Origin of the sequence: Bacillus sp. AFS040349, assembly GCF_002577655.1 — a bacterium.
Classification (GTDB): Bacteria; Bacillota; Bacilli; order Bacillales; family Bacillaceae; genus Metabacillus.
Genome location: NZ_NUMC01000047.1, coordinates 1 through 41,138, shown reverse-complemented (window position 1 = coordinate 41,138; position 41,138 = coordinate 1). Strand labels below are relative to the sequence as shown.

Annotated in this window: 39 protein-coding genes and 6 pseudogenes; 11 read left to right on the top strand and 34 right to left on the bottom strand. The window is 33.0% G+C overall.

The window, feature by feature from the left end; translation table 11 throughout:
* Window positions 1-227 precede the first annotated feature (227 nt).
* The 3 genes from COD11_RS11470 to COD11_RS11460 form a co-directional block, all read right to left on the bottom strand.
* Entirely contained in the window at window positions 228-1,034 is an 807-nt protein-coding gene (locus tag COD11_RS11470; RefSeq protein ID WP_255301605.1) for an ATP-dependent DNA ligase, read from the bottom strand.
* Window positions 1,035-1,128: 94 nt separating this feature from the next.
* The gene (locus COD11_RS11465) at window positions 1,129-1,377 is read right to left on the bottom strand and encodes a hypothetical protein (RefSeq protein ID WP_098797055.1); all 249 of its coding nucleotides are present in this window, start codon (window positions 1,375-1,377) and stop codon (window positions 1,129-1,131) included.
* Between the two features lie 234 nt (window positions 1,378-1,611).
* Window positions 1,612-2,097 carry a hypothetical protein gene (locus tag COD11_RS11460; RefSeq protein WP_098797054.1) on the bottom strand — a complete coding sequence of 162 codons (486 nt, stop codon included), beginning with the start codon at window positions 2,095-2,097 and terminating at the stop codon, window positions 1,612-1,614.
* 386 nt (window positions 2,098-2,483) lie between these two features.
* On the opposite strand from COD11_RS11460, the gene COD11_RS11455 reads away from it, so the two are divergent.
* Window positions 2,484-2,675, top strand: a complete 192-nt coding sequence (locus tag COD11_RS11455) for a hypothetical protein (RefSeq protein WP_098797053.1) — start codon at window positions 2,484-2,486, stop codon at window positions 2,673-2,675.
* Window positions 2,676-2,895: 220 nt separating this feature from the next.
* Here the strand turns inward: COD11_RS11455 and COD11_RS11450 are convergent, their stop codons facing one another.
* Both COD11_RS11450 and COD11_RS11445 read right to left on the bottom strand, forming a co-directional pair.
* Window positions 2,896-3,423 carry a hypothetical protein gene (locus tag COD11_RS11450; RefSeq protein WP_098797052.1) on the bottom strand — a complete coding sequence of 176 codons (528 nt, stop codon included), beginning with the start codon at window positions 3,421-3,423 and terminating at the stop codon, window positions 2,896-2,898.
* 430 nt (window positions 3,424-3,853) lie between these two features.
* Window positions 3,854-4,207 (bottom strand): hypothetical protein, encoded by a 354-nt coding sequence (locus COD11_RS11445; RefSeq protein ID WP_098797051.1) that lies wholly within the window; start codon window positions 4,205-4,207, stop codon window positions 3,854-3,856.
* A 410-nt stretch (window positions 4,208-4,617) separates the two neighbouring features.
* Between COD11_RS11445 and COD11_RS11440 the strand changes: the two genes are divergently transcribed.
* Window positions 4,618-5,112 carry a hypothetical protein gene (locus COD11_RS11440; RefSeq protein ID WP_231309825.1) on the top strand — a complete coding sequence of 165 codons (495 nt, stop codon included), beginning with the start codon at window positions 4,618-4,620 and terminating at the stop codon, window positions 5,110-5,112.
* 260 nt (window positions 5,113-5,372) lie between these two features.
* Here COD11_RS11440 and COD11_RS11435 read toward each other — a convergent pair whose 3' ends face one another.
* The 8 genes from COD11_RS11435 to COD11_RS11395 form a co-directional block, all read right to left on the bottom strand.
* Window positions 5,373-6,170, bottom strand: coding sequence for a hypothetical protein (locus COD11_RS11435; protein ID WP_098797050.1), 798 nt, complete (start codon window positions 6,168-6,170; stop codon window positions 5,373-5,375).
* A gap of 856 nt (window positions 6,171-7,026) precedes the next feature.
* A complete protein-coding gene (locus COD11_RS11425) occupies window positions 7,027-7,887 on the bottom strand; it encodes a DUF421 domain-containing protein (protein ID WP_098797048.1) in 861 nt (286 codons plus the stop codon).
* Between the two features lie 18 nt (window positions 7,888-7,905).
* On the bottom strand, window positions 7,906-8,112 hold the full coding sequence (locus COD11_RS11420; protein ID WP_098797047.1) for a DUF1657 domain-containing protein: 207 nt from the start codon (window positions 8,110-8,112) through the stop codon (window positions 7,906-7,908).
* Window positions 8,113-8,124: 12 nt separating this feature from the next.
* Window positions 8,125-8,475 (bottom strand): stage V sporulation protein AE, encoded by a 351-nt coding sequence (gene spoVAE, locus COD11_RS11415; RefSeq protein WP_098797046.1) that lies wholly within the window; start codon window positions 8,473-8,475, stop codon window positions 8,125-8,127.
* Entirely contained in the window at window positions 8,472-9,488 is a 1,017-nt protein-coding gene (gene spoVAD / locus COD11_RS11410; RefSeq protein ID WP_098797045.1) for a stage V sporulation protein AD, read from the bottom strand. The genes spoVAE and spoVAD overlap by 4 nt, the downstream gene beginning before the upstream one ends.
* Complete coding sequence (gene spoVAC / locus COD11_RS11405; protein ID WP_098797044.1) at window positions 9,488-9,967, bottom strand: stage V sporulation protein AC; 480 nt, start codon at window positions 9,965-9,967, stop codon at window positions 9,488-9,490. Before spoVAC ends, spoVAD begins: the two co-directional genes overlap by 1 nt.
* 13 nt (window positions 9,968-9,980) lie before the next feature.
* Window positions 9,981-10,436, bottom strand: coding sequence for a YhcN/YlaJ family sporulation lipoprotein (locus COD11_RS11400; RefSeq protein ID WP_098797043.1), 456 nt, complete (start codon window positions 10,434-10,436; stop codon window positions 9,981-9,983).
* 68 nt (window positions 10,437-10,504) lie between these two features.
* Window positions 10,505-10,711: a DUF1657 domain-containing protein gene (locus COD11_RS11395; RefSeq protein WP_098797042.1), complete on the bottom strand. Its 207-nt coding sequence runs from the start codon at window positions 10,709-10,711 to the stop codon at window positions 10,505-10,507.
* 554 nt (window positions 10,712-11,265) lie between these two features.
* Between COD11_RS11395 and COD11_RS11390 the strand changes: the two genes are divergently transcribed.
* Window positions 11,266-11,487 (top strand): hypothetical protein, encoded by a 222-nt coding sequence (locus COD11_RS11390; protein ID WP_098797041.1) that lies wholly within the window; start codon window positions 11,266-11,268, stop codon window positions 11,485-11,487.
* A 269-nt stretch (window positions 11,488-11,756) separates the two neighbouring features.
* On the opposite strand, the pseudogene COD11_RS11385 reads toward COD11_RS11390, so the two are convergent.
* The 3 genes and pseudogenes from COD11_RS11385 to COD11_RS11375 form a co-directional block, all read right to left on the bottom strand.
* A pseudogene (locus COD11_RS11385) lies at window positions 11,757-12,077 on the bottom strand (IS110 family transposase); the annotation flags it as partial.
* A 321-nt stretch (window positions 12,078-12,398) separates the two neighbouring features.
* Window positions 12,399-12,812, bottom strand: a complete 414-nt coding sequence (locus COD11_RS11380; protein ID WP_141549680.1) for a hypothetical protein — start codon at window positions 12,810-12,812, stop codon at window positions 12,399-12,401.
* 44 nt (window positions 12,813-12,856) lie between these two features.
* Window positions 12,857-13,243, bottom strand: a pseudogene (locus tag COD11_RS11375) (IS1595 family transposase); the annotation flags it as partial.
* 213 nt (window positions 13,244-13,456) lie between these two features.
* Between COD11_RS11375 and COD11_RS11370 the strand changes: the two are divergent.
* On the top strand, window positions 13,457-13,897 hold the full coding sequence (locus tag COD11_RS11370; RefSeq protein ID WP_098797039.1) for a cell wall hydrolase: 441 nt from the start codon (window positions 13,457-13,459) through the stop codon (window positions 13,895-13,897).
* 702 nt (window positions 13,898-14,599) lie between these two features.
* On the opposite strand, the pseudogene COD11_RS11365 reads toward COD11_RS11370, so the two are convergent.
* From COD11_RS11365 to COD11_RS11350, 5 genes and pseudogenes are all read right to left on the bottom strand, one after another.
* Window positions 14,600-14,767: pseudogene (locus COD11_RS11365) on the bottom strand (peptidoglycan-binding domain-containing protein); the annotation flags it as partial.
* Between the two features lie 151 nt (window positions 14,768-14,918).
* A complete protein-coding gene (locus tag COD11_RS28000) occupies window positions 14,919-14,990 on the bottom strand; it encodes a peptidoglycan-binding domain-containing protein (RefSeq protein ID WP_141549681.1) in 72 nt (23 codons plus the stop codon).
* A 70-nt stretch (window positions 14,991-15,060) separates the two neighbouring features.
* Window positions 15,061-15,643, bottom strand: a pseudogene (locus COD11_RS11360) (peptidoglycan recognition protein family protein).
* A gap of 815 nt (window positions 15,644-16,458) precedes the next feature.
* Complete coding sequence (locus COD11_RS11355) at window positions 16,459-17,142, bottom strand: DUF421 domain-containing protein (RefSeq protein WP_098797037.1); 684 nt, start codon at window positions 17,140-17,142, stop codon at window positions 16,459-16,461.
* Between the two features lie 24 nt (window positions 17,143-17,166).
* Window positions 17,167-17,736, bottom strand: coding sequence for a CBO0543 family protein (locus COD11_RS11350; protein ID WP_098797036.1), 570 nt, complete (start codon window positions 17,734-17,736; stop codon window positions 17,167-17,169).
* 619 nt (window positions 17,737-18,355) lie between these two features.
* Here COD11_RS11350 and COD11_RS11345 point away from each other — a divergent pair.
* Window positions 18,356-18,838, top strand: a pseudogene (locus COD11_RS11345) (DUF2975 domain-containing protein).
* Window positions 18,839-19,238: 400 nt separating this feature from the next.
* Here COD11_RS11345 and COD11_RS11340 read toward each other — a convergent pair.
* The 4 genes from COD11_RS11340 to COD11_RS11330 all read right to left on the bottom strand — a co-directional run bounded on the left by COD11_RS11340 (window position 19,239) and on the right by COD11_RS11330 (window position 24,058).
* The gene (locus COD11_RS11340) at window positions 19,239-20,732 is read right to left on the bottom strand and encodes a phospholipase D-like domain-containing protein (RefSeq protein WP_098797035.1); all 1,494 of its coding nucleotides are present in this window, start codon (window positions 20,730-20,732) and stop codon (window positions 19,239-19,241) included.
* A gap of 985 nt (window positions 20,733-21,717) precedes the next feature.
* Complete coding sequence (locus COD11_RS11335; protein ID WP_141549679.1) at window positions 21,718-21,924, bottom strand: aspartyl-phosphate phosphatase Spo0E family protein; 207 nt, start codon at window positions 21,922-21,924, stop codon at window positions 21,718-21,720.
* A gap of 13 nt (window positions 21,925-21,937) precedes the next feature.
* Window positions 21,938-22,114, bottom strand: coding sequence for a Myb-like DNA-binding domain-containing protein (locus COD11_RS26500; RefSeq protein WP_141549678.1), 177 nt, complete (start codon window positions 22,112-22,114; stop codon window positions 21,938-21,940).
* A 243-nt stretch (window positions 22,115-22,357) separates the two neighbouring features.
* Window positions 22,358-24,058, bottom strand: coding sequence for a methyl-accepting chemotaxis protein (locus COD11_RS11330; RefSeq protein WP_098797059.1), 1,701 nt, complete (start codon window positions 24,056-24,058; stop codon window positions 22,358-22,360).
* Between the two features lie 483 nt (window positions 24,059-24,541).
* Between COD11_RS11330 and COD11_RS11325 the strand changes: the two genes are divergently transcribed.
* The 3 genes and pseudogenes from COD11_RS11325 to COD11_RS11315 form a co-directional block, all read left to right on the top strand.
* Window positions 24,542-25,897 (top strand): helix-turn-helix transcriptional regulator, encoded by a 1,356-nt coding sequence (locus tag COD11_RS11325; RefSeq protein ID WP_098797033.1) that lies wholly within the window; start codon window positions 24,542-24,544, stop codon window positions 25,895-25,897.
* Window positions 25,898-25,997: 100 nt separating this feature from the next.
* Window positions 25,998-26,237, top strand: coding sequence for a nuclear transport factor 2 family protein (locus COD11_RS11320; protein ID WP_098797032.1), 240 nt, complete (start codon window positions 25,998-26,000; stop codon window positions 26,235-26,237).
* 79 nt (window positions 26,238-26,316) lie between these two features.
* A pseudogene (locus COD11_RS11315) lies at window positions 26,317-26,723 on the top strand (IS3 family transposase); the annotation flags it as partial.
* Between the two features lie 118 nt (window positions 26,724-26,841).
* On the opposite strand, the gene COD11_RS11310 reads toward COD11_RS11315, so the two are convergent.
* From COD11_RS11310 to COD11_RS11275, 9 genes are all read right to left on the bottom strand, one after another.
* A complete protein-coding gene (locus tag COD11_RS11310; protein ID WP_098797030.1) occupies window positions 26,842-27,288 on the bottom strand; it encodes a GNAT family N-acetyltransferase in 447 nt (148 codons plus the stop codon).
* Between the two features lie 291 nt (window positions 27,289-27,579).
* Window positions 27,580-27,705 carry a hypothetical protein gene (locus tag COD11_RS27485; RefSeq protein ID WP_255301604.1) on the bottom strand — a complete coding sequence of 42 codons (126 nt, stop codon included), beginning with the start codon at window positions 27,703-27,705 and terminating at the stop codon, window positions 27,580-27,582.
* Between the two features lie 809 nt (window positions 27,706-28,514).
* Entirely contained in the window at window positions 28,515-29,255 is a 741-nt protein-coding gene (locus tag COD11_RS11305) for an ABC transporter ATP-binding protein (protein WP_098797029.1), read from the bottom strand.
* Complete coding sequence (locus COD11_RS11300) at window positions 29,255-30,898, bottom strand: ABC transporter permease (protein ID WP_098797028.1); 1,644 nt, start codon at window positions 30,896-30,898, stop codon at window positions 29,255-29,257. Before COD11_RS11300 ends, COD11_RS11305 begins: the two co-directional genes overlap by 1 nt.
* A gap of 304 nt (window positions 30,899-31,202) precedes the next feature.
* A complete protein-coding gene (locus tag COD11_RS11295) occupies window positions 31,203-32,267 on the bottom strand; it encodes a Fe(3+) ABC transporter substrate-binding protein (RefSeq protein ID WP_098797027.1) in 1,065 nt (354 codons plus the stop codon).
* 182 nt (window positions 32,268-32,449) lie between these two features.
* On the bottom strand, window positions 32,450-33,364 hold the full coding sequence (locus COD11_RS11290; RefSeq protein WP_098797058.1) for a hypothetical protein: 915 nt from the start codon (window positions 33,362-33,364) through the stop codon (window positions 32,450-32,452).
* Window positions 33,365-33,451: 87 nt separating this feature from the next.
* Entirely contained in the window at window positions 33,452-34,963 is a 1,512-nt protein-coding gene (locus COD11_RS11285) for an MBOAT family O-acyltransferase (protein ID WP_231309822.1), read from the bottom strand.
* A gap of 179 nt (window positions 34,964-35,142) precedes the next feature.
* Window positions 35,143-36,537, bottom strand: a complete 1,395-nt coding sequence (locus COD11_RS11280) for an AMP-binding protein (RefSeq protein ID WP_098797026.1) — start codon at window positions 36,535-36,537, stop codon at window positions 35,143-35,145.
* Entirely contained in the window at window positions 36,530-36,778 is a 249-nt protein-coding gene (locus COD11_RS11275) for an acyl carrier protein (RefSeq protein WP_098797025.1), read from the bottom strand. The genes COD11_RS11280 and COD11_RS11275 overlap by 8 nt, the downstream gene beginning before the upstream one ends.
* Before the next feature lie 1,426 nt (window positions 36,779-38,204).
* Between COD11_RS11275 and COD11_RS11270 the strand changes: the two genes are divergently transcribed.
* The 3 genes from COD11_RS11270 to COD11_RS28180 all read left to right on the top strand — a co-directional run bounded on the left by COD11_RS11270 (window position 38,205) and on the right by COD11_RS28180 (window position 40,916).
* Window positions 38,205-39,593: an alkaline phosphatase gene (locus tag COD11_RS11270; protein WP_141549677.1), complete on the top strand. Its 1,389-nt coding sequence runs from the start codon at window positions 38,205-38,207 to the stop codon at window positions 39,591-39,593.
* 73 nt (window positions 39,594-39,666) lie between these two features.
* Window positions 39,667-40,296, top strand: a complete 630-nt coding sequence (locus COD11_RS11265) for a hypothetical protein (RefSeq protein WP_098797024.1) — start codon at window positions 39,667-39,669, stop codon at window positions 40,294-40,296.
* A gap of 434 nt (window positions 40,297-40,730) precedes the next feature.
* Window positions 40,731-40,916, top strand: a complete 186-nt coding sequence (locus COD11_RS28180; RefSeq protein WP_442920053.1) for a YkvA family protein — start codon at window positions 40,731-40,733, stop codon at window positions 40,914-40,916.
* Window positions 40,917-41,138: the final 222 nt, after the last annotated feature.

Genomic DNA, 41,138 nt, shown 5'->3' with positions numbered 1-41,138 from the left:
TAACAGGAATGCTCCTTTTAACTGTTTTTTGCATACAAAAAGCCCTATAGGCAGACTTTTCCTTCAAAAAGAAAAAATACCACCCATAGGGCTTGAATGCTTCAAAAATTAAGGCTCATAAGAGCAAGAAAAAATAACTATATATTAAATTTATCAAGAATCTGTCTTAAAAGCAATTAGTTCAGAGAGATTAAGGGAGATTAGTAAAATAATAGGTCTGACTTTTTTTATAACCATTGATGAAAAGATGGAATTCGCAATAATCCTGAACGTGTTAAATTTCGATATTTCACCTGGCATTTAATTGGCTCTATCCTAATGTATTTTTCAGTTTCAGATACTTTTCTCATTGTTTGATAGAGTTTCTTTCTTTCGTCAGTTGGCATGAATTCCATTAGCCCAGCATAAGATCCATCCTCAAATGCCAAGTTAACTCCAAACTCACCCTTTTTTAAAGCTGTGAGATAGATATTTTCATATTGATAATTAATCACCTTTATCCATGATTTACTGCGCTTATTCAGTTCATATGGGCTATCCGCCTTCTTAATAACTATTCCTTCTAAATCTCTTTCTTTTACTAAATCAAAATACTCTACTGCATGCCCTTGAATAAATTGCCCCAACACTACATGTTCTATAGGTGTAACAACTTTTGAAAGTAATTCTTTTCTTTCTAAAAGAGGAAGGGACGTTACATTCTGGTCATTGTACTGAATGATATCGAACACACAATACTGAATAAAATGATTACTTTTAGAGGATTGGAACCTCTCCATCATTAACTCAAATTCTGGTTTACCGTCATCACCGGGGACGATAAGCTCACCATCGAGTATAGTACCGTTTGGCATATCTAGATCATGCAGCTCTTTAAATCTAAATGTAACTTCTGTATTGTGACGTGTATATAAACGAACCTTATCATTAAATTTAGTCCAAATGAGCCTTATCCCATCAAGTTTCAATTCTGTCAAATAAGTATTATCGTTAATCGGCTCAATTGCCTTTTCTAGTAACATCGGGCTTATCATATAAACCACCTCTTATTACATGTTATTAGAAACTTAAAATGATGTAACTAGTAGTTTCGAGGCAGAAAAGGAAATATCCACCGATGTTAAACCTCTAGAGTTTTTTAATTGCTTTTTTCATTTCATTAATTAATTTCTCTTTTATTTCCACGCTATTTAGAATTCTGTAAGACTTCAATGATTCTAAATCATCTTCACTCTTAACAACCCATGAAAATGAATACTCCGGTATAGTGAATATAAATACATCCCCATGTTTATTCACATCTTTTATCACATACAAACTTGCTTCATCTTTGCTTTCAAATACACTATCTTTTATATCAATTAATATATTATCCATTAATATCTACCTACTTTTTCTCAATTAATATAGTTATATATTACTACAAAGCGACAGACGTATGAAAAAGTACCTAATACTTCCACAAAGAATAATTTACTTTTAAATAAGGTTTGATAGAATCGAGTCTATAATCTTGATATAAAAGTTAATAAAGAGCATGTTTTGAACAAAGATTGATCAAAGCATGCTCTTTATTAGTTTTAATGTAGGCTGTTTTAGTATTACTGCATTCTACTTTTGTTTTATAGAATTCTTAACATAAACAGCAGTTCTAGATATAAATTTCAAATCTCCATTATCATTTCTAGCCCTTTCAACACCTGGAAGAACTTTATCCTTATTAGCTTTATTCTTATCTTTTTCGACAACTGAATTATAAAGTTTACCAAGTTTCGCTCTTAAAGTGGACGGTTGTAAGTAGCCCTTTTCAACTGTAGAGATACATTGTTTGGAGAATGAATCTAACATCACAAGTGTAAATTCTCCGTCATCTCTTTCATTTGTTTCTTTAATAAGTTCATTTAGTGCAGCAGTATAATCGAATCCTACTGTATCTGACCCTATCTTTTCAACAATATCACTGTAATTTAAACCACCCAAATAAACTCTTTCGAATATATTTTGCATGAGCAAATTCATAGTAATATTATTTTTATTTGCATCTTCTTCGATGCGTCTAAACAATTCCTGTTCTAATGTCAAATAAACTCTTGGCATTATAATACCTCCTTAATATTGTGGGTTTTGGCTATCATGAATATAAATTTTAATGGGTTTTGGCTACTATGTAAAGTGTATCGTTGTAAACAATCTATTTTCCTAGCGTAACAAGAGTAGCATAGCTTGTATCTGTACATTACTTATATTTGTAAATCCGCATTTTCCTGAAGCTACACCATAAGGACGAACTTTTTAAAACCACAATAAACGTGTTATTTCTCGCCATTTTTTTGCTTGTACTTTTAGAAATATGTAGGTATAATCAATCTATAAAACTAAAAAACACACAATAATCCACGGAAGCACCGTTGGGAAAGAGGCTATAGGTATGCCCTTTTTCAACGGTGCTTTTTTGTGTTAATTATTGTAATGGAGGAATCAATATGGATGTTTTAGTATTTGAAGAAGAAATTAGTATGGAAAATTTATATGTAATTATTTATAACACGGAACTACTAGAAGATGCTGTCGTTTTCTTTACGGAGGCAGATGATTTTGCTGAAGGTGAAAGCGAAATTTGTGAATTTAATAAAAAGTATTACTTTGTAGGAAAAGATGATGTAGCTTTAAAATAAAATTTGATCATTAACACCCTGAAAATCCACATTTTACGTCAAATTAAATGAACCTGTTTTGAAAAAAAGATTGATCAAAACGGGTCCATTCACTATGAAGCACTATACAATTTTCATAAAAATATTTGATCATTTTCTGTCTGCAATCCTCAACAATCGCGCTTCTATTGTTGAATAGTAATAAATGAAAAAGAAGCTTGGTCATTTAATTGTTTTCCATTCAATTATCAACATTTTCAATAGTATTAAAAATTCTTGAATAAACATCCAAAATGTTTATATCATTAACTGTATTATTGTAAAGTCCGTAACCCCAATATGTTCCATTATCATCACCTTGGTAAAATCCAGCCGCATAATCTCCTGATTTTGAATCAGGGAAGTCTTCATAGTCCATGTCCTCATTTACAAAAGGTAGATAAGATTTTTTCGTTTCAATAAAGAAAAATGGTATACCAGAATTTTTGTATATTTTAGCATAAGGAGCTTTAGCTGCTTTAGATAAATGTTCCTTCATAATAAAGATTGCATTATATTCTGGAGATAGATTTCCTGAACTTAAATCCTTTAATTCAATATTTTTAAAAATGATGTTTTTTTCACGTACTATCGGTGTTTTACCAATGACACCGATAGTCAATCTCTTGCCCTCATATATTTGGCTATCCTTAACTTCATCTTTATCATTATTACAGGCCGATAAAATAGACAAAGCGAGAAATAAGAAAAGTATGAATTTCGTATTCATCTAATCCTCTCCAATCTATTTCTCTTGCTTTAGAAATGTGCCCTTTGATTTAACAATCCTTATTTAAGAAGGGTACTTTATATTATTGAATATTTCTATTAATAAAACTACAAAATTATTAAATCATATGACCTCTTACATAACTGTTCATTCTCTTTAATTGTTGATCGTAGTTACAATATTTGTTAACCTTCATTAACAATAGAAAGGTGTGGTAATGTGGATTTCGTTGTTCAAGTTTTAACTTGGGTAGGAATAATTATTTTAATTGTTATTGTCGCGGCAATTAAAACAAATAAAAATAATAAAAAGTAGCTTATATGGTGTAGTTTCTCCCTCAGTTTCCAACATATATTATGCAAAGGGTTCTATTCACTAATGCGTCCTTTATTGTTTAATAAAAGGAGTCATAGGCATAGTAACATCCTGGTCAATTATTTTGGAGAAATTCAATTAATTCTTTTTCACTGTATGTTTTAAATACTATATCTTTTGTGTCAAAAACTACGAAAGCTGGAGATCTTTCTAATTCAATGAATTTGTATTGATTATTAATCTCTTCTACGGAATTTCTTCCATGAACAGTTTGAACATTATAGATTTTATTTTCATCCAACCATTCGTTCCCTATTTCATATTCTCCAGCCTCATCAACAACTAATAAAGAATATTTAGTTTTATTATTTGAAAACAACGGATGTAAAGGCTCTGGGTCAGCATTTGAAAAATATGCACAACCAACCATTAGTGTAGAAACAAAGAATAACAACAATGCTTTTTTCATATAAACCCTCATCTTAAAATTGTTATTACAAATTTACCATTAACTGTAATTTAAATAAATGTAAATTTTTTATAAATTTAAAAGTACGAGCTATTTAATTTAGTCGTTCCGATACTGCTGAGAAAATCCAAAAAACAGATTGTACATAAACAAATTAGTTCAACACCATAAATAAAATTATTAATAGCATACAAAATAGCTTGAATAATGAAATTCAAGCTTTCGGTTTATTGTTTTGTTCAACTAAAGCGCTTTTATTGCTGAAGATCAATGTCAATAATCATTAACATCTCAAAAGATTAAGATTCTACATATAATTATCAAACTTACATTATTTTACAGGATGTTCTTTCGTTAATATATTCAATTTTGGAGAAATTAAGGCTATATCTGATAGAAGGAGGGAAATAATGATTAGAAAATTTTCAATTTCAATATGTACCTTTTTACTTTTATTGGTTGCGGCAACATCCTTGGAGGCAAAAGCCCTAACCTTTGATGAATTACCAGTTAAACAATCTTCTAAACAGTGGTCAGTACAGATAGGTGAAGCTGAAAAAGGAAAAAATCTAGCAAAACCTGTAAAAGGGAAATTTCATACTTACTCTATAGATGTTAATAACATAGGTAAAGATGTATATTCTGTTGAGGTTAATATGTTTAGAAATGAACCTAATACTAAAACAAAGTACTCGCTTTTTGGTTGTCCTGATGGACAAGAGTGTAATGAAAACCACTATGAAATGGCCAAATCTTTAGCAAAACAAATGAACAACGGAGACTCTTATCATGGTGCTAATTTCCTTATGGCTGAAATAGCAACTGAATTAGAAGTGGAGATAGTCTGGACTCAAGATAAACATGGAAGACCTTTAAAAGAAACTTTTACTTTTACTGCTGAATAGCTAGTATAGTTTCCCTTTCACTTCGTGCCAAAACACGATATTTTTTTAACCTATATTGAAAATATATAATCTTCAACTGATATAAGCGCCTATCTTTATATTCAAGATAAGCGCTTTGATCGTTGTATTGTTGTAGATCATAACCATGGACTATGAAACTAACATCCCGTTAGTACAAAAAGAACAAGCGAACCTCTTTAAGAGACGTACTCGTAGATTAAGTAATGCCTTCACAAAGTTTACCTTTAACCACAATAACTTCATTTAATGTTCCAATTTTTATCATAAGGTATCGATGTGATCAGTCCAACTGAGGTATCCGTTTTCCCAACAAGCAAATAATAATGACCATCTCTGATGACTAATGAACCAGGTGGTTGTTGCTTCTCTTCTTCCGTTAATTGTAATTCGGGTGCATACTCGATACGAATATCTTTGAACCTATAAATTTCTTTCCATCTTTCAAAGTTGATATTTTCTCTATTGGATATAGTTTCAATTATTTGTTCAGCATCCTGTAGTACAATTTCATAATTATAAGGGTAGAGCAATCGAATTTTTTCAAGTGACTTTCCGATGTGATCATTATGGTATAACTCATTGAATGCAATAGTTATTTGGAATGTCTTGTTTTCTATAACATGATAAATCGTCATTGCTGCAATATGTTTGCTACTGTCTACTACTTTGTCAAAATTCCAGCCTTTATAAGTATTTTTAATTTTCTTCAATAAAAAAAGGTTTGATATTGAGCAATTAAACCCATTATTATCAAGGTGCTCAATTATAAAATCCTTACTATAGGCCTCTTTCCGCATTTCTTCTCCGAAATAATAATCAAATGAAATCTGATGTAGTGATTTCTTATATTCGTTTGAATACGGATATTTATAAGCTTCTTTAGTTTCCTCAAATTCAGGGATTCTAAATCTTGCATCTCTAATTAGTTCATACATCTCAGGAGTGTAATCTACAAATGCTAATTTCTTCATTCCAATAAAGTTTATAGATATTTTATCATTCCATACATCTAATGTTACTTGTTCCTTTTTATCCATAAATTTCACCTTTAAGTATAATTTTAGTAATCCCTTCCTAATTTTAGCATATTCCGTGCACAATTTTATTCAACATTACGCCCTTAACAGAAATAAGCACCATTCCTTGTTCCAGAAATGCGCTTCTATTGTTGAAGATCATTAATTCAAAATATCGTTGTACTGCGTAGCAAAGACGCGGTTATAAGGACAGATTTAATCCACAGAAGGTGTTATCACATAAAAGCCTACTTTGAAATATCCACCAATCTTTTAATCAAATTTAGATTTAGAACCAGTAATGGAAATAAAAAGAAATCGAATAACGTTGAATTCCATAAATTTTACTTGATGTAATGCAACATAGTTAATTGAAAAATAATTCAAATATGATTGAAATTATTACATAAAATGTAATATATAGTGCTTGTTTTTTTACGGGTTGAACTAAAAGGGAAATAATATATTAATTTCAATGTATATAGGGATGACTAACATTGTTGACCACTCTATACCATCTTCCATGAGATAATAATACCATCTTAATTTAATGTGGAGATATTCATCTACGACTATATGTAATATTAAATGTGCAAAGGAATTTGTTATTCATATAATTTATTTTTAAATAATAGTACGACACTACGCTTAAAATTAATAATCTTTTATTCAATCTTACCCCAAACTTTATTTAAGTTTAAAGGTATAAACACTTTGTCTCCATGAATTTCTCTATAAATTATTGGATTGTTAAAATACTTTTCTAAACTTTCTGCCTCTTTTTTAATCTCTCTCTGTCTTTCCCGAGAACCCATCATAATCCTTTCCTTTTTCATTAATCTTATTTTATATTGTATATAGTTGTAGAAATTAATAATCAATCCGTTAATATAGATGTAATTTTATCAATAGCCTTTTGCAGCTTTTGACTATTACTAGCATACATTTGCTTTGCTTCGTCTGATTCGGTACCAAGAGCAAACAGCTCTAGATCCGCCTGACATTTTTTCAACGTTGCTAAAATTAACGGTCTTTGTTGAGGTGATGGAATTTTTAATTTATCGTCAAATAGATCTACTGTTAACTCTCCGTATGAATTTATTTGGCCAAGAAATACATTTTCAACCGTAACCCCTAGCTTTTCTAATTCTGTATGTAACCAGGATCGATTTCTTCCGATAGTGGATAAGGCCTCATCAAATATTGCCCCATCCATAACTACTGTTTGAGGCTCTTTTATAGAAGCAACCTTCATGTTTAGATCTTTTGCCGTTAAAGGCAAATTCTCTTTTTTTAACATGACAGATAAATCTCCTGTTGGTTCAAGCACCGCAAATTCAACATCTGAAACCTGAAAAACCTCCTTTTTTCGAAGTAACTCCAATAAATCATCTGCCGAGTATCTTTCCTTTTTAAGGTTATCCTCCATGATTTTGCCATCCTTAATAAATAAAGAACCTTTTCCTTCTACAAAATCACGAAACTTTTTACTTTTTAAAGAAATCAGGCCAGCAACATAAGGGATGGCTGCCGTAACTACAATTGCTAAGCCTGCAATAAATATATTATGTTTGACCTCAATAATAACGATCGCTGCTATACCGCCTATTGTAATACCTGTTACATATTCAAAAAAAGATAGCTGTGATATTTGTTTTTTGCCTAGAATTTTTGTGATAAAAAACAAAACGATCATAAATAGAAATACTCTAGTAACAACTTCGAGCCATATAGGCATTATTACACTCCCCTTACCTTAAAATCCTTTATATTGGAATTCTTCTTGTTCTAATTCTCCAACTCGTTTTTTTAAGTCTGTTACGACTTCATGCACGACCATCATTGTTTCATGTAATATACGCTTAGATTCATGATCACGAGTACGGAGAGCTACATCTGATAAATCAGCTTCTACACCTTTAAGGCTGGCAAAACTCTGTTTTACATTTGATGCAATCGTCATCCCATATTCTCCTTATCCTTTTGGTTTAAAAATCAAGGCACCTAATACCCCAAAAATAATGGCTGCAGAAATACCAGAACTTGTTACTTCAAACATACCTGTGATGACACCAACAAGCCCATGTTGCTCTCCTTCCTGCATAGCACCATGGACAAGAGCATTGCCAAAGCTTGTAATAGGAATTGTTGCACCTGCTCCTGCAAAATCAATCAAAGGCTCATATAAATTAAAACCATCTAAAAGTGCTCCGACTACAACTAATGTACTTAATGTGTGCCCAGGAGTAAGTTTAAACACATCGAACATAATTTGACCAATCACACAAATGAGCCCACCAATCACAAATGCCCAAAAAAAGATCATGTATCAGAACCCCCTACCTCAATTGAAACAGCATGTGCAATACAAGGAATTGTTTCATTTTGTTGAAACGTTAGAGGTGATAGTAAGGCTCCAGTTGCAACAACTAACACTTTACGAAATTCTCCTTTTTTCATTCTGTTAAGAAGATGTCCATAAACAACTGATGCCGAACATCCAGCACCACTTCCCCCAGATAAAACTGGTTGTCCCTCACGATAAATCATCAACCCACAATCCTGAAATCTTTCCTCTTCGATTGAAATATTATGTTTTTTTAGTAGGTCAAGAGAAACTTCTCGACCAATATGCCCGAGATCACCCGTCACAATTAAATCATAATAAGAAGGATCAACCCCTCGCTCCTTTAAATGCACCTCAATGGTATCAACAGCTGCAGGAGCCATAGCCCCTCCCATATTAAAAGGATCTGTTAATCCCATATCAATGACTCTTCCAATTGTAGATGAAGTAACGCGTGGTCCGTCCCCTTTATTTTTTAATAATGCTACACCTGCACCTGTAACTGTCCATTGAGATGTTGGTGGTTTTTGACCACCATATTCTGTTGGGTATCTGAACTGCTTCTCTGTTGCAGCATTATGACTTGAGGCTCCTGTCATTAGACAAGTTGATCCACCATAATTGACTAGAAAAGCACCCAGCGCTAAACCTTCCATAGATGTAGAACAAGCACCAAACAAGCCTAAGTATGGGATGCCAAACGTTTTCATTGCAAAGCTTGTTGGAGTAATCTGGTTGATTAAGTCTCCCCCTAAGAAAAATTGGACTTCTTCCTGTTGAACTTCCGCTTTTTCCATTGCTCTCTGACAGGCCTCTTCTAGCATGACTTTTTGTGCCTTTTCAAAAGAGTCCTCCCTCAACCAAATATCTTCATGTAATACGTCAAAATCTTCTGGGATCTTTCCGTTTGCCTCAAATGGACCTCCTACTGTTCCTGTTGATATAATCACAGGTTCATTTTGAAACAACCACGTTCGATATCCAGATAACATTACAAGCCACCCCATTGAATCAGGATCGTTTTAATCGTGGCTATAATAAATGCTGAAAAAACTCCAAACATAATAACCGAACCTGCTAATTTAAACATATTTCCTCCCACACCTAATACGAGCCCTTCTGTTCTATGTTCAATTGCTGCAGAAATAACCGCATTTCCAAATCCAGTAACTGGAACAGCTGAACCAGCACCTCCAAATTGTGCTAATCGATCATATACTCCGAAGCCCGTTAAAAGCATTGAAATGAAGATCATGACCGCAACAGTTGGGTTACCTGCAGTTTGTTCGGTAAAATTAAAGTTATAGATAAAAAAAGTTTGGATTGCTTGTCCAATTAAACAAATCACTCCACCAACAAAAAATGCCTTAATACAATTACTGACAACAGGTCGTTTTACTTCACGTTGATCTTGAAAGGTTTGATATTCCTGCTGAACCGGTGTTAAATTTTTCTTTTTGTTATTTGACATTCCTTCACCTTCTTCATGTTTGCTCGTTTGAAAGACTCTTAATTTTCTTCAACTCATCTTCTAACTTCTTTTTACTCAATTTAGAACTCGATATTCTTTTTTCTAACTTTTCAAGCTCAAGAAAAATTTTTTTATCCGTTGATAACGTGACCTTATGATTTGGATTTTCCTTTTCAACCATTTTTGTTAATCTTTTTTCAATATCTTTTAATTGAAATCGATCCATGTGGTTTATTGCTGCATCAACGATAATTTCTTTATCTGTGTTTACTGCTTTTACATCACGAACTTCCTTTTCTTTAACAAGCAATTCCTTAACGTGATTGGATATACTCTGATCGTTTAATGTTTCTTTACTTGTTACCTTTGTTACATTTATCTTTTTTTCATTATTTAAATTGTTCGTACATCCAGTGAGTATGATGGAGATAATACCGATTGATAGAATGATTATATTTATATGTTTCAAATTGGAAACACCTCATTTTTTCTGTTCGAAAAAGGTTGGTTCATAAAAACCAACCTCTTTGAAAAGCTTTATTGCTGTTTGTATTGTGGTTCTTCCTGTTCAATCTCTTGAAGACGTGGTTCTATACTATCAATGATTGATTGTGTTTGTTGTGCTGCAGATTGATAAAGTGATTTTGCATTTTCGTTTTCAGTACCTAAAGCAAATGTTTCAAAGCTTGCTTGTGCACTTTTTAATCCAGCTAACGTCGTTTTCACTTGTTTTACAACTGTCATTTTCGATCCTCCTTTGTTAAAAACTATTACAAGAAATAGCTTGCTTAAAAAGAACACAAAACATTCATTTAATTTATGTCTTTTTTAATCACTAGATAAGCAACAAAAAAGACACGCTACCTTTGTCAGTATACGTGTCGAAAATAAATTCACATCAATTTTTTCTTAAAATGCAATCAGGGAAAATTATTGTTATGGAGCCTACCCTTAAGGATCATAAATCAATTTGTAATTGATCTATGAAAAAACTTGATAAAGGAAAGTTTATAAGAAATAATAAAAATTATATAAATTATATAAATTTTTTCCATGAACATGGATTCCATACAATGGTATTAAAAAAGTATAGAAATTGTTCTATAACGAAATATCATCACAAAATAAGGTTCAAATATAAACTTGAAAAATTGAAGTAAAGACAAATTTATAAATTTCTGTTGTCAAATAACACTGTTGGAAAAAATACAAAAAATGTAAATTAATATTTTTTATATATTAAGAATCCCTGGACATTATATTAAAGTATTTCATAATTGCTTAAAGGAGAGATTCACATGCCACAACAACAAATTGATATTAACCAGTTAAACCAAGCAAAAGCAAACGTGACTTTAACAAAAGAATTGTTAACTCAAGCCATTGAAAAGTCCTCATCTGACCAAGTTATGGCTCAAGAAGCTATAAAACAAGCAGCAAATGAAATTGCACAAGCTCAAACTGCAGTTAGCCAAGTACAAAGTGCAATCATGACTCAGCAGCAGTCACAATCTGAATAAAATATTTTCAATCCTGTAACTTGTGTTGCAGGATTTCTTATTATGTACTTGGATAGTAAAAAAGGAAAAAAGAACCCCAAATAAATAGGAGTTCTATAAAGAAATTGTCAGTTGCAATGCTTATCTTATCTATTATTCATTTTGTGCTTCTTCAGAAGGTTCTTCATCTAAATCTGGTACTTCTTCATCCATGCCAGACTTTTCATTCCCTTCTTCAGAAGGCTCTTCATCCATTCTTGGAGCCCCCATTCCATGCATGTAGCATAAAAGAGCATTCTAGCGATCCATTCTTCATCTTTTACATCCGTTTTTCGTCCAGGGACCGACTTAATATGTTGAGCATTCACTACAAGAAATTCAATATCCTCCGATTCAAGTAAGTTGACAATAGGTTTCCAGTAAACACCAGTACTTTCCATTCAACATGAGTGCACTTATGTTTCTTAATCCAGTCAATCAACTGAATTAGAGATGAAGTCTTTGTGGAGAAGAAGGTCTCAATCTCCTTCCCTTTTGGTCTTATAACGCATGCAGTAATGTTGTCTTTATGGACCATCCATCCCACAGGCTCTCTCGATGATTATATCCATTGAAAACATCCTTACACGGCAAATAATATTAGAGGCTGGTGCAACAACCAGAATAGGATTAATCTACCATGAGTGCTTCCCTGAAGGGAGCAACAATAAGTGGTGCACCTTGGTCGAAGGAGTCAGACTGCGCAAAGGGCTCAATCGCCCACAGTACATCGACCTTCCTCAGCCAGCCGTAGAATCAGTATGGACTATGTATACTTATTTTCATTCTCTGTGGTGTATCTCGGGTTTTAAAATACATGGTTGACTGCGCAGCAAATGACTTTATATTATTTCTTCTTGTTCAATATAGGAACCTTTTTATCCTTAATAAATTTAATGTGCCATGGAAGAAAAAGAAAAAACATTATTACATAAAAAGGCGTTGAATACCAAATTTCCCAACCCTTTTGTTTTAGGAAACCAACGTTTGACTAAAAGATACTCGGTAATCAAAGAACCGACAGTGAATATGGTTGCAACAACCCATTTTGAATTAGAAGAAGTATAATAATTACAATAAATTACACTAATACATGCAGGCGCAATGGCAAACATTATTGTATCTGGAATACTACCTATTGAGGGTTTTCCTGAATCAAGTACGTCCAGTTGAATAAAAGAGACAATGTTTCCTAACCAAGCAAGGAATCCTACTACACCAAAAGTTGTATACCATTCTTTCCAAGAAAGGTGTTTCTTTAACAAAAGGGAAAGAGGTATTAAAATTACACCAGCAAGATACACCATCCATGCACCTTCAGGTGTCAAGTCTAAAACGTTCTATATTTAATCAAATAATGGTCAAGGAATTTTGTTGCCACACCATTAAAACATTGCTGCCAACTTTTAAACCGCTGTGATAGTTATTGACGGTTTGGATATGATACAATCCTTTTACACGTTCTGTACCATCTACTGACTTAAAGCGTTAATGCTCTTTGCTGTTTCATAGTAGAAAAAGCTCTCCAAGCATCGGTACAATGAGTGTTGTCCTATGATAGTTTAGAACCAACAGCCTTATCTAATTGAGTTTTAACAATTCTGCCTCTACCAAGTACACATAGAAAATATGTTGCCTTTTGACGGTCTATTGCGATTAAAACGAAAACCTATTTGAGACTAATGCCACAAAATTTTGACGAGCCATCACGTTTGCGAGGTTTACGCCCTTCAATATTTAAATCAAGCTCAGGCATACTACCACATCCATTCCGTCTGTAGAAATATTTTATGTACTAATATATTTTTTATTCAAAAGGAAAGCAGTCATTAATAGTGTCATAACTTACAATAACGCATGAGGATCCTAATACTGATAGACTCCCCTAATGTAATCACTTGACATTTTTGCAGACTGTTTTTAATACAATTATTGGTAGAGGTGATTATAAGTGACAAGAGTAAAACATACCAACAATGACGTTGATTTAATAGCTAGGATGATACATGCAGAGGCCGTCGGTGAAGGGCGACTAGGAATGCTCATGGTTGGGAATGTCATTGTGAATCGAGCAGTAGCTGATTGTTTAGATTTTAAGGATGTAAGAACCATACGAGATGTGATTTTTCAGGTTCAAGGTGGAAATTACTCTTTTGAAGCAGTACAAAAAGGTAGTTTATTTTACAGACCAGCAAGAAATGTAGAAAGAAAATTGGCTCGAGAAGTAATAAAGTATTGGAGACAACATCCTTCTAAGTATGCTCTTTGGTATTTTAATCCGTATGGTTCGTGTCCACCTACATGGTATAATCAACCATTTGCGGGACAATATAAACAACATTGTTATTATGAGCCACAGGCTAATACATGCTATAGTGTTTATAGGTATTAAAAAAGAAAGCTTGCTGACAGGTTATTACCTGATATTCAATAACGTGGCATTTAATAAAAGCTATACAATTCAAATCAAATAACTTGAGTTTTTTATTGGGTTAAATCTTTTTCTACTGAGATTACATTGTAATTTATATCGATAATTTGTTATCGTCCTTTTAGCTTACTCTAGCTAAGAGGACGATATAAAACTTAGTTCACCTTAATTGATGATTGATCAGAAAACCTTTATTGTGTCGTCTCGGTTCCTCTAAGTATTCAAGGACCCATCATTAAAAAATTAGTAATAATAAATTTAAGATTTAAATATATAGCCCTACCAAATTTATAATTAATCATAAGTCTTTAATGGCTAACTTTAAAACTTTGAGTTAAAATAGACCAATGATCTACTATTTTGAGACTGTAAATAACAGTTTAATTGCACATATTATAAAGAATAACATAGCAGATAACACAGTTCCCATTTTTCCGAAAACCTCTAAAGAGGGAATCTGACTATGAATTTGGTCTGATGGAATAAACCATGCACAGTCTGAACAAATAAAAATTAAGGTTATAGGTATCAAGTTTTTAATTATCCCCACCTCCTAAAAAAGTTTTCATTATACAATATGGTTTATCCTCACACTCGTTACGGTAAAAATGCCAACAAGAGAATCCTCTTCTTGGCATTTTTAGATATTAGATTAGATATTATTTAACCATTTCCCTCCAGTTCCATTTCTATATACTGTCGCGTATTTGAACCATAAATACCGTCGTTTGCTAAAGCAGCATACATTGATTGAAATCTTCTTACGGAATCTTCAGTTAAAGGTCTGTAAATTCCATCAATGTATTTTGGATCAAAATTTATTTCTTTTAAAGCTCTTTGTAATTACTCCACCTTAGGCCCTTCATCTCCCCTTGATAAAATACCATTTGGTAAAGGAAAGTCATTTATACTTCGACTTGATGAAGTTACCTCTTTTAACTTATTTAATGTATTTGGTCCAACAAGTCCATCGAGAAGCAAATCATATTTTTTTCTGAAACCTCATTACTGCTCGTTTAGTTTCTGATCCATATATGCCATCTGCGCCGTACATTAGAAACCAATTCTAGCTTTAATTAGATCCTTTTGTATGTCTCTAACAAAAGGACCCTCATCACCTATATTTAATGGTAATTCGACAGATTCCCCCTTAACAACACGTTCAGGAATATCTTTACTTTAAAATACTTCTCAGTCGCCTGTACCACATCATCAATAAATTGATCCCATGAGATTCCGTACCTATTAAGAGCATTTTGCGAATCTGTTCTTCTTGAGGGGTCTAATGAACTGTGAGCAATGATGTCTGTTCTAGGATTAAGGTTGTATTTATCAACTAAGTAGGCATGGGTACCACACATATCTCCTGTAAGCCTCCCAAAAGGCTATGTCCCCTCTATATGTTAGTTCAACTCCAATTGCAGCATCATTTTCGTCCTCACCCTATAATGAATCATCTTTCTCTACTCCATATAGAACATGCCATGCCTTTTCATCTGTAGGAATTATCTCTAAGATGTACTTATCATCGATAAACGTGTGAGCAGTTGCAGACGGTTGAATTCTGTCGAAATAATTTCGATTTGCATAAGCACTTGCACCAGGATTTCCAGTGTCATGACTCACTATAAACTTAACATCGTTTATCTTTTCACCAGAGCGCAAATTACCATGGCTTATAAAATCTCTTGTAATATCATATTTCAAACATATCTCTCCCCCATATTGACATCATTTATATGTATATGAGTGGATCTTAGAAAATTGCAGTTACCTATATAAATTTTACATATTAATTAAAGTGTACTTTTTGATTCATTTTTAAGAACACCTATTCAAATTTAAACAGAACTTTTTACACACAAATTGGTTTATTGTAGTGTAGAAGGAGTGTATTACTTTCGCGATCTGTTTTTTACATTCATTTAAGTCAAAAGGTTAGGGAGTGACTGTATTCTTGAACAAAAACAACTCCATTAAACTTCATCTAAATTTTTCTTTTTAATGCACCTATTACAACTTAATACGTTTTTAAATAATAATTGTTTCAATATATCACAAATCAATGAACTTTATTTCTTTTTTTGATATAAAAGGTCATCTATAATCTGTTTATCATTTACAACTTTTTTATCTCCAGTGCTTCCATCAATAATTTCTATTTTGTTACATCTTCAATGTCTCTCTGGTAAAAATCATTTAAAGTTAATGTTCTGACGCACATGCTGCTATAAAACAAACACAGGTAATGATATAAATAAACCTTTTCAAAGAATCCTCCCCTTGCATATATTAATTTTACCATAATAATCAATATACCCCTGTTACACTATATGTTTTTTAGCACAAAAAAATAAGATCGCCTTAATGATCTTATTTTTAACTATTGCTCCCGATTGTGGAAGACCAAAGTAACAAACACCTTATCAGATAAAATCTTAAAACGGATTCTCTGGCCATCTTATTATTAAATACACATTATATTCACCAAGAAAATTGATATGCTCCTATCCTAACAAATTTTATTTGGGACTTATATGTATGCCATCACTTTCTCGCCAATCTGCGTAAAGTATACGCTTTATATTATCATATCCATTGATAGTTAATTGGTTATCTAACCACTGTTGATCAAGTCCAAGTTCATGTAAATTATCTGATAAAATTTCCCCATCTATAATTAACGATATTGGAAGTTCTACTGGACTTTCTGGAAGATTGAGATCTTGCTTATCAAGTTTTTGATACTTGGATTTTAATAATATACTTATTTGTCCATTAGCTTCCAATATACCGTATTTGACTTCGCGAACTGAAAAAACATTATTTTGTCGAAGTATACTCAATACTTGATTTACATCCAATTTGTTCTTTGTAAGTAACTTTCTGTCCATAACACCTTCTCGAATGATGATGTTAGGATCGCCTAATAAGAGAGAACGTGTCGATTTATTTTTTAGAGTCAAAAACTCTATTCCCAACATAAGAAGCGTCCACAATCCGATGGCATATAAAAAATGAAAAGTCCTTACCTTATCTTCATAAATGGTATTCCCTAAAAAATCTCCAAGTACTAACACAAAAACTAAGTGAAACGGGGTTAACTGATAGATGGATGTTCTTCCTGTTACGATAATGATAAAAAATAAGGTGACAAAACCTACGATGGTTTTAATCGTGAGTAAACCAATATTAACTTCTTCCAAAGTTTTTTTCCTCCAATATAAATTTTACTTAATTGTAAGATCTTGAGTTTGAGATAGTTTTTGTATTAAAGCTCGAATTCCAATTCCAACGATGATGTAATATATGAATGAATAACTGTATCTCCACTCTAAATAATAAACAAGTTTTACCCACTCGCAAAAAGGTTCACCAATAAAGGCGTATGTTAGTGCCATAATGATTAAGGAGGTTATAAAAAATTTCCATGTTCTAAAATATTGATATAATAACATGTAAGCTACAGGTATCATTGAAAAATCAAAAGGAAAGGCCCTAGGAATAATAGGTAGGAATGCAATTGGATAATCCCAAAACCTATATTGTAAACCAACTACATCTAATAAGGTTGTTGTTATAATAATTATGGTACCAAACAACAAAATTTCTAAAATCTTGTCTCGCTTAACAAGTTTAGCCCATATTACCCAAGGTACAACTAAAAAACAGACTAATATCCACCATTCCCAAGTTAAAAACTCATTCTTTAGCCAATCATTTAATTCTAAAAGGTACAGTTTATCTTCTAAAAAACGTATTTCATTAAAATTTTCAAATATATTATCTATTGATATCACCCCTATTTTAAAATTAAAAGGTAACAGATATTTTTGAATTCAAACTTTTTGACTTACCTTTTTAGTATTACCTTTTTTTAGTAATAAATTTCCATCGTAAGAAAAAACCCATGCTAGAATTACTTCTAACCCGTTCGGATGAGAGGGAGAAACCAATAAATTGCAAGGTGATTTGCGGTACAATTTGCATAGCATTTTGTATCGCTTTTTTTATTGACATACCAATGGTTTTGGTTTTTTTCACATGATTTTGCGTACTAATTTGCAGGCCAATTTACTCTACCCCATAAATTTACGTGCTGTAGCAAATTGGGCTGCATTTGGTTTGCAAATTAGCCGGAAGAGTCGTTATTGCATTCGGCTTATGATAAGTTGGTGTTTACAGGCTATTCTGAATAATTAAATGCCCGTGATGTTTCATTAAAGGCAGGTAAGCGGTAGGAGTTATAATTTTAACTTTTTAAAGGGGTGTTTCTTTGAAATGAGAAAGCCTCAATATTTTCATCATCGGAATCAAATTATAACAATAACAATATAACGGAATACAAAAAATATTTATTGTAAATCAATAAATCCTATGTTAAAGTGATTTTATCACTAAATCAGCGGGGTGCTTTAAATGAAAGCTAAACTAGGTTCAACTTTTTTCTTAAAGGTCATTGCTTTTCTTATTGGAATTGCGGTGCTGGCGTTGTGTATATATTGGTTGCCTGGAGCAGCCAGAAGAGATGCGATAGAGCGACCGGGTGATTATTCGCTATATCCACTTTTGGCATGTGCATATGGAATATGTATAACGTTGTCTGTAGTGTTGTAACAAGTATTTAAACTTTTAACCTATATCGAAAAGAACAATGCTTGCTCTGAGTTATCTCTTCAATCTTTGAAGGTAATAAAAAAATGTGCTTTTACTTTCATTTTCTTCATTTTAATAGCAATAGTTTATTTAAGGGTGCTTGCTCAATTCACAGGTGATGACCCCGCAGGTCCGATATCACTAGGTCTAATGGGTATTTTAGCAACAAGCGTCTTCGTAGCTTTTGTGAACGTTCTTCAAAAACCTTTAAAGAACGTCTTGGATGAGCAACCAAAAAACGATTAACATTTTGAAAAAATAATGAGAAGTGTTTTGATGAAGATATCAACCACATTGATTTTATAAATAGCTGTTTTTATTATGGGACTACCAGTTCTTGTATGTTTATATTTTTCTAACGGGGCTTTAATTGAATAACCCATTAAAAAGAGGCACTGCAATCATATGGCAGCGCCTCTTTTTTGTACAATTTCGCATTCATTTTCCACTTCAAAACAGCCTGCAAAAGGCGTTGTTTTTTCACCTGCAAAAACAACTGCAAATGTTTTTTCTCCCTCTCAACCGAACGGGTTAGAATTACTTCTAACATGTTTTGATTTTTTCAAATAAATCAGAAGCATTTTACAGCAACAAAATTTTTAAAATCTAGATTTAAGATAGAACAATAAAAAAAGGATATTTCAACTTATAATAATGGAGAAAGCAGACGAGCACCCTGTTCAACAATGCGCTCGGTCAAGGATCGTTGTAGCAAGTCTTCGATTCTTAAGGGGAAAGAATCAGTAAGATCACGCTCGAATTGCTGTGTAAGTTCCCTCGCCACATCAGCACTGTACAAGACTTGACACACCTCATAATTCAGACGAAAACTTCTCAAATCATAGTTTACTGAGCCTACTTCTGCAATTTCCTCATCAATGATCATCAGCTTCGCATGCAACATCCCTTTGTCGTACTGATAGATATGGACTCCAGCTTCTATAAGTTCTCCGTAATAGGTACGACTTGCAAAGCCCACGATTTTTTGATCAACATGGCGAGGAACCAGTAATCTTACGCGCACACCACGAGCCACAGCTATCTTTAATGCCATGATAATATCCGTTTCCGGTACAAAGTAGGGTGTTGTTATATCGATAGTCTTGATCGCCTGTGTTATGCATATAAAGTAAGCTTGCCGAATAACTGGGGTAGGAATTCCAGGGTTTCCTTCTAACGTATGGATGTACGCTTTTTGTAATGTCCCTGTCCTTGGGGATATGTCCATCTCATTACCATCTAAGGTGCTCAACTCTGATCCCCATTCAGCTGACCATCTGGAAAAATCTACTCTGCCGATTGGATTAATTTTCGTTTCCTCAGATTTTGTTTTCTGATTTGTTTTCGACTTTATCCGGTCCGGCACAGCGATATTCCAATGAACGTCAAAGACAGTCTGCAAATCGACTGATGCTTCTCCTATGATTTGCAAATGAGTATCCCGCCAGAAGCCAACGTCAGGCTTCAATCCTGTATATTCATATCCTACGTTCATGCCACCAGTAAAGGCTTTCTTTCCGTCGACGGTGACAATCTTACAATGATCCCTATAATTCCAATTTGACAAAATCCAGGGAAAGCGTAATGGAAATATGGTCCGGCATTCTATCCCTGCTTCCACCATCTGAAGGATTTTTTGACGAGGAAATTTTTTACTCCCCCAACCATCTCTCATAAAACGAACCCGGACTCCGTTTACTGCTTTTTCGATCAGCAATTCTGTGATACGATTACCAATTTGGTCATTCCGATAGATGAAATATTCCATATCAATGGTTTTTTGGGCTTTTTGTAGGGATTCGATGAGTTGTTCATATTTTGCTATTCCATTGTTAAGTACTTGGACTTGGCCGACTTGAAGCCCATGTACAGTGAAATGTCGTAAAGCATCGGCGATTACCGATGCTGAATCACTATATGTATCAGGTAATTTGTCAGACTCATTTTGAGAAGAGGTCAATCTTTTCCGATGAATAAGCTTAGGATTTGATATGCTAAGATATAGCCAGAAACCAATGACAGGTAAAATAAGGACGATTATTATCCAATTCAAAGCCTTGGCAGGCCGACGAACTTCCCAAATTGCTATAAATAACATAAAGAGTGCATTTAATAGATATAGACCAAAAATCCATTCCAACTGAAATCCCTCCCTTGTATTACTCTTAACATGTACAAACTGTGTAGGGAGTATACTTTTGGAATACGAAGGATTTGTTTAGATATACATTACAGGCTCACCTTTGGGTGAACGATTATAAGTCGGGAAAACCTTAATGGACTTTCAATTTTATGCACGTGACTGGCTTGTTCCTTATGAAGAGGAGGAGTAAGCAGAGACATTCAGTATTCAGGAAGCTATTAGGCGTGCCATCCAAAATAATGCAGAAATAAAATAAGCTGAGACAGCCCATTCATCTTATTATAGATACAAACACATGAATTTTGATTTGAGGACGCACGCATGATGGAACCAAAAATTACGTGACAAAAAAGTTTTTTACTAAATCCCTTTATTCAACTATATGGCCTTTTACATAAAAAAGACACGAATGTTACACATTCGCGCTTCGATTGCGGAAGATCATTATTATATTAAAGCACCCGTTCAAGAAAAAAAGGGATTAATTAATAATATCTATCTCTTTGACTTTAAAGCCATTTGGGTCCCAATGATTTTCCACTGTTTTATCTATCAAGGTTACTTTTACTCTTGACCCACTTCAAAATCCGATTTATCAATCATAATTTATTATTAGGTATATATTACCACCATAAAAACCCTTTATCATTAATTAACTCGTAAGTAGTTGTTTGGTCTTACATAATTTCATTAGTCTAATGGTATTAGCAAAACGAGTACACATTGTTTCACTAAAGTTATTAAGGAATTAAGCTTCCCTTACAAAGAACGTTTGTATATATAATTTAATTTCCCAACATTAATGCCTGTTTTTTCAATAGTTTGAATGGAGTATTTTAAACAACTGTATTATTTTTAAACGAATTTATAGAATTAAAACAACTTTATCGCCACTCAACATTTGGTGCATTTTATACACCAATGGTATACACGCTTCGCTCTCTTTAGAAAAATATATAAAAAAGAGCAAGAATATAAATCCTCACCCTAATTTAGACTTCCTAAGACAAACACTGTTGTCACAAGAACTTTTTAATGTACTTTTTTGAAATGCAACAATCAATCTATCTAATTTTTGACTAAGCTTTACTGTTCTTTCATTTTGTAAGCCATATTTTACAACAGCTTGTATCATTTCTTCTCGTACTAATTCTATGTTGTTTGACAGTTGTTCCTTAGTATTCTCCATATCAATTCTCCTTTTAGTGTGAAACAGCATACATGTCTAGATATTTAATTTTTCTGTACCTTTTTTCAACACTTAAAGGAGACCTATCCAAAATATCAGCTATTTCTCTATACTTTTTACCTTTATTTCGTAAATTGATTAATTTAAAATCTTCTTTTGTTGTCCAATGTTTATAGGTTCTCATTTTCATCTCTTTTATTAACCTCCATAGTTAATAAACTATCTGTATACTAAAAAATTATCATTTAGCAATTAACAGCTTTATCAAATAGTGTTATTCCATCTGATCAAGGGAATTTTTAGTCTTGCACTTCAAAATCATCGATAGTTATTAAAGAATTACCCTCATATTAAACACGAATATAGACTATGAGGGATATTCTTCCTTGCCCCTCTTTATTTTAAAGTTAATCCATTTCTTAAGTTGCTATATTTAACCTGTTCTAATTTTGAATTTGCTTACAGTATTTTTTAATTCAGTTGCTATTTTTGATAAGCTTGTAGCAGAATCAGATATTTCCTCCACTGAAGCTAATTGTTCTTCTGCGGATGCAGCTACACTTTGGCTGTGCATAGAGGAATCTCTTGAAATAGTTGTTATGCCTGTTACAGTTGCAGATACTTCTTGTGTACTAGCTGACATTTGTTGAGCAGTTGCAGCCATTTCATCAACCTGTTTCCCCATTGCATCCATTGATTTTAAAATTCCATCGAAACTTGATTGTGTCTTAGAAACAATACCTAATCCATTTTGTACTTCTTGTTTGACTTGCTCCATTGAGTTGTTAGAATGAGTCATATCATTCTGTATTTGTACAATTAATTCAGAGATTTGTTTAGATGAACTTTGAGACTGTTCAGCTAGTTTTCTAACTTCATCAGCCACTACAGCAAATCCCTTTCCATGTTCCCCTGCACGTGCCGCTTCAATTGTAGCGTTTAAGGCTAATAGGTTTGTCTGATTAGCTATATCTGTTATTGCATTCGTAATATCACCAATTTGCTTTGATCTTTCATCCAACAATTTAATAACATGACTGGTTTCATTAACTGAAGAATGGATAGTGTTCATTTGTTCAGCGGTTTCTTGAACATATACTCCACCTTGTTTTGCACGATCACTAGCTTCCACGCCAGACTCTGCCAGTAATGAAGAACTATCAGCAATGTTTGCAATCCCTATGGATAATTCCTCAAGAGCGCGAGCACTTTCTTCAACACTTTGTGTTTGAGATTCTGATCCATTTGCAATTTGTTGGATTGCATCTGTAATATGTTCTGTGGCCTTACTAGTTTGTTCAGCTCCAGCAGTTAATTCCTCTGAAGAAGAAGCAACTAGTTCTGAAGATTTCATAACATTTTGGATCAAATGACTTAGGTTTTCCTTCATATTATTAAAACTTTTTGAAAGATCACTTAGTTCATCACCAGTTTCATCAATAATAGTTGTAGTAAAGTCACCGTAACCTGCATTTTCTAATGCTGTTGAAATAGTAGTAAGTCGTTTTGTTAATCCTCGTGTAAACCATAAAACAATGAAAGTAGCAATTAAAATGATGGAAATCACTAAAATTAGAAATATTGTTAAAAACGAGGACAATATATCATCTATAATTGTTTGTGGCGCTCCTACATAGAGAATACCAATTGCCACTCCATTTTTATCTTTAATTGGCATATAAGCGGTTTGATAGGTTTTCCCAGCCACAGTTGCTTGACCATAATAGTTATTGCCTTCTTTTAGCACAGCATCTGCAACTTGATGTGACACTTTTGTACCAACAGCTCTATCTCCATTAACTTTCACATTAGTTGCGATTCGTGTATCTCCTTGGAATATTGTTACAGTATCCCCAGTATCTTGCCCTATTTTATCAACGGCTTCATAGTTATCATTGAATGAAACATCACCTTTAAATAATTTTCCGTTATCAATATGCCACTCACCTGGATACTTGTTGTTAATATAACGTTCACTTAAAGCAAGGTCCCCTTTTGCTTTTTCAATTGCAAATGTTTTTATACCATCTGTAACTTCCCGAACAACTACAACGCCTATAACAATAGAAAGTAACAGGACAATACCGAAAACAATAAGGTTTATTTTAGCCCCTAATTTTAACTTCAATTTCATCCTCTTAAACATGCCTTTCCCTCTTTCCGTCTTTTATAAGTGCTTACAATACAAGCTCAATAAGTCTTCTGTCTTCTGATAATTAAGATCCCAACAAAAAAAACACTTTCTTACTAGACGTATCCCGTTCTAGAAAGGAAGTGTTTTAGTGTTTTAGCAGGTACGCTACTAAAATTCCTAATTCTCCTTAATAATAAGTAAAGTCAATGTTAATAAGCGACAGGTTCACTGCTCTACATCAGACATTAGACCTTACAATTAAAGTGACTTTCGAACTACCTCTTTGAATTATAGATTAAATTATAGCACCAACAAATAAAATTTCAATGATATTTTTGTAAAAAAATACAAAAAAATTCATTTATTCTTATAAATAGAGTAATTCTTAACGCAAAAACACACTAAGATTACGATTATTATCATAGACATAGTAAAATAGTAATGATATTTACTTTGATCAGGAAATGAAAAAGGAGAATTTATATGAGCAATCAAATACCTAGACATAACAACATCGGAGAAAGAATAAGAGCAAAAAGAAAAGAAATAGGTATGACCTTAGGAGAATTAGCTAAGGGAATTTGTTCTGTTGGCAAGTTAAGTAATATAGAAAACGGGAATATTCCTGTATCTAATCAGGACTTAAAGCAGTTTAGTGAAAAACTAAATACACCCATCAGTTACTTTTCTGATCCGAACATTCATGAAAGGTTAAGAGAAATTGACTATCAAATACAAAAAATTAAAGATTTAATTGGTCTAAAACAATGGCATTATGTAGAAAAAGAACTCTCAACTTTTAAGATCAAAATTGATACATATCAAATTAAAAGTAGAGATATTGATTATCAATTCCTTAATGGAATCTATAATTTAAGAAAAAATAATAATAAAAAAGCAGAAGAATACTTATTAAAAGTAATTAATTTGGAAGAAAACAATAATTACAATTTACGCTTGAAATTAAAAGCATATAATGCGATCGCAAGTATTTGGTTTGATGAAAAAAGGATATCTAAGAGTTTAAACTTTCTTGACAGAGCTTTGGCTCTCTCAAATGAAAGTCCTACCATTACAAAGGAAGAAAGAGATAACATATATTTTAATCTATCTATCCTTTATCTCTATATTGGATCCTATTCAAAAGCTCTAAAGAGTATAAATAATGTCCATCATCACTTAATTTATCCTCTTGAAACAGAATATATTAATTTACTTATTAGATATCTAGAGAATATAAAAATTGGGGATATTAGAGAAGAATTGCTCTTATTAAGAGAAAAACTTCATCTAAAAAACGATAAAGAGGGAATTTTTAGAGGCTGGGCTTTAACTATTTATACTATTATGACTTCTTATCCAGGAGCAGAATTAGTTACTAAATTAAAAGAAATATTTTGGATTGATGCTGAAATGGTTTTTCAAATGGATGAATTTAAAGAAACTAGTTTATCTATATACCAATTAGGAATCTATGTTTTATTAGAAAACAGCCCTGATATTCAATTTATCAAAAAATTAATTAATAAATCAAAAACTATTCTTATTGATATAGACTGTAAAATAATTCGCTCTAGAAACTTTTACTTAGAAGGAAAATTTTATAAAAACCTATTGAATGATACCAATAAAGCTCTTTCTCTATTTTACAATGCTTTGGATCTTTTGGAAAATGACTATGAAGGTCTTTTAAAAGCCGATATTCTTTATGAAATCAGTAGAATTAAGGCAATAGAAAGCGAGGCAATGACAGCACTTGAATTATACCACGGTCATTTAGAGAGTCAGTTTTTATTCACTCACTTTCATGAGTTAACTTTACCTTCGTTTAAATTTTAAAATAGTTAATTTTAATAATTAGAAATAAATGGTCATGAAGGTTAGTCATCTTATATGACTATACGAAGTGGAGAGAATCACATGTTAGAAAATAAAACAAATGAATCAACGTATTCAGCAACTTGAAGACATCGAGGCCATTTGGAAAATACAAGCAACTTACGGACACTATGTAGATAAGGGGTGGTATTGCAAGGAAATCTATTTTAAAGAACTTTCATCTTTATTCACAGAAGATGCTACGTGGGAAAGCAGCAATGAAATTGTAGAAATGTTGAAGGAGAGTACAGCAACCGTTGAACTTGGAATGCATAGCTTTACGAACCGATTATTGATATAGATGACGATACGCCAACGGGGAAATAACTTTTGTGGGTCGGTGTTAAAGGCGAAGTTGTTATATCAAAGTGAGGATGTCAAAGGACAATTTAACAGCTGAACAAAAGGAACTAGCTGAACTTAGAAAGCGAAATAAGCAATTAGAAATGGAGAATGACATTTTAAAGCAAGCCGCGCTGATACTAGGACGACAGTAAATGTGATTAAGAATAACCAGCACAAATACTCGATATCAGCAATGTGCAAAGCCCTACAAATACCTAGAAGTACTTATTACTATGAAGCAAAAGAGCGTCAGGCTGAAGATGACTTCAGTTCAGATATTGTTGAGATTTTTCACGAGAGTTTTCAAAACTATGGGACTCGTAAAATTAAAAAGGAACTAGCAAAACGTGGGAAGGTTGTTTCTAGACGTCGAATCGGACGAATAATGAAAGCACAAGGCCTAGTGTCTTCCTATACTCTAGCACAATTCAAGCCACATTCCTTCACAATCTCCATTTCTTTCTAATTAATCTTAAACTAGCCCTTAACATGGCATACTTATCTTTATTCAAGATAAGCGCTTTGATTGTGGAAGATCGTACTGTAACTAAAGAACACTGTTAGTTGATTAATTTCTTTTCAAGAATTATTTTATGTAATCCTTTTTCGTCAGTATAAGTATCAATGACATCAAATCCATTTTTTATATTCAAGACTAACATATTACGCCATTTATTCATTGTTTTTGTTTGAACAATACTATAACCATTTTCCTTTAAATATTGATGTTGTCTTTCCATTAACTCAGAAGCAATACCATGTTTTCTGTAATAAGTATCCACCCCACCTAACCAACTATAATATTTATTATTATCAAGTTCATATCCAATCTTATATCCAATAACTTTGGTATCATTCATTGCAATAATCACCAATAATTTAGGTTTATTTACCATTTTGTTAATCAAATCATCAGAAGTCGCAAAAATAACTTTATGCAATTCTATAATTCCATTTAAAACATCTTTATTTGGGATTGAATTAAAAATGAAGTAATCAATTTTCAAATGCCTTCCTCCTTAGTATCTTAGCAATATGAATAATATTTCGTTTATTATTTTGATAGTCCTTCTTAAACATTAACTATATTTCTTCACAATCTTTTAACTGTTGCTCCACGATCTGTCCATATAAATGAAAAAGAGCGACATCCTTATTCAAGAATGGCGCTTTTATTGTTGAAGATAGTAAATTGGGTTAAACGCTTAATTAAAACCTGAGGTGAGTAGATCATGTAATAGATGATCTACTCACCTCATTATTAGGTTTATTGTGTCTATAATCTATTAATTTGATTGCTAGATGATCTTTTTCCCTTTACTGTTTACTAAATCTGGGTTAACATCAAACGTTAAAGTATCTTTTTCAACAAACTTTTGGTTGTTTATATCTCCGTTATACGGACCTGTATCTTGTTCCCCCATTCGCGGTGGCTCGTCTATTGTTATCGTATGGTTTCAGATTTACTAATGGTTTGCATCCATTTGCTTTATCCGGATACTTGAATGTAAACACGATAAAATAGAAATGGTAAGTTGATAAGCCATTACCTGCATGAATTTAACAAAAATAGCAATAAGAATAAAGTATGGAGTTAATCACAGATTGATGAGTGATTGTGATTATTATTGATTCACATCACCTCTAATGTCAGTAAAAGCAAAAGGCTTCTCAAAAGTTTAACCAATTAATGAGAAGTCTTTTTTACATATCTAATGATATTATTTTGTTAGCAGATTGCATATGAACCCTTATACATCAAGGGTTTGAACGGTCATCACATCATACCGCCCGTAAGGTGAGGTGTGTAATATCTCTTACCATTTGTGCGTAGAGTAAGAGATATCAAGGGCTTGTTAAATTTCGTCTGTAACTTCGTTAACCGGGTTTTACCGTTTTGCATTTGAGTACTTTAGCAAAATGTTATCATAGTAGATAAAATGATGAATGGAGTAATGATCTTACTGACAACTCTATAGTTTTTTTACTAAACGTTTCTATTTATTGTATTTGAATATTGGTTTATTGAATCTTCTACTTTTCCTGAGATTAACGTGCAAGCGTACCAACTCTAACAGCAGTTATAATTAACACAATGTGTTCAGTAGAGATGAGTTCATCTTTCATATCTTCACTCTTAGTAAGATATAAACTTCAATTTCTTAGCTTGTCAGAATCAGCAAGGATTATAAATTCCTATCCTAAACTCCTCATTGTAAAAAAAGAGTACACCTTATGGCACACTCTTATACACCTCTTTCTCTTTCATATGATTAAGCTGGCTACCTTGAGAATAGGGTAATAATTCTTCTGGTGTGCCCTTCCATATCATTTTTCCATTTTCTAAATAAATTATTTCGTCAGCAAGAACTTTTGCATCTTCTTGATCATGAGTTACAAAAATAGATGTAATCCCTGTTTGTTTTAAAATCTCTCTCAACTCATCCCTTATTCTAATTTGGAGATAAGTATCAAGATTGCTAAATGGTTCATCGAATACTAATAAAGTGGGAGCAGGTGCTAATGCTCTTGCAAGTGCAACACGTTGTTGCTGCCCTCCACTTAACTCAAAAGGGTATCGATCTTTATATTTGGATAGGTTCACTAAAGAGAGCATTTCCTCAATTCTTTCTTTTTTTTCCTTTTTATTCATCTTTCGTAAGCCATACTTTATATTATTCGCAACTGTCATATGTGGAAATAGTGCATAATCTTGAAAGACCATACCCACTTCTCTTTTTTCAGGTGGTATATACGTCCGTTCATCAAAAATCCTTCGATTGTTCATGGTTATCGATCCACTCATTGGAATTTCTAACCCTGCAATTAATCGTAAGATTGTACTTTTCCCACTCCCACTTTCACCGAGAATAGAGATGATGTCTCCCTTTTTCATTTGTAGGGAGAAATCCTTAATGGTTGGTTCATTCGTATTTTTATACGTATAGGATAAGTTCTTTATATCTACAAACACTAGTTTTGTCCCTCCTTATCAAGTACTTTATGAAAGAAGTAAATACTAATTCCACTGATGAGGATAATCATCATGGAAGCAGAGGCTGCTTCACTCATCATTTCATCATTCGCATACTGAAAAGCTTTCGTTGCTAATGTATGAAAATTAAAGGGCTGTAATAATAGCGTAAGGGGAAGTTCTTTTAAAATATCTACAAAGACAAGGATAAATCCGCCCACTACTGCCCCTCGTACCATCACAATATCTATACGAAAAAAGGTTTTTACAGTTGATACTCCTAAAGTTCTCGAAGCTTCGGTAAAATTAGTACCAATTTTCTCAAATCCTGCTTCAATGGAACTATAACCAACCGTAAGAAATCGAATGACATATGCAGAAATTAACATCACTATACTTGTTCGGAAAACAATAAAAGGATTTTTACCAAAAAATGCAAATAATGAGATGATCCATTGATCCAAAGCTATGAAAATTGTAATAATTCCTATGGCAATGATAGCTCCTGGCACAGAATAGCCTAGTACCGTTATCTTTGAGAACAACTTCGGAACTATCCCCTTGTGTATGCGAGTATAGTTGGCAATTATTAGTCCAATCACAACAACCATCACAGCTGAGATTGATCCAGCAAAAAAAGAATTCCTTACTAACTCAATAAATTTCATGGATACAATTCTTTCATAGGTCATATAAATCCAATGAATGAGTTGTATGAATGGAATAGCAAAAGCAAAGGTAAAAATAGATAAACAGTAAAAGGTTAACAACCAAGCTTTTGGACCTTGAACCTCCTTAGGTTGTATCGGTCTAATTTTTGTAGTAGTGTAACTAAATCTTTTTCTTCCTCTTATGAATTTCTCTAAGATGAGAACAGCTATAACAACAATCATCAATGTTCCAGCTAACTTGAAGGCAGAATCAAGATCATCCATTGCAAACCAAGTTTGAAAAATGGAGGTGATAAATGTTTGAATTCCATAATATTTAACGACGCCATAATCATTAATGACCTCAAGCATGACAATCGTTACACCACCAACAATAGCAGCTCTTGAAATCGGTAAGATGACCCGGAAAAATATCTCAAATGGTCCTCCACCTAAAAGTCTCGCATTTTCAACAATAGAAGAAGATTGATTTTGAAAGAAGCTCTTTGTTATAACAAATATGTAAGGGAATAAAAACATCGTGAATATAAATATAGCCCCTGGAATAGTCATTATATTGAAGTAGTCCTGATTCACTTTTATATCAAATTGATTTCTTAAAGTGGCTTGAATAATTCCTGTGTAATTTAAGATTCCGTGATACGTATAAGCCCCAATAAATGGTGGAATGGCTAATGGTAAGATTAATCCCCATCTAAAAAATTTTCGAAAAGGAAACTGATAAGCGGTGACAATCCATGCTAAACTCGTCCCAATAATCGTTGTGAAAAATCCTGTAAAACTCATTAAAAATAACGTATTCATTACGATTTCTTTTAATAAATAATCTTTTATATGATTCCAGTTTTCATTGGGGGTTGTAAAGAAATGTGTGCCAATTAAAAAATTCGGTAATAAAATAAATAAAATAAATAAAAAACTAAGAACTGCCCATACATTAAGTTGTCGCTTCACTTGTTGAACAAACCTCATTTTTAACCCCACCTTCAAAGATCTTTATCAATCTTCATTATCATTTCCATTTCACTTTAAAACATGGCTACCTTTGTTGATCGCCGTTACAGGATGGTCGCTTTCCGTAGGCGGTTGCTGAGCCCCCATATCTCTTTATATCTTGCAGGGGCTCTCATCTGAACCGCATCGTACGTAAGAGTCGACCATCGAAGTCAAGCGTCTATATCTACATCGTGCAAAAAATCAACATTGTTCATTAATAGAGTTAAAACACATAAACCGCACCCCGATATTCAGAGTACGGCATCATTCTATAAAACTTTTATTTCCAACCAACTTCATTGAAAATTTGAATAGCACGTGCATTGTTTTCACCTAGGATTGTTAAGTTAATGTCCTGCTCCTTAAACTCTCCCCACGACTTTAATGTTTCAGTAGCATCTACAGATTCATTCACCGGATATTCATTATTTCCTTCTGCAAATGCTGCTTGTGCTTCTTCACTTGATAAGAATTCAAGGAACTTAACAGCATTGTCCACGTTTTTGGCATGCTTTGTCACTGTAGCCCCACTTATGTTGATGTGTGTTCCAGTTGTCTCTTGGTTAGGGAAAAATATTCCAACTTGCTCGGCAATCTTTACATCTTCTGGATTCGTTGAATTTAGTAATCTCCCAACATAATAGGTATTGGAAATTGCAATATCTCCTTCACCTGCAACTACCGCTTTCACCTGATCGATATCTCCACCTTTAGGCTCTCGTGCCATGTTAGCTACTACACCAGCTGCCCATTCTTTCGCCTTTTCTTCACCATTTAATTCAATGAAAGATGCAAGAAGAGATTGATTGTATATATTCTCGGAAGAACGAATGAGCACTTTTCCTTGCCATTTAGCATCTGTTAATGCTTCATACGTTGATAGGTCCGCTGGATTTACACGGTCCTTCGCATATACGATTACACGGGCCCGCTTTGTTAACCCAAACCATTCATTATCAGTATCACGCAGTTTTTCTGGAATGTTTGTTTCTAATACTTCACTTGCAGCAGATTGTGTTAACCCCTTCTCCTTCAGACGAGCTAAATTACCAGCATCAGATGTTAAAAACACATCCGCTTCAGTTGCTTCTCCTTCTCGCTCGAGTCGTTCCATTAATTCACTGCCATTACCTTGAACGATATTTACTTTAATGCCTGTCTGATCTTCAAATTTTTTGTAAATTGCAGTGTCTGTATCATAATGCCTGCTTGTATAAAGGTTCACAGCTCCATTTTTCCCAGTAGCAAATTCAGTTGTAGTTTCATTTGATTGCCCACAACCAGATATAAAAATGATTGTAAATGTTGTTAAAGCAACGAATAAGGCTTTCATAGATCTCTTCATTTACCTTCCCCCTATGAATGAATTAAATATTTCATAATGATATTCATTATCAATTACTCGCGTTTGTAATTTTAAGCGACAATGATAATTGTTGTCAATTATATTATTGCAAAATTGTTGCTTGTTGTTAGTAAAATCTTTAACAAGAACTGAACATTTTTCATATAATTTTTTATTAGTAATTAACCCCCTTGTAAATAACCTACTTTCTTAAGATCCTTGTATACTATCCAGGAGTACTTTTTTCTTCCCTTGCTGTTTAAATGATCGGCATTGCTAAAGTATTCTTTGTTGTTTGCGAATCTAGGATCATTCATATAATTTAAAAATGGAACATCTAATTTAAGAGCTTTTAAGTACTGGAAAACAAGTCTATTCATTACTTCTTCATTAAAATATTCTTGATAAGACTGATGAACCGGCTCCATGGTTAATATGACTTGATAGCCTTTCTCTTTACTATAATCTACAATCTCTTTTAGCTGCTTCATATTTTGTTCAATGCTATTGTTTTCAACCGCTTCCTTGTATTGTGCTTCTACTCTCTCATACTTTCTCCCTGAATAGTTCTTACCGTTATTTGCCCAAGGTTGATGAGAATTCCATCTGTATTTTCTCAATTCACGCGAGAGTGCAGAGTTAAAACTGTCACTATTTGTCCCAGGTAAGTACAAGTAACTGTAATAATCAATTAAAGAAAACGGTTCAATTTCGGTACGATCCAATATTCTATAATAATTTCCTATGTTCTTGGTTTCAAAATTTGCGAATGTAATTTGAGAGATAGAAACGATCACTACACCACCAGGTTTAAGATACTTGCCATACTCTCTCAACAATTTAAAATCGTACTGAATCGTCTGAGCAGGAAGTGCTAAATCCAGATGGGACAAACCAGTAGGCTTAAAATAATATCCATACATGGAATGAGAAGCACCTACATTGATGATATCAACCGGATATGGATTTTCCTTAAAAGCCAGTATTGCATTGTCTATGTTATAATCATATGAATTCTTTACGAATTGATTGACTGGTATAAACAATAGGATTACAAAAAGTATAATGATTGTTAACTTGATGAAAAAACGTTTCATAGTAAATCCTTTCCACACAGTGCTTCTTCTGCTAAGATGACTTCTTGCGTCAAAATCTAACGAAATCATATTTACGTATGGGGAGGATTAAAACCCACCATAAATAAACCCCTTACCTGTAGCCCCGAAAACAAGGACCGAAAAAATAATAAAAATATAAAAGGCAAATCTAGCATAGACCGAGCCTTGCGATAGAAATTCCCATGCTGAAACATTTTTTCTTTCAATATAGTAAAATAATTGTACAACAATATAAAATGAAATAAAAATCACTAAATCTAGCAACGAAAAAATTTCAAATGCTTTCATAATCCCCGAGAATCTCCAAGAGCTTAATTTTAGAAAAAGCTGAGCGTTTTCAAATGCTTGTGTAACAGTATCCGTTCGAAAAAATACTCTTGAAAAGCAAACTAGCAGGAAAGTTATTGCAATTTTCACCCATTTATGCAGCTCTGGAGTTCTATCTATTCGAATAAATGAAGCGATTTGTGCACGAAAATGCTTTGTATAATCTCCAAAGACACGATAAAATCCATGAATGAGACCCCAGATCACAAACGTCCAAGCAGCTCCATGCCATATTCCACTAACTAAGAAGGTGATCACAATGGCAACATAAATTTCACTTCTCTTCTTTTTCCCCTTACATAATGGAACAAAAATATAGTCCCTTAGCCATGTAGAGAGCGTGATATGCCATCTACTCCAAAAATCGGATATCGAAACGGCAAAGTGAGGTTGCTTAAAGTTTTCTGTCAGCTTAATCCCTAGCATTCTAGCAGAACCAATGGCTATATCACTAAGTGCTGAAAAATCAGTGAACAATTGGATCGAAAATAGAATCGTAGCGAGTACAATTTGAGACCCAGTCGGGTTCGGACTATCGAACACACTCGACACAATAGGAGCTAGTCGATCGGCAATTAAGGTCTTCTTAAAAAAACCCCATGCAATTCGTTTTATGCCGTAATTTAAATTTTCATAGTCTAAAATTTGTTCTTGTTTAAATTGAGGAAGCAATTTCTTAGCACGTTCAATCGGCCCAGCAACCAATTGTGGAAAAAATGCAAAATAGACCGAGAAATAGCCGTAATGTTTTTCTGCCTTTTGCTTTCCATAGTAGATATCTACAAGGTAACTAACTGCCTGAAAGGTATAAAAAGAAATGGCTAAAGGCAGGACAATTTCTTGATATGGTAAGGTATAATTCCAATCCATGTATTTTGCTATCGCTCGAAATGAGTCATTTACAAAATTAAAATATTTAAACCAACCGAGAAAAAACAATAATCCTGAAATACCAACTAGCATGACTTTTTTCTTTTGTTTTTTTGTCTCCTGTTTTTCGATTACAATCCCAGTAAAATAAGTGAAGGCTGTGCTAGTAAGTAGTAAAGGTATAAATTGAACACTCAGTATTGCGTAAAAAACGTAGCTTGCAATTATTAAAAGAAGCCATCTGAATCGATGGGGGATTAAATAATAAGTAAATACAATTATTGCTAAGAATAGAAGAAACTCAATTGATATAAAAGTCATCCAATCACCTAATAAAAAATTTTCAAATGCGATGCAAGAGATAACCCTATCATTGTCCAATTACTTGGAACCCTAAAATATGTAGATGAAACTCTTGAGAAACTAACAAAAAATTTACTACTTTCACATTCCTTTTTTCATTGTTTCACCTAGTATTTACATACAGTTTTCAGATCTCAGTTTTATAATCTTGTCATGTATATCATATTTTTCCTGTTCCTCATCCGGGTGACTATAAATTATCCATATTTTCGCAACTCAGAATAGAGAATTTTCCCAAAATGATTACGTGGGATTTCTTTAATTTTCATAATCTTAAAGCCTTTTAAGTTTAATTTTTCCTTGATTATTTTTTTAATTTGGACAGAATCATCTTTTAATGTGTAAATATTCATTTGGTCATCTGTCCCATCACAGATACAATCATGACCATTTTCATTTAAAAACCCTTCAACTTCATCAAGGCTAATACGGTTACCATAAAGTTTAATCATTCTTTTAATTCGACCAGTTATAAAAAAATATCCATCTTGATCAAAGTAAGCCTTATCACCTGTATACAAAATACCGCTGTTCTCATCTTTTTTTGAAAGGTCGAATAATGAATCAGCATATCCTAAAGAAACATTTGCTCCCTTGTATATCAATTCACCCAAAACGTTGGGCGTTGTTATTTTGTTGTCATTGTCATCTTGCAGATAAAGTTCTCCACCTGGAATGGCAATACCAATACTTCCGACTTTTTCAAGATTTTTTTCCCATGGTAAATAGCTCATACGCGCCGTTGCTTCTGTTTGACCATACATGGTGAAAAATTGAATTCCTTTCTGATTGCATACTTTAGCAAATTTAGACGATAGGCTAGAGCTTAATTTTCCACCTGCTTGAGTTAGTTTTTTTAAACTCGGAAGATGCAGCTCTTCAAACTTCAGCCTATCAAGCATCTCGTACACGAAAGGAACTCCTCCAAAAGTTGTTACTCGTTGCTCTCTACATAAGTCCCAAAACTCCTTTTTCATGATGGATGCATCGGTTAAAATTATTGTAGCCCCACATATGAAATGACTATTTATGATAGAGAGGCCATAGGAGTAATTCATCGGAAGTGTTGTTATAGGTCTATCGTCTGCATTGATTTCAAGGTACGATGATATTGATTCTGCGTTATTAAAAATATTTTCATAACTTAAACGAACGAATTTGGGACTCCCAGTACTACCAGAGGTTGTTAAAAGAAGAGCTAGATGTTCATGAAGATCATGTTGGTAAAATGAACGGCACCTAAATAATGTATAATTTCCAAACACAAATACACGATCCATTAACTTTGATAGGTCTTGATTTTCGCTACTTGCCCAAATATAGGTGGGCTTATAAAGGTTAATTAATTTGCTCAGCTGATCAATATGGATGGATGCATCCAAAAGTACAGGCACAATACCACCTCTAATAAAACCCACATAGCCAAATAAAGACTCTTTATTATTTGAACATAAGCTAAAAACGAGCGTTCTCTCACCTATTTCACCACAGATTGCGTCAGCAATTTCTAACATTTCTAAGTAAGAATATTTCCGTTCAGCATATACTGCGGTGCGGTTCCCAAACTCCTCCATTTTTTTAAAGCTATTCATTAATAAAGTTCACTCCTAAGCGTTCCAAAAGCTCAATACCTGACTGGTAAGAGTTGAATTCTGTAATCCATTCTGAATCTATTGAAACATCAAAAACATCCTCAATCTCAGAAATGAGTGCCATATGTCCAATTGAATCCCATTCCCTCGTTTTCCCAAGAGCTAAATCTTCACTTACATCATCTTCTTTCAAGTCCAGTACATTGATAAATGCATTTTTATATTTCTCTATATTTTTCATCCATTTACACCCTTTCAATAATTTACTGTCATATGCATTTGTATGAAAATCTTGTTAGCTAAAACAGTTTCTATATCTAACAAACTTTCTAGTTTTCAACACCAACATTGTTAACATTACACCAGATATTTTACGGCTATTTATCATTTTTTATCTAGTATAATCATACTTGAGCTTGATTCTTAGGTTATTAAAAAGCATACTAGCTCGATAAGAAACATCCATCTAGAAGGAACCTCTTGTTAAAATCCTCCAATTGATAATAATAATCATTTTCATGATACTTAAATGATTCTAGCATATCACTTTTCAAAAGGTCAATAACTCATGCAGCCTTTTTTAGATGGTCGTTACCTCTTCTAATTTTCATGGAGATTTCCACTTTTAACTAGCAATACTTAAGGAATGTCATGAAATTGTTGAGCGCTCTGAAGATGTTAAGAAGAAAAATTGAATGGCAGGAAAAACAACATCCTAGTTTGGATTGCATTCTATGTTTGCTGGTTTCCTTATTTGTCTAATAGAGGTGGGCAAGCAAAATGGAACATATAATAAAATGTTTAAATGTAAAAGAGTATCTAAGTTACTCTAGAAAAGAAATTATTTAAAAAATAATGGCTCCAAAGAATATTTCCCATGGTTAGTTGAGTAGAGTAATGATTTATAGGGAAAGCCTTTATGCCTATTGGGACGGAAAACATAGGAACAGTCTTAGGAGTAAGAACTTGTCTTCAATTCTAGGTAGAGACCATTAAGAAAAAACCTTTCTCCATTTTCATAAACGTACTCAAACGTTTCATGCTCCATCCCACTCCTTCTTTTGATGACTTATTCTCTCTTCCAAGTTTCTGCAAAAATAATCTCCGCGAATCGCCAAATAAAAAAGCACACGAATGTGCTTTTTTTATCTATCTAAATACTCGTAGGATGACGTTTTCCGACGTCATTTTATTTTTATCAATACACCAAAATCTATACATCCCTAAATCCTTTCAGTTATTTTTTTTACATAGATAAAGTCACTTTGTATAAAGTTAGTTTTGGTAAATAAGAGATACTACATCTGATATTTGCATTTCTCTCTTAATCCCTCCCTTTTGGTAAGTTTGGATCAAAAAGGAAGGTATATGTAAATTTTCCGTCATCAATGTAAATGTATTGTAAAGTACTTACCGTTAAAAAAATACTAGAAAATTGTTTATTTTTTCTTTTAAACCCATTATATTTCACCAGGCATCACGCTGTTAGTTACATCTACCTATAAAATTAACAATGTAAACGCACCACATTCTCATACTTTTATATTTAATAAGACTAATTAACCCGTTTTATTCATTTACAATACAATTACATCTCCTTAAAGTCCACTTAAAACTACTTACCTATAATCGCATTTGTTGGTCAAAAACAAGGAGGAGAAAATCAAATGTTAAATAAGAGATTTAAAAAGAAATTATTCCCATTAGCTGTTATGTCTACCGTTGTGCTTGGAAGTTTAGGTGGGACGTTTTCTTCTGCTGAAGCAAAAACAGTAAAGTCAAATAATGCAGAAATTAAAAATGTTATCTTTTTAATTGGAGACGGAATGGGAGTTTCATATACTTCAGCTTACCGTTATTTAAAAGATAGTACTGATAGTAAATTTGTTGATCGTACAGAGCTTGACAAATATTTAGTGGGCCAACAAATGACATATCCAGAGGATCCTGAACAAAATGTAACTGATTCTGCATCAGCTGCAACAGCAATGTCAGCTGGTATTAAAACTTATAATAATGCAATTGCAGTTGACAATGATGGTTCTGAAGTAAAGACTGTGTTAGAGGCTGCAAAAGAACAAGGGAAATCAACAGGGTTAGTTGCAACATCTGAAATCACTCATGCTACACCTGCATCTTTTGGATCTCATGATGAAAGCCGTAAAAATATGAATGCCATCGCAGACGATTATTTTGATGAGTTAGTAAATGGTGAACACAAAGTAGACGTTCTTCTAGGAGGAGGAACAGATCTATTTGATCGTGAAGATCGTAACCTTGTTGAAGAATTCCAAAATGCTGGATTTAGCTATGTAACAAATAAAGAAGAATTACAAAATGATAATAGTGGACAAGTACTTGGTTTATTTTCTGATCGTGGAATGCCAAAAATGCTTGACCGCGATGAGAGTATACCTTCATTAGAAGATATGACAACTTCTGCAATTGAGCGTTTAAACCAAGACGAAGATGGTTTCTTCTTAATGGTTGAAGGAAGTCAAATTGACTGGGCAGGACATGATAATGACATCGTTGGTGCAATGAGTGAAATGGAAGACTTTGAAAAAGCATTTGCTGCAGCGATTGAGTTTGCGAAAAAGGACAAACACACATTAGTTGTTGCTACTGCTGACCACTCTACTGGTGGATATTCAATTGGTGCTAATGGTATTTATAACTGGTTTGGTGAGCCAATCAAAGCTGCAAAACGCACACCTGACTTTATGGCAGAAGCAATTGTAAATGGCGCTGATGTGGAAGAAACGTTAACAAATTATATTGACCTTGAATTAACTTCTGATGAAGTACAATCTGTTAAAGACGCTGCTGCGACGGGTAAAGCAGTAAGTATTGATAATGCAATTGAAAATATCTTTAACACCCGTTCTAATACAGGCTGGACAACAGGTGGACACACTGGTGAAGACGTACCTGTTTATGCATTTGGACCTTCATCCGACCGCTTTGTAGGACAAATTGAAAACACAGATCATGCAAAAATTATTTTTGATATTTTAGAAAAAGGGAAAAATAAAACGATTATTAACGATAAATAATTCATGAAAATAAATTGAAGGGTTTGACGATTTAAATGTCATCCCTTCTTTTTTAAGGGATGGAGGGGTCTTCTTGAGAAAAACAATTGCTCTTACATTATTTTTATCTTTATTTATAGTCGGTTGTTCTAACGATGCTACTAAACCTGCAAAAACAGGAGATATTCCTACTGATTATTTAAATGATTATAATTCAAATCCCCAAGTAACTGATGATCGTTCGTTATTAGAATTAGATCAAACTGTTTCTGATGAAAAGGGTGAAGCAAGCTTAAAAGCAATTAATTACATCAATTCAACGAATGAGATTGGTCCAGTTCAGCTTCGAATAAAAGATATGAAGCTCATTCATTTAAAACCAGACTATAGCTTAATCGATTATTTTCATGTCTTAACACATGAAGAGGAATTTGATTTTGTTAAAGTGTTTGTTGAAATTGAAAATACAACGTCAGAAAAGGTTAGTTTCGCACCTATTGCTTTGTTAGAGACAAGCTCTGGTGAAAAATTTGATTGGGAAAAAGATGTTTACCTAGAAGACTTGAATGGTGAACTAGAAGGTAAAGCTAGCAAAAAAGGGAATCTAGGCTTTATCGTCGAAAATTCTGATAATCTTGAGTGGATTGAAATCACTACAAGTGACGTTTTTGACCAAGAAGGAAAGAAAATACATCATTCACAAAAAATAAAGATTGAGTTTTAATAATAAACCTAGAAAGCCTGTAGTAAGCTTGTAAAGATATTTTTACTACAGGCTTTCTTGGGCTATCTACTAATCTGTTTGTTATTGTAATATTCAACAACCTTTTATGTAGATATTAGATTAAATTATTATATTAAAGAGATAAACTCTTGATAAGCGCTTTAAATTGTAAAGTATACTTCTTCACTATTTCCTTGAATTGTTTCATTATAATTCTTTTCAATAACCTCTTTTTTAATTTATAATCACATTTAAGTGGAGGTTATTAACATAATGGAAAGACAATATATATTAAATAAAATAAAAAGCTCTGCAAAAAAATTAAAACATATTTATTTGTGATTTATTTATCAAATAAAGATCAAAGAGTCTCTTGGCTTACAAAAGTAGTCGCTATTTGTGTAGTGGCTTATGCTTTTAGTCCAATCGATTAAATACCCGATTTTATACCTGTTCTCGGCTATCTTGATGACTTGATCCTTGTCCCACTCGGAATCTCATTGGCGTTAAAATTAATTCCATCAATAGTTATCGATGAAAATCGAGCCAAAGCAGAAGAAATCAGGAAAAAAGGAAAGTCGAAAAATTGGTTTGTTGGATTTCTATTTATTTTTATTTGAATTATCTTTGCAATATGGATCGGTAAATCGATATTTAGATTTTTTCTGTAACTACCTATGCATGTTCACAATCTTAATCTTTTCTTAAATAAGCACCTTACATATTCCAGAAAGTCTCTTTTTGTCAATATATATATTCAATTTAATATATTTTTTCTTTAAAATGAACTTATTTAATATCTAGCTTTTACAACAATCTGTACTTTATCTACAGTAAGTTGT

Excerpts from the sequence above, each read along its gene's own strand:
- spoVAE (WP_098797046.1), bottom strand. The coding sequence starts at position 8,475 with ATGATCTTTTTTTGGGCATTTGTGATTGGTGGGCTCATTTGTGTGATT.
- COD11_RS26500 (WP_141549678.1), bottom strand. The coding sequence starts at position 22,114 with ATGAAAATGAGAACCTATAAACATTGGACAACAAAAGAAGATTTTAAA.
- COD11_RS11320 (WP_098797032.1), top strand. The coding sequence starts at position 25,998 with ATGAATCAACGTATTCAGCAACTTGAAGACATCGAGGCCATTTGGAAA.
- COD11_RS11380 (WP_141549680.1), bottom strand. The coding sequence starts at position 12,812 with ATGGTGTATCTTGCTGGTGTAATTTTAATACCTCTTTCCCTTTTGTTA.
- COD11_RS11450 (WP_098797052.1), bottom strand. The coding sequence starts at position 3,423 with ATGAATACGAAATTCATACTTTTCTTATTTCTCGCTTTGTCTATTTTA.
- spoVAC (WP_098797044.1), bottom strand. The coding sequence starts at position 9,967 with ATGTCAAATAACAAAAAGAAAAATTTAACACCGGTTCAGCAGGAATAT.
- COD11_RS27485 (WP_255301604.1), bottom strand. The coding sequence starts at position 27,705 with ATGGGGGAACAAGATACAGGTCCGTATAACGGAGATATAAACAACCAA.
- COD11_RS11295 (WP_098797027.1), bottom strand. The coding sequence starts at position 32,267 with ATGAAGAGATCTATGAAAGCCTTATTCGTTGCTTTAACAACATTTACA.
- COD11_RS11440 (WP_231309825.1), top strand. The coding sequence starts at position 4,618 with ATGATTAGAAAATTTTCAATTTCAATATGTACCTTTTTACTTTTATTG.
- COD11_RS11455 (WP_098797053.1), top strand. The coding sequence starts at position 2,484 with ATGGATGTTTTAGTATTTGAAGAAGAAATTAGTATGGAAAATTTATAT.
- COD11_RS11420 (WP_098797047.1), bottom strand. The coding sequence starts at position 8,112 with ATGACGATTGCATCAAATGTAAAACAGAGTTTTGCCAGCCTTAAAGGT.
- COD11_RS11435 (WP_098797050.1), bottom strand. The coding sequence starts at position 6,170 with ATGGATAAAAAGGAACAAGTAACATTAGATGTATGGAATGATAAAATA.
- COD11_RS11300 (WP_098797028.1), bottom strand. The coding sequence starts at position 30,898 with ATGAGGTTTGTTCAACAAGTGAAGCGACAACTTAATGTATGGGCAGTT.
- COD11_RS11270 (WP_141549677.1), top strand. The coding sequence starts at position 38,205 with ATGTTAAATAAGAGATTTAAAAAGAAATTATTCCCATTAGCTGTTATG.
- COD11_RS11425 (WP_098797048.1), bottom strand. The coding sequence starts at position 7,887 with ATGCCTATATGGCTCGAAGTTGTTACTAGAGTATTTCTATTTATGATC.
- COD11_RS11325 (WP_098797033.1), top strand. The coding sequence starts at position 24,542 with ATGAGCAATCAAATACCTAGACATAACAACATCGGAGAAAGAATAAGA.
- COD11_RS11445 (WP_098797051.1), bottom strand. The coding sequence starts at position 4,207 with ATGAAAAAAGCATTGTTGTTATTCTTTGTTTCTACACTAATGGTTGGT.
- COD11_RS11460 (WP_098797054.1), bottom strand. The coding sequence starts at position 2,097 with ATGCCAAGAGTTTATTTGACATTAGAACAGGAATTGTTTAGACGCATC.
- COD11_RS11390 (WP_098797041.1), top strand. The coding sequence starts at position 11,266 with ATGCCACAACAACAAATTGATATTAACCAGTTAAACCAAGCAAAAGCA.
- COD11_RS11275 (WP_098797025.1), bottom strand. The coding sequence starts at position 36,778 with ATGAAAAATATAGAGAAATATAAAAATGCATTTATCAATGTACTGGAC.
- COD11_RS11290 (WP_098797058.1), bottom strand. The coding sequence starts at position 33,364 with ATGAAACGTTTTTTCATCAAGTTAACAATCATTATACTTTTTGTAATC.
- COD11_RS11395 (WP_098797042.1), bottom strand. The coding sequence starts at position 10,711 with ATGACAGTTGTAAAACAAGTGAAAACGACGTTAGCTGGATTAAAAAGT.
- COD11_RS11470 (WP_255301605.1), bottom strand. The coding sequence starts at position 1,034 with ATGATAAGCCCGATGTTACTAGAAAAGGCAATTGAGCCGATTAACGAT.
- COD11_RS11330 (WP_098797059.1), bottom strand. The coding sequence starts at position 24,058 with ATGAAATTGAAGTTAAAATTAGGGGCTAAAATAAACCTTATTGTTTTC.
- COD11_RS11280 (WP_098797026.1), bottom strand. The coding sequence starts at position 36,537 with ATGAATAGCTTTAAAAAAATGGAGGAGTTTGGGAACCGCACCGCAGTA.
- COD11_RS11335 (WP_141549679.1), bottom strand. The coding sequence starts at position 21,924 with ATGGAGAATACTAAGGAACAACTGTCAAACAACATAGAATTAGTACGA.
- COD11_RS11465 (WP_098797055.1), bottom strand. The coding sequence starts at position 1,377 with ATGGATAATATATTAATTGATATAAAAGATAGTGTATTTGAAAGCAAA.
- spoVAD (WP_098797045.1), bottom strand. The coding sequence starts at position 9,488 with ATGTTATCTGGATATCGAACGTGGTTGTTTCAAAATGAACCTGTGATT.